General features: G+C 69.5%; 62 protein-coding genes and 2 tRNA genes (2 of these 64 cut by a window edge). 34 read left to right on the plus strand and 30 right to left on the minus strand.

From position 1 onward, the window contains the following. Positions 1-309 carry the final stretch of an aquaporin gene (locus ACFFGH_RS23670; RefSeq protein ID WP_386672938.1) on the plus strand. 384 nt of this gene lie to the left of the window's left edge, so the window shows 309 of its 693 coding nt (coding positions 385-693); its start codon lies off the left edge, out of view; the stop codon is at positions 307-309. A gap of 6 nt (positions 310-315) precedes the next feature. On the opposite strand, the gene ACFFGH_RS23675 is transcribed toward ACFFGH_RS23670, so the two are convergent. Next, positions 316-525, minus strand: a complete 210-nt coding sequence (locus tag ACFFGH_RS23675; RefSeq protein ID WP_386672940.1) for a hypothetical protein — start codon at positions 523-525, stop codon at positions 316-318. 148 nt (positions 526-673) lie between these two features. On the opposite strand from ACFFGH_RS23675, the gene ACFFGH_RS23680 reads away from it, so the two are divergent. Further along, positions 674-883, plus strand: coding sequence for a hypothetical protein (locus ACFFGH_RS23680; protein WP_386672942.1), 210 nt, complete (start codon positions 674-676; stop codon positions 881-883). A 14-nt stretch (positions 884-897) separates the two neighbouring features. Here ACFFGH_RS23680 and ACFFGH_RS23685 read toward each other — a convergent pair whose 3' ends face one another. Then, positions 898-1,440: a TspO/MBR family protein gene (locus ACFFGH_RS23685; protein WP_386672944.1), complete on the minus strand. Its 543-nt coding sequence runs from the start codon at positions 1,438-1,440 to the stop codon at positions 898-900. 203 nt (positions 1,441-1,643) lie between these two features. Here ACFFGH_RS23685 and ACFFGH_RS23690 point away from each other — a divergent pair, with 203 nt between their 5' ends. The 4 genes from ACFFGH_RS23690 to ACFFGH_RS23705 all read left to right on the plus strand — a co-directional run bounded on the left by ACFFGH_RS23690 (position 1,644) and on the right by ACFFGH_RS23705 (position 3,745). After that, complete coding sequence (locus ACFFGH_RS23690) at positions 1,644-1,967, plus strand: DUF7882 family protein (protein WP_386672945.1); 324 nt, start codon at positions 1,644-1,646, stop codon at positions 1,965-1,967. A 152-nt stretch (positions 1,968-2,119) separates the two neighbouring features. Beyond that, complete coding sequence (locus ACFFGH_RS23695) at positions 2,120-3,271, plus strand: hypothetical protein (RefSeq protein WP_386672947.1); 1,152 nt, start codon at positions 2,120-2,122, stop codon at positions 3,269-3,271. A gap of 16 nt (positions 3,272-3,287) precedes the next feature. After that, positions 3,288-3,536, plus strand: a complete 249-nt coding sequence (locus ACFFGH_RS23700; RefSeq protein WP_386672948.1) for a hypothetical protein — start codon at positions 3,288-3,290, stop codon at positions 3,534-3,536. A gap of 53 nt (positions 3,537-3,589) precedes the next feature. Continuing rightward, the gene (locus ACFFGH_RS23705) at positions 3,590-3,745 is read left to right on the plus strand and encodes a hypothetical protein (protein WP_386672949.1); all 156 of its coding nucleotides are present in this window, start codon (positions 3,590-3,592) and stop codon (positions 3,743-3,745) included. 36 nt (positions 3,746-3,781) lie between these two features. Here ACFFGH_RS23705 and ACFFGH_RS23710 read toward each other — a convergent pair whose 3' ends face one another. From ACFFGH_RS23710 to ACFFGH_RS23720, 3 genes are all read right to left on the minus strand, one after another. After that, positions 3,782-4,462: a M23 family metallopeptidase gene (locus ACFFGH_RS23710; RefSeq protein WP_386672950.1), complete on the minus strand. Its 681-nt coding sequence runs from the start codon at positions 4,460-4,462 to the stop codon at positions 3,782-3,784. A 929-nt stretch (positions 4,463-5,391) separates the two neighbouring features. Beyond that, a tRNA-Lys gene (locus ACFFGH_RS23715) sits at positions 5,392-5,464 on the minus strand. Positions 5,465-5,629: 165 nt separating this feature from the next. Beyond that, on the minus strand, positions 5,630-5,791 hold the full coding sequence (locus ACFFGH_RS23720) for a hypothetical protein (protein ID WP_386672952.1): 162 nt from the start codon (positions 5,789-5,791) through the stop codon (positions 5,630-5,632). A 165-nt stretch (positions 5,792-5,956) separates the two neighbouring features. Between ACFFGH_RS23720 and ACFFGH_RS23725 the strand changes: the two genes are divergently transcribed. The 6 genes from ACFFGH_RS23725 (at position 5,957) to ACFFGH_RS23750 (ending at position 10,029) form a co-directional block, all read left to right on the plus strand. Further along, on the plus strand, positions 5,957-6,580 hold the full coding sequence (locus ACFFGH_RS23725; protein ID WP_386672954.1) for a hypothetical protein: 624 nt from the start codon (positions 5,957-5,959) through the stop codon (positions 6,578-6,580). Between the two features lie 243 nt (positions 6,581-6,823). After that, the gene (locus ACFFGH_RS23730) at positions 6,824-7,312 is read left to right on the plus strand and encodes a cupredoxin domain-containing protein (protein WP_386672956.1); all 489 of its coding nucleotides are present in this window, start codon (positions 6,824-6,826) and stop codon (positions 7,310-7,312) included. A gap of 63 nt (positions 7,313-7,375) precedes the next feature. Continuing rightward, positions 7,376-8,074 (plus strand): hypothetical protein, encoded by a 699-nt coding sequence (locus ACFFGH_RS23735; RefSeq protein WP_386672958.1) that lies wholly within the window; start codon positions 7,376-7,378, stop codon positions 8,072-8,074. Between the two features lie 98 nt (positions 8,075-8,172). Further along, entirely contained in the window at positions 8,173-8,595 is a 423-nt protein-coding gene (locus tag ACFFGH_RS23740) for a hypothetical protein (RefSeq protein ID WP_386672960.1), read from the plus strand. Position 8,596: 1 nt separating this feature from the next. After that, entirely contained in the window at positions 8,597-9,196 is a 600-nt protein-coding gene (sigK, locus tag ACFFGH_RS23745) for an ECF RNA polymerase sigma factor SigK (RefSeq protein ID WP_386672962.1), read from the plus strand. Further along, positions 9,193-10,029, plus strand: coding sequence for an anti-sigma factor (locus ACFFGH_RS23750; RefSeq protein ID WP_386672964.1), 837 nt, complete (start codon positions 9,193-9,195; stop codon positions 10,027-10,029). The genes sigK and ACFFGH_RS23750 overlap by 4 nt, the downstream gene beginning before the upstream one ends. 28 nt (positions 10,030-10,057) lie before the next feature. On the opposite strand, the gene pstB is transcribed toward ACFFGH_RS23750, so the two are convergent. From pstB to ACFFGH_RS23770, 4 genes are all read right to left on the minus strand, one after another. Continuing rightward, positions 10,058-10,948, minus strand: a complete 891-nt coding sequence (pstB, locus tag ACFFGH_RS23755; protein ID WP_446686176.1) for a phosphate ABC transporter ATP-binding protein PstB — start codon at positions 10,946-10,948, stop codon at positions 10,058-10,060. Then, on the minus strand, positions 10,852-11,925 hold the full coding sequence (pstA, locus tag ACFFGH_RS23760; RefSeq protein ID WP_386672968.1) for a phosphate ABC transporter permease PstA: 1,074 nt from the start codon (positions 11,923-11,925) through the stop codon (positions 10,852-10,854). Before pstA ends, pstB begins: the two co-directional genes overlap by 97 nt. After that, positions 11,925-12,863 (minus strand): phosphate ABC transporter permease subunit PstC, encoded by a 939-nt coding sequence (gene pstC, locus ACFFGH_RS23765; protein WP_386673345.1) that lies wholly within the window; start codon positions 12,861-12,863, stop codon positions 11,925-11,927. The genes pstA and pstC overlap by 1 nt, the downstream gene beginning before the upstream one ends. A gap of 141 nt (positions 12,864-13,004) precedes the next feature. Further along, positions 13,005-14,120: a phosphate ABC transporter substrate-binding protein PstS gene (locus ACFFGH_RS23770; protein WP_386672970.1), complete on the minus strand. Its 1,116-nt coding sequence runs from the start codon at positions 14,118-14,120 to the stop codon at positions 13,005-13,007. Positions 14,121-14,275: 155 nt separating this feature from the next. Between ACFFGH_RS23770 and nadE the strand changes: the two genes are divergently transcribed. Beyond that, the gene (gene nadE / locus ACFFGH_RS23775; RefSeq protein ID WP_386672972.1) at positions 14,276-15,112 is read left to right on the plus strand and encodes an NAD(+) synthase; all 837 of its coding nucleotides are present in this window, start codon (positions 14,276-14,278) and stop codon (positions 15,110-15,112) included. A gap of 26 nt (positions 15,113-15,138) precedes the next feature. Here the strand turns inward: nadE and ACFFGH_RS23780 are convergent, their stop codons facing one another. The 4 genes from ACFFGH_RS23780 to ACFFGH_RS23795 form a co-directional block, all read right to left on the minus strand. Then, a complete protein-coding gene (locus ACFFGH_RS23780; protein ID WP_386672973.1) occupies positions 15,139-16,083 on the minus strand; it encodes an NUDIX hydrolase in 945 nt (314 codons plus the stop codon). Next, positions 16,080-18,260, minus strand: a complete 2,181-nt coding sequence (locus tag ACFFGH_RS23785; RefSeq protein WP_386672975.1) for an RNA degradosome polyphosphate kinase — start codon at positions 18,258-18,260, stop codon at positions 16,080-16,082. Before ACFFGH_RS23785 ends, ACFFGH_RS23780 begins: the two co-directional genes overlap by 4 nt. Positions 18,261-18,383: 123 nt before the next feature. Continuing rightward, on the minus strand, positions 18,384-19,178 hold the full coding sequence (mshD, locus tag ACFFGH_RS23790; RefSeq protein ID WP_386672977.1) for a mycothiol synthase: 795 nt from the start codon (positions 19,176-19,178) through the stop codon (positions 18,384-18,386). Continuing rightward, positions 19,165-19,851, minus strand: a complete 687-nt coding sequence (locus ACFFGH_RS23795) for a winged helix-turn-helix domain-containing protein (RefSeq protein ID WP_386672979.1) — start codon at positions 19,849-19,851, stop codon at positions 19,165-19,167. The genes mshD and ACFFGH_RS23795 overlap by 14 nt, the downstream gene beginning before the upstream one ends. A gap of 52 nt (positions 19,852-19,903) precedes the next feature. Between ACFFGH_RS23795 and ACFFGH_RS23800 the strand changes: the two genes are divergently transcribed. From ACFFGH_RS23800 to ACFFGH_RS23815, 4 genes are all read left to right on the plus strand, one after another. Then, positions 19,904-20,164, plus strand: a complete 261-nt coding sequence (locus tag ACFFGH_RS23800) for a hypothetical protein (protein ID WP_386672980.1) — start codon at positions 19,904-19,906, stop codon at positions 20,162-20,164. Positions 20,165-20,307: 143 nt separating this feature from the next. Continuing rightward, the gene (locus tag ACFFGH_RS23805) at positions 20,308-20,913 is read left to right on the plus strand and encodes a heme-binding beta-barrel domain-containing protein (protein ID WP_386672982.1); all 606 of its coding nucleotides are present in this window, start codon (positions 20,308-20,310) and stop codon (positions 20,911-20,913) included. Then, on the plus strand, positions 20,906-21,994 hold the full coding sequence (gene ygfZ, locus ACFFGH_RS23810) for a CAF17-like 4Fe-4S cluster assembly/insertion protein YgfZ (protein WP_386672984.1): 1,089 nt from the start codon (positions 20,906-20,908) through the stop codon (positions 21,992-21,994). Before ACFFGH_RS23805 ends, ygfZ begins: the two co-directional genes overlap by 8 nt. Position 21,995: 1 nt before the next feature. After that, a complete protein-coding gene (locus ACFFGH_RS23815; protein ID WP_386672985.1) occupies positions 21,996-23,105 on the plus strand; it encodes an FUSC family protein in 1,110 nt (369 codons plus the stop codon). Positions 23,106-23,131: 26 nt separating this feature from the next. Here ACFFGH_RS23815 and ACFFGH_RS23820 read toward each other — a convergent pair whose 3' ends face one another. Beyond that, on the minus strand, positions 23,132-23,923 hold the full coding sequence (locus tag ACFFGH_RS23820) for a class I SAM-dependent methyltransferase (RefSeq protein WP_386672987.1): 792 nt from the start codon (positions 23,921-23,923) through the stop codon (positions 23,132-23,134). Positions 23,924-23,980: 57 nt separating this feature from the next. Here ACFFGH_RS23820 and ACFFGH_RS23825 point away from each other — a divergent pair, with 57 nt between their 5' ends. Both ACFFGH_RS23825 and ACFFGH_RS23830 read left to right on the plus strand, forming a co-directional pair. Continuing rightward, positions 23,981-24,727, plus strand: a complete 747-nt coding sequence (locus ACFFGH_RS23825) for a phosphoglyceromutase (protein WP_386672989.1) — start codon at positions 23,981-23,983, stop codon at positions 24,725-24,727. A gap of 29 nt (positions 24,728-24,756) precedes the next feature. Continuing rightward, complete coding sequence (locus ACFFGH_RS23830) at positions 24,757-25,149, plus strand: MmcQ/YjbR family DNA-binding protein (RefSeq protein ID WP_386672991.1); 393 nt, start codon at positions 24,757-24,759, stop codon at positions 25,147-25,149. A gap of 26 nt (positions 25,150-25,175) precedes the next feature. Here the strand turns inward: ACFFGH_RS23830 and ACFFGH_RS23835 are convergent, their stop codons facing one another. Together ACFFGH_RS23835 and phoU are read right to left on the minus strand one after the other, a co-directional pair. After that, a complete protein-coding gene (locus tag ACFFGH_RS23835; RefSeq protein WP_386672993.1) occupies positions 25,176-25,715 on the minus strand; it encodes a P-loop nucleotide/nucleoside kinase family protein in 540 nt (179 codons plus the stop codon). A 60-nt stretch (positions 25,716-25,775) separates the two neighbouring features. Continuing rightward, positions 25,776-26,441, minus strand: a complete 666-nt coding sequence (gene phoU / locus ACFFGH_RS23840) for a phosphate signaling complex protein PhoU (protein ID WP_386672995.1) — start codon at positions 26,439-26,441, stop codon at positions 25,776-25,778. A gap of 159 nt (positions 26,442-26,600) precedes the next feature. On the opposite strand from phoU, the gene ACFFGH_RS23845 reads away from it, so the two are divergent. Then, on the plus strand, positions 26,601-27,752 hold the full coding sequence (locus ACFFGH_RS23845; RefSeq protein WP_386672997.1) for a sensor histidine kinase: 1,152 nt from the start codon (positions 26,601-26,603) through the stop codon (positions 27,750-27,752). Next, on the plus strand, positions 27,749-28,429 hold the full coding sequence (locus tag ACFFGH_RS23850; RefSeq protein ID WP_386672999.1) for a response regulator: 681 nt from the start codon (positions 27,749-27,751) through the stop codon (positions 28,427-28,429). Before ACFFGH_RS23845 ends, ACFFGH_RS23850 begins: the two co-directional genes overlap by 4 nt. A gap of 4 nt (positions 28,430-28,433) precedes the next feature. Here the strand turns inward: ACFFGH_RS23850 and ACFFGH_RS23855 are convergent, their stop codons facing one another. Then, positions 28,434-29,195 (minus strand): hypothetical protein, encoded by a 762-nt coding sequence (locus ACFFGH_RS23855; protein ID WP_386673001.1) that lies wholly within the window; start codon positions 29,193-29,195, stop codon positions 28,434-28,436. 110 nt (positions 29,196-29,305) lie between these two features. Beyond that, a complete protein-coding gene (locus tag ACFFGH_RS23860; RefSeq protein ID WP_386673003.1) occupies positions 29,306-29,947 on the minus strand; it encodes a hypothetical protein in 642 nt (213 codons plus the stop codon). Positions 29,948-30,085: 138 nt separating this feature from the next. Between ACFFGH_RS23860 and ACFFGH_RS23865 the strand changes: the two genes are divergently transcribed. The 4 genes from ACFFGH_RS23865 to rlmB are packed head-to-tail and all read left to right on the plus strand — an operon-like array spanning position 30,086 to position 34,231. Then, complete coding sequence (locus ACFFGH_RS23865) at positions 30,086-30,568, plus strand: CarD family transcriptional regulator (protein ID WP_386673005.1); 483 nt, start codon at positions 30,086-30,088, stop codon at positions 30,566-30,568. 8 nt (positions 30,569-30,576) lie between these two features. Next, positions 30,577-31,749, plus strand: coding sequence for a 2-C-methyl-D-erythritol 4-phosphate cytidylyltransferase (gene ispD, locus ACFFGH_RS23870; RefSeq protein ID WP_386673007.1), 1,173 nt, complete (start codon positions 30,577-30,579; stop codon positions 31,747-31,749). 51 nt (positions 31,750-31,800) lie between these two features. Beyond that, positions 31,801-33,237, plus strand: coding sequence for a cysteine--tRNA ligase (cysS, locus tag ACFFGH_RS23875; protein WP_386673009.1), 1,437 nt, complete (start codon positions 31,801-31,803; stop codon positions 33,235-33,237). Next, complete coding sequence (gene rlmB / locus ACFFGH_RS23880; protein ID WP_386673011.1) at positions 33,230-34,231, plus strand: 23S rRNA (guanosine(2251)-2'-O)-methyltransferase RlmB; 1,002 nt, start codon at positions 33,230-33,232, stop codon at positions 34,229-34,231. The genes cysS and rlmB overlap by 8 nt, the downstream gene beginning before the upstream one ends. 20 nt (positions 34,232-34,251) lie before the next feature. On the opposite strand, the gene ACFFGH_RS23885 is transcribed toward rlmB, so the two are convergent. The 3 genes from ACFFGH_RS23885 to ACFFGH_RS23895 all read right to left on the minus strand — a co-directional run bounded on the left by ACFFGH_RS23885 (position 34,252) and on the right by ACFFGH_RS23895 (position 38,967). After that, positions 34,252-36,432, minus strand: coding sequence for an MMPL family transporter (locus tag ACFFGH_RS23885; RefSeq protein WP_386673013.1), 2,181 nt, complete (start codon positions 36,430-36,432; stop codon positions 34,252-34,254). A gap of 50 nt (positions 36,433-36,482) precedes the next feature. Then, on the minus strand, positions 36,483-37,772 hold the full coding sequence (locus tag ACFFGH_RS23890; RefSeq protein WP_386673015.1) for a DUF4032 domain-containing protein: 1,290 nt from the start codon (positions 37,770-37,772) through the stop codon (positions 36,483-36,485). Between the two features lie 94 nt (positions 37,773-37,866). Then, complete coding sequence (locus ACFFGH_RS23895) at positions 37,867-38,967, minus strand: ABC transporter ATP-binding protein (protein WP_386673017.1); 1,101 nt, start codon at positions 38,965-38,967, stop codon at positions 37,867-37,869. Between the two features lie 271 nt (positions 38,968-39,238). Here ACFFGH_RS23895 and ACFFGH_RS23900 point away from each other — a divergent pair, with 271 nt between their 5' ends. Then, positions 39,239-40,162, plus strand: a complete 924-nt coding sequence (locus ACFFGH_RS23900) for a DsbA family protein (protein WP_386673019.1) — start codon at positions 39,239-39,241, stop codon at positions 40,160-40,162. A 73-nt stretch (positions 40,163-40,235) separates the two neighbouring features. Here the strand turns inward: ACFFGH_RS23900 and ACFFGH_RS23905 are convergent. Next, positions 40,236-40,309: transfer RNA gene (locus ACFFGH_RS23905), tRNA-Thr, on the minus strand. A gap of 75 nt (positions 40,310-40,384) precedes the next feature. Next, on the minus strand, positions 40,385-40,786 hold the full coding sequence (msrB, locus tag ACFFGH_RS23910) for a peptide-methionine (R)-S-oxide reductase MsrB (protein WP_386673021.1): 402 nt from the start codon (positions 40,784-40,786) through the stop codon (positions 40,385-40,387). Between the two features lie 97 nt (positions 40,787-40,883). Between msrB and ACFFGH_RS23915 the strand changes: the two genes are divergently transcribed. The 6 genes from ACFFGH_RS23915 to groL all read left to right on the plus strand — a co-directional run bounded on the left by ACFFGH_RS23915 (position 40,884) and on the right by groL (position 46,196). Next, entirely contained in the window at positions 40,884-41,855 is a 972-nt protein-coding gene (locus tag ACFFGH_RS23915) for a DUF2332 domain-containing protein (RefSeq protein ID WP_386673023.1), read from the plus strand. 135 nt (positions 41,856-41,990) lie between these two features. Then, positions 41,991-42,305, plus strand: a complete 315-nt coding sequence (locus ACFFGH_RS23920; RefSeq protein WP_386673025.1) for a DUF3263 domain-containing protein — start codon at positions 41,991-41,993, stop codon at positions 42,303-42,305. 4 nt (positions 42,306-42,309) lie between these two features. Then, positions 42,310-42,879, plus strand: a complete 570-nt coding sequence (locus ACFFGH_RS23925; RefSeq protein ID WP_386673027.1) for a LytR C-terminal domain-containing protein — start codon at positions 42,310-42,312, stop codon at positions 42,877-42,879. A gap of 216 nt (positions 42,880-43,095) precedes the next feature. Next, positions 43,096-43,296 carry a cold-shock protein gene (locus ACFFGH_RS23930; RefSeq protein WP_386673347.1) on the plus strand — a complete coding sequence of 67 codons (201 nt, stop codon included), beginning with the start codon at positions 43,096-43,098 and terminating at the stop codon, positions 43,294-43,296. A gap of 100 nt (positions 43,297-43,396) precedes the next feature. After that, positions 43,397-44,443 carry a DUF3048 domain-containing protein gene (locus tag ACFFGH_RS23935; RefSeq protein ID WP_386673028.1) on the plus strand — a complete coding sequence of 349 codons (1,047 nt, stop codon included), beginning with the start codon at positions 43,397-43,399 and terminating at the stop codon, positions 44,441-44,443. Positions 44,444-44,564: 121 nt separating this feature from the next. Next, the gene (groL, locus tag ACFFGH_RS23940; RefSeq protein ID WP_386673030.1) at positions 44,565-46,196 is read left to right on the plus strand and encodes a chaperonin GroEL; all 1,632 of its coding nucleotides are present in this window, start codon (positions 44,565-44,567) and stop codon (positions 46,194-46,196) included. Between the two features lie 93 nt (positions 46,197-46,289). Here the strand turns inward: groL and ACFFGH_RS23945 are convergent, their stop codons facing one another. From ACFFGH_RS23945 to ACFFGH_RS23970, 6 genes are all read right to left on the minus strand, one after another. Next, positions 46,290-46,580 (minus strand): WXG100 family type VII secretion target, encoded by a 291-nt coding sequence (locus ACFFGH_RS23945; protein ID WP_386673032.1) that lies wholly within the window; start codon positions 46,578-46,580, stop codon positions 46,290-46,292. Between the two features lie 30 nt (positions 46,581-46,610). Continuing rightward, positions 46,611-48,293 (minus strand): sensor histidine kinase, encoded by a 1,683-nt coding sequence (locus tag ACFFGH_RS23950; protein WP_386673034.1) that lies wholly within the window; start codon positions 48,291-48,293, stop codon positions 46,611-46,613. Between the two features lie 12 nt (positions 48,294-48,305). Then, a complete protein-coding gene (locus tag ACFFGH_RS23955) occupies positions 48,306-48,998 on the minus strand; it encodes a response regulator transcription factor (RefSeq protein ID WP_386673036.1) in 693 nt (230 codons plus the stop codon). A 69-nt stretch (positions 48,999-49,067) separates the two neighbouring features. Continuing rightward, positions 49,068-50,705 (minus strand): DNA repair helicase XPB, encoded by a 1,638-nt coding sequence (locus ACFFGH_RS23960; RefSeq protein ID WP_386673038.1) that lies wholly within the window; start codon positions 50,703-50,705, stop codon positions 49,068-49,070. Between the two features lie 32 nt (positions 50,706-50,737). Continuing rightward, on the minus strand, positions 50,738-52,594 hold the full coding sequence (locus ACFFGH_RS23965) for a helicase-associated domain-containing protein (protein WP_386673040.1): 1,857 nt from the start codon (positions 52,592-52,594) through the stop codon (positions 50,738-50,740). After that, entirely contained in the window at positions 52,581-52,853 is a 273-nt protein-coding gene (locus ACFFGH_RS23970) for a hypothetical protein (RefSeq protein WP_386673042.1), read from the minus strand. Before ACFFGH_RS23970 ends, ACFFGH_RS23965 begins: the two co-directional genes overlap by 14 nt. Before the next feature lie 77 nt (positions 52,854-52,930). On the opposite strand from ACFFGH_RS23970, the gene ACFFGH_RS23975 reads away from it, so the two are divergent. Further along, positions 52,931-53,311 (plus strand): cold-shock protein, encoded by a 381-nt coding sequence (locus ACFFGH_RS23975; protein ID WP_386673044.1) that lies wholly within the window; start codon positions 52,931-52,933, stop codon positions 53,309-53,311. Further along, a complete protein-coding gene (locus tag ACFFGH_RS23980; RefSeq protein ID WP_386673046.1) occupies positions 53,304-54,023 on the plus strand; it encodes a DUF3027 domain-containing protein in 720 nt (239 codons plus the stop codon). Before ACFFGH_RS23975 ends, ACFFGH_RS23980 begins: the two co-directional genes overlap by 8 nt. A gap of 179 nt (positions 54,024-54,202) precedes the next feature. On the opposite strand, the gene serC is transcribed toward ACFFGH_RS23980, so the two are convergent. Then, a protein-coding gene (gene serC / locus ACFFGH_RS23985) for a phosphoserine transaminase (RefSeq protein ID WP_386673048.1) crosses the window boundary here: on the minus strand, positions 54,203-54,440 show its 3' portion. Its footprint extends 875 nt past the window's final position; 238 of the gene's 1,113 nt are visible here — the last part of the coding sequence; the start codon falls outside the window, past its right edge; the stop codon is at positions 54,203-54,205.

Raw genomic sequence — 54,440 nt, forward strand, 5'->3', positions numbered from 1 at the left:
AACCTGCTCTCGGAGCTGGTGGCCACCGCGGGGCTGGTGCTGGTGATCTTCTCGCTCGCGCGCTCGGGGCGTGCCGGCTGGGCGCCAGCGGCGGTGGGCGCGTACATCGGCGCCGCCTACTTCTTCACCGCGTCGACCAGCTTCGCGAATCCGGCGATCACCGTCGGGCGCATGTTCAGCGACACGTTCGCCGGCATCCACCCGGCGTCCGCCCCCGGGTTCATCGCCGCCCAGCTGGCCGGAGGGCTGTTCGGCCTGCTGCTCGTCCGGCTGCTGTTTCCGAGGCGGCTCCCCTCCGAACGGCGCTGACGCCGCTCAGGGGGGAGGTGTGGTCCCCGCCCGCCGCTCGGCGAGCGCGAGGTCGATCTTCAGTGCCGTGAGCAGCAGTCGCCAGATCGCCAGCATCGCCAGCACGCTGATTGCGGCGCCGATCAGCCGCCGCAGCAGGAACGCGCCGCCGATCGTCATGGCGATCGGCACGGCGTTGGAGGTGACAGCGCTCGGCAATCGGGGAATCCGTGGCATCGCAGGCTCCTTTCGCGGTCGGCGAGCCGGCTCATCAACCATATTCGGGACACCGGCGCGCGACGACCGGCCGCGGCGGCCTCCCAGCGCTGGCGGACACGCCGTGGGTCAGCCAACGCGCAGGCGCGGGTGTCGGTAGCCTCCGGGAATGGGCAATGGAATCGCACGAGTGCCGTTCGTGGGCGGCATCTGGGATGGACAGCGTCGATGCACCGACCACGACGGCGCCGGCCGACTGCACGATGTCGTGCGGGACGACCTGGGACGACCGCTCTACCGGCTGGAGTACGACGCCGTCTCCGCCGGTGAGCACGGCACCACCTACCGCAACCCGCGGTACCGGTTCGCCGACGCCTGAGCGCGCTCGGTCGCTCAGTTCAGCGCGATGAGCGCGATGTTGAGCGACAGGATGTAGAGGATCCAGCTGAGGTACGGCACCACCAGCAACCCCGCAGCTCGGCTCACCTTCCGGAACTCGGCGAGGGCGGCGGCGACGGTGATGCCGAGCAGCATCATGATCGCCGCGCCGAGGTAGAGGGCCATCTCGCCCAGCGCCGGATAGAAGCTGAAGAGCGCCGGACGCCAGAGGGCGTTGAGCAGCAGCTGCGTTCCGTACAGCGACAGCGCGCTGCTCACCCGTGCGGTTGCCCGCTCGCGCCACACGAGCCAAGCAGCCACCGACATCCCGATGTGGAGGATCGTCCAGACCGATCCACTCACCCAGGGCGACACCGTCCACGGAGCCTTCGCGGCCTCCGCATACCAGCCGAAGTAGTGCTCCTGGGCGAGGGCCGTCCCCGCCATGACGATCGCCGTGGAGGCGACCAGGAAGACCAACAGGACGGCCGCGGACCGCAGGCGGTCCACAGTCTCTGGAAGGATCGCCCGACCGGGCATGCGACTTGAAACGCTCACCGGCGACCCCCTCTCAATGCCTGACGGGCGCAGGCCCCGCTGATCCTAACCGCCTGAGGAGACGGGAAGGAGCGCGATTGACGAACCTGGCGTCATCCGGTATATCGAACCCTCGCGGCGCACGACCCGTCGTCCGCCGGAATGGGGTTGACCGGGGCCCTCGGCGGGTCCATTCTGTTCCGCAGAGGGCGGGAGGCGGTCCTATGGGGAAGTTGATCTACGGCCAGCTGATCTCCGCCGAGTTCGAGGACCGCCTCCTCGCTCACCTCGAGATCGTCATCACGGCAAAGCTCCGGCGCGGGGAAGGATTCCTCTTCTCATGGAAAGAGGAGTCGGGCGCGACGGCCGGTCGCACCACCATCTGGGTGCATCCGTCGCTGCCGCTCGTCTACAAGTACTCCGGGAGCCGGACCCCGTCCATCAATCGCGCGTGGATCGAGGTGCTGTCGCAGTCGGCGTCCTCCGCCGGTGGACTGCGCGTGCTCGCGGAGCCGGCTGAGCGGCATCACGACGAGTTCCTGCACTGAGCCCCCGGAGTCGCGGGTGCACTGGGCTGACGCACACCCACGCAAGACGATGGTCGTCGGGTGTTCCGGGCGCCGTCACCCTGACTTCCCGGTGCGTTCACCCGGGCCCGCTTGGCTCGGGCGTGATGACAGCTCCCGCAGCGACTGGACCTGTGCGCACCGTCCGGCCGGCGCTGGCCCGCGTGGCGGACCGGCGATCGCATCCGGCGTCGGCGGATGTGCCGCGGCGCGCGAACGGCGGCTGGTGGAGCACCAGTCATGTGCAGGGCGTCGCAGCCGACCTCGAGCGGGGCCACCTCTATTACTCGTTCACCACGCTGCTCGTGAAGACCGACTTCGCGGGTGCGGTGCTCGGGACGGTGGAGGGGTTCACCGGGCACCTGGGCGATGTGACGTTCGACCCGGCGGGCCGCAGGCTCTATGCGTCCCTCGAATACAAGGCCGCCGCGGCCTTCTACGTCGCCGTCTTCGACGTGGACGCCATCGATCGCCCGGGTCTGCTCGCCGCAGACTCGGACGTCGTGCGCACTGTTCACCTCGCCGAGGTGGCGGCCGACTACGCCGCAGACACGGACGGGAGCGGAACCTTCGACGGGGATCGGGCGGACACGGCGGATCACCGGTACGGCTGCAGCGGCATCGACGGAATCAGCCTCGGCCCCGCGTTCGGGTCCGCAAGCGAAAGCCGGCTCCTCACCGTCGCATACGGGGTGTACGCGAACCTGGAGCGGCACGACAACGACCACCAGGTGCTGCTGCAGTACCGGCTCGAGGAGTGGGATGGGCTCGCCCTGCCGCTCGACGAGGCCGCGCCGCACCGCAGCGGGCCGGCCGCGCCGGACGGCAAGTACTTCGTCCGCACGGGCAACACCCGGTTCGGAGTGCAGAACCTCGAGTACGACAGCTGGAGCGGCCGCTGGTTCCTCGGCGTCTATGCCGGCTCGAAGCCGTGGTTCCCCAACTACACCTTGTTCGCCGTCGATGCCACGGCGGCGCCGGTGACCGGACCGCTGATCGGGATCCCGGGTGAGCGGGGCCCGCTGCTGCAACTCGCGGACGACGGGCTGTGGGATCCGGTCACCGGCATCCGCGGATGGTACGAGAAGGCCGATGTCGGTCTGGAATCGCTCGGCGACGGTCGTTTTCTTCTGTCCAGCGCATCCGCGTTCGCGGGGCTGCAGACCAGCGACCTCGCGCTGTGCCGATGGACCGGCGATCCGGCGCATCCTTTCGAGCCGCTGCCGGTCCGAGGGCGGCGGGCATCACGATCTCGCCAGGCCGACTCACTCGCGTTTCAGCTCTGAGGGAGAGGATCACGTCATGTCGATGTCCGAGCCGCTGCTGCCGCATCCCCATGCCGATTCGGACCGGACGGCCGCCGCCGAGCCGGGCGCCGGCGGACCGGAGTCCTCGGCACCCGAGGAGCCGGACGTTCTTCCCGAAACAGCGGACGCCGCCGAGCCGCAGCCGGGGCTTCCGGCTGAGACGCCGTTCCGCACGCCGGTCCCTGGGGAGCGGCTGCACCCGGATGACCTGGCCGACGACGACCGCGAGGCGACCGCCGGCTGACCAGCGCGGACGGCGGCGTGTTCGCCAGCCGGTGTGCCGCGCGAACTGTCAGGATGGCGTCCTGGGCCTATCTGGGGGGAATCGTGCGCGGCAACGCAGGTGATAGAGCCGCCGTCGGAACGGAGCGTCGCGTCCGGGACACGATCATCCTCATCGTGCTCGTCGCGTCCCCGTCGATCGGCATCCTGCTGCTCGGCCTCGCCAAGTAGGGGGCTGCTCGGCGCAGTGTGGCGGGGCCGGAGTGACTACACCGCTGTCGGGATCGAGTGCGTGACCGCGACGCCGTGCCGCGGATCCTCCGCCGGAGTTCCGCGTTCCGCGGTCTCGGACTCGGCTTCCGGCTCGGCTTCCTGAGGCGCCGCCAGACGCGCAGCGATGTAGGGGATCGGGTCGAACGTCCCGATGCCGGCCATCGCGTCCACCGACCAGCCCATCGTCAGGTGCAGGTGGACCGGCACCTTCGGTGTTCCGCCGACGCCGCCGACCGCGTCGCCGATCTCCACGGACTCGCCCAACTGGAGTGGCGTTGGAGCGGCCATGTGGCAGTAGGCCGAGAACGCGCCGTCGGCGTGCTCCAGGGCCACGCAATTGCCGAGAGGGCCGTCGCTGGACTTGGCGCGCACGATGCCGTCTGCGATGGCCGGAATCGGGACGCCGAGTGCCGCGCCGAACGAGAAGTCGTGGCCTCGGTGCGGTGCCTTGCGCTTCGTTCCGTTGGCGACCTCGCTGGCGAACTCACCCCCGTCCGGTGTGGTGGTTTCGGGGTCGAACGGGAAGCGGTACACGGTCTCGATGGCGGGCTCCGCCCCGGCCGCAGCCGCGGGTGAGGCGGATCCGGCGACCAATCCCAAGGCGAGTGCAGCGCCGAGGCCGCCCTGCCAGAGGGCCCGCCGCAAGCGGGCATGGGAAAGCGGAGTTCGGGTCATGTCCCCACATTTGCGGACACGCCGGGCATGCTCGACACCCCGTTGTGGGGGGCGAGCGCCCCCAGTTCAGGGGGTCGCCCGCGTGTCGCGAGCGGTGGGATCCTGGTATTCGACAGAGATGTGGGTCGCCATGGGCACGAAGCCAAGCGCGAAAGCTCCACGCTTGAATGAGCATCAGCTGCGCAACGCGCTGGCTGTGACGGCGGTCGTGCTTGCGCCGAGTGTCGTGCTCATCCTTCTCGGGCTGAGTCGCCCATCCGGCTGAGCCCGCCGACCAGCGAAATCGGTCGACTCTTGAGTCCGTCACGTTTCGCCGTGTGAACGGCGAGTTTCCGGGGGCTTCGAAGTGACCCGGAGTCGCGGCCGGCATGCCGATCCGGTTTTGCGGTGACCGTCCGCTGGGGCACCCTCGTGAGATGGACATGTGCGGCGGCGATCGGTCGTGATCGTCGATGCTGCGCGCCCGTGCCCGAGGTGCCCCAGCCCGTTGCTCCTCGGCGGAACCGACGATCGCCCATTCTGGGTGTGCCCGGATTGCCACATGGCGTTCCTGTCACCGGCGCTGATGGGCCACGTCGACGCGTCCTCCTCGATCCGCTCCTGATCGCAGGCGAGCACGCGGGCTCAGGGAATGAATGCCCAGCCGATCGCCGAAACGATCGCCATCGCGAGACAGCTTGCCACCACCAATGCGGCGGAAAAGCTTCCGTCATCGTCGGATGGCGAAAGGCTTGGTCGCGTTTCGAGCACGTGTCTTCCCCGGCGTCTCGCCATGATTGCTCCCCCCGGTGCAACCCACACAGCGTCCCAGAGTCAGCAGGCGATGCGGCAGCGACGCGCCGGGTGAAGCGCTCGGCCGGCACGCGGAGGTGGTCGGCCACTCCGCGCCCGACGCGCGAGAACGGCCGCGCGCGGCCGTTCTCACCTCGTAGGCCCCGTGGGGCTCGAACCCACGACCCGCGGATTAAAAGTCCGCTGCTCTACCAACTGAGCTAGAGGCCCGCCGCTCCCAATCTACCGCTACGGGCGGCGGCGGAGGGCTGGCTGACGCCGGGCCCGCGCCGATGAACGCGTTCTTGTGCGATGCACGCCGACTTGCGCGCGCATTCGAGCAAAACGCGATCATCGGGCGGGGATGTCCGCAATCGCCGCAGTGACGCTGGGCGGTCAGACCCTGCGGCTGGAGATCGTGCGCAGGAGCCAGGCGATGATCGCGATGACCGCGAGGATGATGCCGACCCAGAGCAGGAACTGGAGTGCTTCGACCAGGCCGCCGACGATCGCCAGCACGACGGCCGCGACGATGACGATGATGAGCAACAGGTTCATTGTGTTCTCCTTGCTTCTTCGTGCCGCCCGGGTCCCTGGTGTGGGGCGGGCGTCGATTGGCAACTCATTCCCTTCAGGCTAGAAGCGGTCGGCATGAACACGGCGAACTCCCAGGCGAACCACAGCCGCAGGCAGGGGTAGCGTGGGTCGCGAACGAGGAGGGCCGTGACCGAGAGATTCCACCGCCCGGCGCGCGTGCCGCACTTCAATGCAGTGGAGGGCGGTGAAGATCCGGCTCAGCTGCTCCGGATCGCGCGCGAGACGGCGCATGCCCTGGTGAACCGGATGCGGGACACCGACGATCCTGAGGCACTCGAGCGGCTGGCCGCGTTCACGGACGAGTCTGCAGTCGACGCCGTGGCGGAGCTCTGGGCCCGATCGAGTCCGAAGAGCCTGGCGGGGGCGCTCTGGCGGATCTACCTGCTGCGCGTGCTCATCCGGCAGACGCCCGAGCTCACCAGCTCCCTCTTCCAGCGTGGCACCGAAGTGCTCCGCACGATCGACACGATGGTCGCGGGCGCTTCAGCGCCGACCGGGCCGACCGAGGTGCAGCAGCTCGCCGACCGGATCTTGCACGGGCTGTTCCGCGGCGACTTCGCCGTGGCGCTCGAGCGGGCTGCCGCCTTCTGCCGGGTGACCGCTGCGGGCGCGACCAGCTTCGCCGACGACTACGAGGCGCTCAATCCTGAGCGGTCCACCGAGCTGACCAGCCGTGCGCTGCGACTCAGCCAGACGGCAGAGGAGCTCACCACCGAGGCACGGCTCTGGCGAGCCGGCTCGCTGGACTGAGCGTTCACTCTCAGCCGAATCCTCGATTCGTGGCGCCGGGGGAGCGGCGGTTAACCTAGACAGGCCGGACCGCAGTAACCCCGGGCTCCATCATTCGCCGCTTCGAGCGGCCTCGCGCCGAGAGGCGTTTCTGCGGTCCGGTTTCCTCCGCCCACGCGCTGCGGGCTTCACCGCGTGGTTGTATGCGCGCTGAGAGTGCACTGCCCGGGCAATCGATACTGGGCCGGGTGCCGAACCCGTTGCATGCTCAAGTTCACCGCCCCGAAGACCACCCTCACGGGTGCGCTCGTTGTGCCGGCTCTGGTTCTGGCGCTTGCCGGATGCACCGGTTCACCGCCCTCCCAGATGCCGTCGTCCGAGGGCACATCCCAGGCGCCGCCGGCAGACCCGGACGCGACCGAGACGACCGACGAGGCGGACGGAGCCGGCGAAGAGGTCATCGCGGTCGGGCTGAAGTTCGAGCCCGCCGACCTCACGGTCCCGGTTGGGACGACCGTCCGCTGGACGAACGGCGAGGCGATCAGCCACACCGTCACCTCTGGCGCATGGGGCGAGGTCAACGAGGACAGCGGCCTTCGCGGCACGCAGACCGCCGACGGGATGTTCGACCACGCCCTCGCCCCGATGGGCTCGGACGGTGACACGTTCGAGTTCACCTTCGACGAGCCGGGCGAATACCAGTACTACTGCGAGCCCCACCTCGGCATGTTCGGCACGATCACCGTCGAATAGCCCACCGACCACCTCGCTCACCCGAGCGGGTTCTGGATGCACTGAATCACGAGGAGACACGAAATGCGCACACCAGCCAGATTCGCGGGTCTCGGCCTCGCCGCCGCACTCGCCCTCACCGGCTGCTCCATGGGCGGCGCCACCGCGTCCGAGACCGAGCCGTCGTCCACGCCGATGGGGGAGGAGATGACCGACGAGACCACCACCGTCGACACCGTCAACAGCGACGGCGCAGGACTCCGCGCCACCCTCACCGCGCTCCTGACCGACCACGTCTACCTCGCCGGTGCGGCGATCAACCAGGCCCTCGCCGACGGCGGCGACCTGGAGGCACCGCTCACCGCGGCAGCCGTGGCCGCGCTCGACGAGAACTCGGTCGAGGTCGCTGCGGCCGTCGGCAGCGTCTACCCGGACGCCGAGGAGCCCTTCCTCGAGTCCTGGCGCTCGCACATTCCGCTCTTCGTCGACTACACCCTCGGCAAGGTGTCGGACGACCAGGCCATGGTGGACGAAGCCGTCAGCGGGCTCGAGCAGTACGCCGTCTCATTCGGCGAGCTGATCAACTCCGTCGTGCCCGAGCTGCCGGCCGAGGCCGTTCAGATGGAGCTGGAGATGCACGCCACGTCGCTGATTGCAGCGATCGACGCGAACGTCGCCGGTGACCCGGAGTACTTCAACCTGCTGAAGGAAGCCGCCAGCCATATGCCGATGACCGCCACGGCGCTCGCCGGTGGCATCGCGGCCGACCGGAACATCCAGTAGATCCGAGCCGTCCGTGGACCGCCCGAACGGTCCACGGACTTCGGATCTCCGGCACACCCATTCCTGATGTCCCAGACCCCGACAACACGGAGCCCCAGATGTCCAAGCGACGCCAGCCACGGCTCGCCGCGATCCTCATCGCAGTGGCGCTCCTGCTCAACGCATGGATCCACGTCCGGCTCGCCGGGCCGTTCGACGCCAACCCGGGAGCGCTGCTGAGCCAGGGAGCGCTCTTCCGCATCCAGGCGGTCGTCAACCTGGTCATCGCGATTTTGATCGTGGTCCGGCCGCGTGCCTGGGCCGCGCTGCTGGCGTTCGCCGTCGCGGCCGGCGGCGCCGCCATCCTGACGCTCACCAGCGTCGTGCCGGTCGACGGCTCGATGCTCGGCCTGCCGTACCTGTTCGAGCCCGCCTGGTATCCCGCGAAGCAGACCAGCCTCGTGCTGCAACTGCTCGCTGCGGTGCTCGCCGCCGGCAAGATGCTTCACGCGGTCCGCAGACGTCGCCCAGTGGCGGTGTGACATGCTGGGAACCGTGGCAACGGACGGCGGCGAGTCAGAGTCCCATACTCTCGACCCCGCCTCGCACGAGGAACTGCTCAGCCGCATCGCAGGCGGCGACCAGGCGGCGTTCGCGCAGTTCTACGACCGGCTCGCGCCGCGGGTGCTCGGACTCATCGTGCGGCTGCTTCGCGACCACGCCCAGTCGGAGGAGGTCACCCAGGAGGTGTTCCTCGAGGTCTGGCAGACGGCCACGCGTTACGACGCCAGCCGAGGGGGAGCGGTCACCTGGCTGCTCACGATGGCGCACCGCCGGGCGGTCGACCGGATCCGCTCCGCCCAGTCCAGTCGCGACCGGGACACCCGTGAGGGAATCCGGGATTTCCGCGCCGAGTACGACAGCGTCGCCGAGTCGGTCGAGATCCGGGTGGAGCACGAGCGGGTGAAGCAGGCGATGTCCCGGCTCACCGAGCTGCAGCGCCAGGCGGTCGCGCTGGCCTACTACGGCGGCTACAGCCACAGTGAAGTGGCGGCCATGCTGAGCGTGCCCATCGGCACGGTCAAGACCCGGCTGCGCGACGGCATGATCCGATTGAGGGACGAGTTGGGGGTGGCATCATGACGAACGACAAGAAGAGCGGCGACGACAACCTCAGCGGTGCGTACGTGCTCAACTCGCTCAGCGAAGCGGAGCGCCGGGCGTTCGAGAAGCGGATGTCCGCGTCGGACGATCTGCGGAACGAGGTCACCGAGCTCGCCGACACGGCGGTGCTCCTCGGTCTGGCCACCGAGCCTGTGCAGCCTTCCCCCGGACTGCGGGCGAGTGTGCTCGCCGCCGCCGCGCAGCTGCCCCAGCTGCCGCGGGACCCGGAGGCGGGCGTGCCTGACGCCGAAGCCGCAACCCGTTCGGCCGAGCCGGCAGCCCAACGGCAGGCACCCGCTCCCGGCCGGACCGCCGGTGGGAAGGGCGCCGAGGCTCGCGCTGCCGTCCGCTGGCTGAGCCGGCCCGCCGGAATCCTCACCGCCGCGGCGGCCGCGATGGCGCTGCTCTTCGCGGGTGTGCTCATCGGTGGCCTGCTGTCCGGTCCCACAGCGGAGCAGCAGCACGCCGCTGCGTTCGCCGAGCTGAACGCGGCTCCGGACGTGCAGCGGATGGACACCGAGGTGGAAGGAGCAGGCACGGTCACCCTTGTCGTCTCGCAGACCCTCGAACGCTCAGCGCTCGTCTGGGAGGAGATGCCGGAGCTGCCCGAGGACCGCGTCTATGAGCTGTGGTACCTCACCGACCGGCCTGTCCCCGCCGGCCTGATCGACCCGGAGTCCGGTCCGAACTTCCGGGTGCTCGACGGTCCGCTGCCGGACGAGGCGCAGGTCGGGCTGACGATCGAGCCCGACGGCGGCTCCGATGCGCCCACGACCGATCCGATCCTGGTGATGGAGACGACGGGCGCCTGAGGATCAGCGCGTGGCGCAGTCGGGGAGATCAGCCGAACTTGCCGCTGACATAGTCCTCGGTGGCCTGCACGGAGGGGTTCGAGAAGATCGTGTCGGTGTTGTCGTATTCGATCAGCTTTCCCGGCTTGCCGGTGCCGGCGATGTTGAAGAACGCGGTTCGATCTGAGACTCGCGATGCCTGCTGCATGTTGTGGGTCACGATCACGATCGTGTAGTCCTTCTTGAGCTCCTCGATGAGGTCCTCGATCGCGAGCGTCGAGATCGGGTCGAGCGCCGAGCACGGCTCGTCCATCAAGATCACCTCGGGTGAGACAGCGATCGCCCGGGCGATGCAGAGACGCTGCTGTTGTCCGCCGGAGAGCCCCGCGCCGGGCCGGTCGAGTCGGTCCTTGACCTCCTCCCACAGGTTCGCGCCCCGAAGTGAGCGCTCGACCAATTCGTCGCCCTCCTTCTTCGACATCCGCTGGTTGTTGAGCTTCGCGCCGGCGATCACGTTCTCGCGGATCGACATTGTCGGGAAGGGGTTGGGCCGCTGGAACACCATGCCGACCTGCCGGCGGACGAGCACCGGGTCGACGCCTGGGTCGTAGAGGTTGTTGCCGTCCATGAGCACCTTGCCCTCGACCCTGGCGTTCGGGATGACTTCGTGCATGCGGTTGAGGGTGCGGATGAACGTCGACTTGCCGCATCCGCTCGGGCCGATGAATGCGGTGACGCTGCGCGGCTCGATCGTCATGGTGACGCCCTCGACGGCGAGGAACTTGCTGTAGTAGACGTTGAGGTCCTTGACCTCGATTCTCTTGGACACTGCGATCCTTCCGGCTAGCGGCCGAGCTTGGGCGCGAACGCGCGAGCGATGAGGCGGGCGGTCAGGTTGAGCACCATGACGATGAGGATGAGCGTGAGCGCGCCGGCCCAGGCTCGGTCCAGGTACGCCTGCGTGTCGGTGCCCTGGATGTCGTACGACGAGAACACGAAGACCGGCAGGCTTGCCATCGGACCTTCGAACAGATCGTAATTCATGCTCGTGGTGATGCCGGCGACGACGAGCAGCGGTGCCGTCTCGCCGATCACCCGGGCGATGGCGAGTACGACACCGGTGACGATGCCCGCGATCGAGGTGGGCAGCACGATCTTCACGACGGTGAGCCACTTCGGCACGCCGAGGGCGTACGACGCCTCGCGCAACTCGTTCGGCACCAGGCGGAGCATCTCCTCACTGGCGCGGACGACGACGGGGATCATCAGCACCGACAGTGCGATCGATCCGGCGATTCCGAGTCGTACGCCGGGTTGTCCGAGGATGATCGTGAAGAGGGCGTACGCGAAGAGGCCAGCCACGATCGACGGAATACCGGTCATGACGTCCACAAGGAATGTGACGCCACGCGCAAGCGGGCCGCGTCCGTACTCGACGAGATAGATCGCGGTCATCAGGCCGATCGGCACGGAGATCAGCGTCGCCAGTCCCGTGATGAGCAGTGTGCCGACGATCGCGTGCAGGGCGCCGCCGCCCGCGCCGACGACGCCGCGCAGCGACTCGGTGAAGAAGGCCAGATCGAAACGGGCGGCGCCGTTCGTCACCACTGTGAAGACGAGTGAGATCAGGGGAAGCAGGGCGATGACGAACGCCGTCAGGACGAGCGCTGTCGCCAGCCGGTCCTTGGCCTGCCTGCTCCCCTCGACGAGCATCGAGACGACCACGATCGCGACGAGGTACAAGAGCGTTCCGAAGAACAGTGCCCCGGCGATGTTGAAGTCGTCGGTCGTGCCGGCGAGCTGCAGCAACAGGAAGATGGCGATCATGGCGAACCAGCTGACCGCGAGGATCGCCCATGGCGCCGCCTTCGGAAGGCGACCGTGCGTGAGCGAGTTGGATACCGCCGTGGTGGTCATCAGTCGGCTCCCGAGAAATCCTTGCGGCGGTTGACGATGTAGCGCGCGATTGCGTTCACCAGGAAGGTCACCAGGAAGAGCACAAGACCGGTGGCGAGCAGCGTGTTCACACCGGTGCCGAACGCCTCCGGGAACTGCAGCGCGATGTTCGCCGCGATGGTGCCCGGATTCCCCGAGCCGATCACGTTGAACGTCACGCCGCCGGAGGCGGAGAGGACCATGGCGACCGCCATGGTCTCGCCCAGGGCGCGTCCGAGTCCGAGCATGGCGCCGGAGATGATGCCGGCGCGGGCGAACGGGAACACCGCCATCCGGATCATCTCCCAACGGGTTGCGCCGAGTGCCAGCGCCGCCTCTTCGTGCAGGACGGGCGTCTGCAGGAAGACCTCGCGGCAGATGGCGGTGATGATCGGCAGGATCATCACCGCGAGCACGATCGATGCGGTGAGGATGGTGCGGCCGGTGGCCGAGACCGGCCCGGCGAAGAGCGGGATCCAGTTCAGGTTCTCTTCGAACCACGAGTAGAGCGGCTGCACCGCGCCGGCGAGCACGACCCCACCCCAGAGTCCGAACACCACAGAGGGAACCGCGGCGAGCAGGTCGATGATGTAGCCGAGGCCCTGAGCGAGCCGGCGCGGCGCATAGTGCGAGATGAACAGCGCGATGCCGACGGCGAGCGGAGTGGCCATCGCGAGCGCGAGCGCCGCCGACCACAGCGTCCCGAACAGCAGCGGCCAGACATAGGAGAAGAAGTTCTCGCCGCGGAGAATGGGATTCCCGGCCGGGTCGGTGACGAGCGCGGGAAGGCTCTGAATGATCAGGAACGCAGCGACCGCCGCGAGCACTAGCAGGATGATCCAGCCGGCGCCGAGAGCCGAGGCCGAGAAGATGCGGTCGCCCGGTCGTTGCTTCGCCCGGATCTGCGCCGGACGCGTCATGGTGCTCACGCGGTGCTTCCTTCTTCGATTCCGTGGGCGGAAACTCAGCGAGGACTCGCCGCCGGAGAGGCGAATCCTCGCTCAGTCTGCCCCACTCCGGATCCGTCTGCACGGATCCGGAGCGGGACAGCCCGGTGGCGTTTAGGAGATCGACTCGATCGCCGACTCGACCTCCGTGCGGACCGCGTCGGAGATCGGTGCGGAGCCCGCGGACTCGGCGGCCGTCTGCTGGCCCTCCTCGCTCGCCATGTAGCTGAAGTAGGCCTTGACGAGCTCGCCGACCGCGTCGTCCGAGTAGTCCTGGCAGCCGATCAGGTACGCCACGAGCGCGATCGGGTACGCGGCCTCGTCCGGCGTCCGGTCGAGTTCGTACGCGAGGTCGCCGGCGGACCGGCCCTCGGCGCGCGGCGACGCGTCGACGATGGCGGCGGCAGCCTCGGGCGAGAACTCGAGGTACTCGCCGTTGATCTCGACCGCGACGGTGCCGAGGTCACCAGCGCGGGACGCGTCGGCGTAGGCGATGGTGCCTGAGGCGTTGCTCACCGCGTCGATGACACCGGAGGTGCCGTCGGCAGCCTCGCCGCCCTCGATCGGCCACAGGCCGTCGGGCTCGTGGGTCCACACGTCGGGCGCGGCCTGGAACAGGTAGTCGGTGAAGTTCTCCGTCGTGCCGGAGTCGTCCGACCGGTGCACCGGCGTGATCGCGGTGTCCGGGAGATCGGCGTCCTCGTTCTGCGACGCGATGGCCTCGTCGTCCCAGGTGGTGATGTCGCCGTTGAAGATGCCCGCGATGGTGGCCGCGTCCATGTTCAGCGTCTCGATGCCCTCGAGGTTGAACACGACGGCGATCGGCGAGATGTACAGCGGAAGCTCCACGATCTCATCCGAGGCGCACGCGCCCCAGCCGCCCGCGGCGACCTCCTCGTCATTGAATGCGCGGTCCGAGCCCGCGAAGTTCGCGTTCGCGGCGCCCGCGAGGAACGCCTCGCGGCCGGCTCCGGAGCCTTCGGCGGCGTAGTTGATGGTCACGCCGGGGTTCTTGTCCTGGAATTCGGCGATCCAGGCCTCCTGCGCCGCGCCCACCGCGGACGAGCCGATTCCGCTGAGGTTGCCCTCGAGCTCGGATGCCGGCGCTCCGCCGCCGTTGGTGCTGTCGGTGCCCGTGTTGGCCGGTGCCTCGTTTGCCGCGCACGAGGAAAGAACGATGGTGCCTGCGAGAGCGACGGCAGCGACGCTGCCATAACGCTTGATGTTCACAGAGATCCCTTTCGGAAGGTGATGTCAGGTTCGGGCCGGTGCGACCCGTCGGCGACGCTACGAACCTCGCGTGACCAGGTTCGGCCCAATGCGTGAACGGGAGGTGAACAGCCCGCAAACCCGCTCGCCCCGGCACGGTCGCCTACGCTCGGTCCATGGCTTCACTTCAGGATGAGATCCGACAGGCCCTGCACACTCAGCCCGAGCTCGATCTGGCGCGGGAGATCGAACGCCGCCGGGATTTCCTGATCGACTATGTGAGCCAGGCCGGAGCGTCTGGTCTGGTGCTCGCGATCAGCGGCGGTCAGGACTCCAGCCTCGCCGGGCGGCTCTGTCAGCTGGCGGTCGAGAGGGCGCGAGCCGACGGGCGGCACATGACGTTCACGGCCGTACGGATGCCGTACGGGGTCCAGGCGGACGAAGACGACGCGCAGGCGGCGATCTCGTTCATCCGTCCCGACGACGCTCTGACGACCAACATCCTCGGCGGCGTCGACGCGATCTGCGACGAGTACTTCGAGGCGACCGGCCAGCGGATGACGGATCACTCCAAGGGGAACGTGAAGGCGCGCGTGCGGATGGTGCTCCAGTACGCCATCGCGGGCGACCGTGGCGCCATCGTGGTCGGGACCGATCACGCGGCGGAGGCGGTGACGGGCTTCTTCACGAAGTTCGGTGACGGTGGCGCGGATGTCGTGCCGTTGAGCGGACTCACGAAGGGACAGGGGCGCGACATGCTTCGACACCTTGGTGCCCCCTCGAGGCTTTACGAGAAGGCGCCCACCGCAGACCTGCTCGATCACGTGCCGGGTCAGACCGACGAAGACAGCCTCGGCGTCACGTACGACGCGATCGACGGGTACCTCACCGGCGGTCAGACTCCGCCGGACGACGCCGAGCTGATCGAGCGAAAGTATCGGGCCACCGAGCACAAGCGCCGGCTTCCGGTCACCTTCCAGGACGACTGGTGGCGCACTTCGCAGGTCGGGTAGGCGCGAAGCGCCGTATCGGAACCGACTCAGGCGCTGGGCCCGAAGGTCTCCACCGCGACGAGGCGCGGCTCCGCCGAATCGGTGAGGTGGAGCACCGAGAACGCGCCGGTGTCCAGCGATGCCGCGCGGCGGAGGTCGCTGCTCATCGGCGCCCCCGCCTCCCGTGCGATGCTGCGGACGATCTCCGGGAGCACGGGGCCGTGGCTGCAGAGCACGGCGGGCACCCGCTTCTGCAGCCGCTTCCGGACCACTCCGCGGGCGTCCGCCTCACCGCTCTCGTACGCATCCTGACTGATCGCGGCGGTCTGTTTCAGCTTCGTGCCCATCAGCCCGGCGAGGGGCTGGAGGCTCTGCACGCAGCGGACCGCGTCGCTGGTGATCAGCTTCTTCGGCCCGAACGCCTGGAGCGCCGGAGCAACGCGCACGGACTGCTGCTCGCCTCGGGGCAAGAGCGGCCGCGCGGCGTCGGCACCGTCCCAGTCCTCGTGCGCGACTGCATTGCCGTGCCGCAGCAGCACGAGGGGGAAGGTGTGAGCCAGACGGTTCTCGAAGCGGTCCGCGAACTCGTCGAGGATCTCGACGTCGTGCGAATAGCTGAGCTTCTTCCGCGCCTTTCCGACCGAGGCCCATTCGGCCGTCGTGATCTCGCCGTTCGGGGTGAACGCCTTCAGGGACGCATGCTTGTGCCGCACCTTCGCCGCCCAGTACTGCACGGTCTTGGCCCGGCCGCCTGGCAGGGTGTACCGGATCTCGCCGAGCGGCGCGCCCAGCCGCACCCGGATGCCGGTCTCCTCCTCCACCTCGCGCACTGCGGTCTGCGGCAGCAGCTCGCCGGGCTCCGCTTTGCCCTTGGGCAAGGAGATGTCGCCGTTCCGTGCGCGCCCGACGAGCAGCACCTGGAGCTCTCCGTCCCGGTGTTTCCAGCACAGCGCCCCGGCCGCCTGCACCGGCGGCTGCTGAGGGCGGGTCAACGGACCGCCCTCGGCCGGCGACGCCGCGCCACCCGGCGCATGACTGCATCCTGCAGGTCTGCAAGCGGCACCCCGTCGTCGCCCCGGGAATGGCGCTCCCACCGGCCCTCCGAATCGAGCCACCAGGACGACGTGGAGTCCGACATCGCCTGCTCGAAGAACCAGTCGATGTAGACCAGATGCACCCGGTCCGTCAGCCGCACCAGGGCCTCGACTCGACGATCGAGGTTGCGGTGCATCATGTCGGCGCTGCCGATGTAGACCTGCGCGTCGCCGTCCGCGACGAACGAGAAGATCCGGGAGTGCTCGAGGTACCGGCCGAGGATGGAGCGCACCCGGATGTTGTCGCTGAGCCCCGGCTCGCCCGGCCGGAGCGAGCAGATGCCGCGCACCCAGATGTCGATCGGAACGCCCGCCTGGCTGGCGCGGTACAGGGCGTCGATGATCGCCTCGTCGACCATCGAATTGACCTTGATGCGGATGCCGGACGGCTTACCGGCGAGGGCGTTCTCCGTCTCGATGCGGATGCGCTTCAGCAGCCCCTTCCGCAGATGCAGCGGCGCGACCAGCAGCCGCTTGAACTTCTTCTCGATCGCGTAGCCGCTCAGCTCGTTGAAGAGCCGGGTGAGGTCCTTGCCGACCTGGTCGTCGGCGGTGAAGAGCCCGAGATCCTCGTACAGCCGACTGGTCTTCGGGTTGTAGTTGCCCGTGCCGATATGGCTGTAATACCTGAGGTTCCCGTCCGACTCCTGCCGCACGACGAGCGCCAGCTTGCAGTGCGTCTTCAGCCCCACGAGGCCGTACACGACATGCACGCCGGCTTTCTCGAGCTTGCGCGCCCAGCTGATGTTGGCCTGCTCGTCGAATCGTGCCTTGATCTCGACGAGCGCCAGCACCGCCTTGCCGGCCTCCGCCGCGTCGATGAGTGCCTCCACGATGGGGCTGTCGCCGCTCGTGCGGTAGAGGGTCTGCTTGATGGCCAGCACGTTCGGGTCGGCGGCCGCCTGCTCCAGGAAGGCCTGCACGCTGGTGGCGAAGGACTCGTACGGGTGGTGCACCAGCACGTCGCCCTTCCCGAGAGCGGCGAAGATGTCCGGCTTCGACGTTGGGTCGTCCGGCAGCAGCTGCACCGGGGTCGTCGGCACCTGCTTCGGGTACTTCAGGGCCGGACGGTCGAGCTTCGCGATCTCGAACAGTCCACCGAGGTCAAGCGGCGCAGGCAGGCGGTATACCTCCTGCTCCGTCACCTCCAGCTCCTGCATCAGCAGGCTCAGGGTCACGTCGTCCATGTCGTCGGTGACCTCGAGGCGGATCGGCGGACCGAACCGGCGCCGCAGCAGTTCCTTCTCTAGCGCCTGGAGGAGGTTCTCCGACTCGTCCTCGTCGATGACGACGTCTTCGTTGCGGGTGACCCGGAACTCGTGGTGGGCGAGGATCTCCATGCCGGGGAAGAGCTCGGGCAGGTGATTGGAGATGAGGTCCTCGAGCGCGATGTAGCGGAGGAGCCCCGACCCGTCGTCGGGGAGCTGCACGAACCGCGGCAGCATCTGCGGCACCTTCAATCGTGCGAACTCCACCCGCTCGGTCTTCGGGTTCCGCACCCGGATGGAGAGGTTCAGCGACAGCCCGGAGATGTAGGGGAACGGGTGTGCCGGGTCGACGGCGAGCGGCATCAGCACGGGGAAGATCTGCGCGGCGAACAGCTCGTCGATGCGTGTGCGATCCTTCTCCCCGAGATCGGACCAGTGCTCGACGTGGATGCCGGCGTCATCGAGCTCGGGCTTGACCAGGTCCTGGAAGGCGCGCGCATGCCGCTCCTGCAGCTGGTGTGCGGCGGCGCTGATATCGCTGAGCACGTCGGTGGCCGAGCGCCCCACATTCGTCGGCACCGCGATGCCGGTGGCGATCCGCCGCTTGAGGCCCGCCACCCGCACCATGAAGAACTCGTCGAGGTTGCTGGCGAAGATGGCCAGGAAGTTGACCCGGTCGAGCAGTGGTGTGGAGTCATCCTCGGCCAGCTCCAGCACGCGCTGGTTGAACGCCAGCCAGCTCAGCTCGCGGTCGAGGAACCGTTCGATCGGCAGGGACTCGTCGTAGAAGTCCTCGAACTCGTCGAAGTCGTCGTCGATGGTGTCGGTCTGGGTGCTCGCCCCGCCGAGGAAGCCGTCGGTCTCCATGGGTTCATCATGGCATCGGGCCGTGCGCGGAAACCCTGGCGCCAGGTGAACGTTTGCTCTGCGGGCTGCGGCAGGTCCATCCCGGGAAGGATGCACCCGGAGGCGTCGGACGTGGCGCCGTGATCAGGCAAGCCGCCACTGCACGTCGACGGTGTGGTCCGTGAAGTCGCGGGAGCGGTAGAGGCCCAGTGCCCGCTCGTTGTCGCCCTCGACGTAGAGGCTCGCGGTTGCGATGCCCAGCTCAGCGAGGCGGGTGAGCCCCGCGTCGACCAGCGCCCCGCCGAGGCCGCCGCCCTGCGCGTCCGGGTGCACCGCCACCGCGTAGAACTCGCCGATCCCGTCTTCCACCTTGAGCCAGCAGGATGCGACCACCGCGCCGTCGCGCTCGAGCAACAGGAGCGAACCGGGATCGAACCACGGCTCGGCCATGCGGGCGTCGAGGTCGGTCTGCGTGAGCGCACCCTGCTCCGGATGCGACGCGAACGCGAGCGCGTTCAGCTCCAGCCACGCGGCGTCGTCCGCTCCCGGCCGGAACGGGCGGACCTCGGCAGCCATGGCCGTTCGCTTCGGCGGCACCGGCGCCCGGAGCTGCAGCAGCATCCGCACACGCTCGAAGCCGAACCGCTCCGCGAGCGCGCGGGATCCGGGGGAGTCGCCGTGCGCCCAGGCGAGCGCCGGTCGGCTGATCTCGGCGAGCACCCGTTCGGTGAGTGCGGTGCCGACCCCGCGGCGCCGTCGCTCCGGGGCGACGACGAGTTCGAACTCGACCTCGGAGAGGATCGCGGTGCCCGAATCGTCCCCGATCGCGCGGCGACGGCCGAAGCTCAGGTCGACGAGGGCCTGGTCGCTGAACGGCGGCGCGCCGTCGGCCGCGCGCGCCCGGCGGATCAGGGCCGCGAGGTGCTCAGGAACCGACACTCGCCAGTCGCTCGTCGTCTTCGTAGACGTTGAAGCGGTATCCGACGTTCCGCACCGTGCCGATCAGTGACTCCAGGTCACCGAGCTTCGCCCGTAGGCGCCGCACGTGCACGTCGACGGTGCGGGTGCCGCCGAAGTAGTCGTACCCCCACACCTCGCTGAGCAGCTGCTCGCGCGTGAACACCCGGCTCGGATGGGTGGCGAAGAAGCGCAGGAGCTCGAACTCCTTGAACGTCAGGTCGAGTGGCTTGCCGTGCACCTTCGCCGAGTAACTGGCCTCGTCGATCACGACGCCGGAGGCCTGGATCTTCGATCCCGTCTTCTCCTGCGCCATCCGGCCGATCACCAGCCGGATGCGGGCGTCGACCTCCGCGGGGCCGGAGGTCTCGAGCACCACGTCGTCGACCCCCCAGTCGGCGCTCACCGCCGTCAGCCCGCCCTCGGTGAGAATCAGGATGAGCGGCACGTTCACGCCCGTGGTCGTGAGGATCTTGCACAGCGACTTGGCGCTCGCCAGGTCCTGCCGCGCGTCGACGAAGATGAGGTCGCTCGCGGGCGCATTGACGAGCGAGGCCGGCTCGGCGGGGATCCGGCGTGTGCGGTGACTCAGGAGGGCCAGCGCTGGGAGGACTTCGCTGTCGACCGCCGAGGTCAGTATCAGCAACTGCGCCACAGGGCCTCCAACTCGCGTAGCGGTAAGTGTACAACCCCCTAAACTTCGAGGCGTGTCCCGGCAGCGAGCGAGCGTCTACGCGGTGTGGGCGCTGGTCGCGGTCGGGGCGGTGCTGGTCGGCCTGCTGGCGCCTCCGGCGGAGGCGATCGGCTGGCTTCCCATCGTGCTGGGGCTCGGGATGCTGACCGCCTTCGTGGCGCAGGTGGCGCTCCGGACAGTGGAGGGGCTTGTCACCCGGCTCGCGGTGACGGCATCCGGATCCATCGTGCTGCTCGCGCTCGCGACGGGTGTGCTCTGGCTCGTCGCTCAGTAGCCCTGCCGGGCGCGGCAGTAGACTGGCCGCATGCTTCTCGCTCTCGAGATCTTCTACATCGGCCTCCTGGGTCTCGCGAGCCTCGCCATCGGCTGGGTGTCCCTGGTGGTGCTGTACAACCTCTTCCGGGGGCAGCGCTAAGCGTGTTCGACCTCAACGCGGACCTGCCCGCCGAGCTCGGACCGCTCTCCTGGCTGCTCGGGGTCTGGGAGGGAACCGGTGTGGTGAACTACCGCATCGGCGAGGACGTGCGCAATCACGAGTTCGGGCAGCGCATCTCGTTCAGCCACGACGGCATGCCGCACCTCAACTACACCTCGTACACGTGGCTGCTGTCGCAGTCCGGAGCGGACAACGTGCCGCTCATCACGGAGACCGGCTACTGGCGGCTGTCGCGGAACGCCACCCCAGGGGACCCGGGGCCGGGCATGCTGCCGCCCCTCGGCTCCGCTCCGTTCGGCAGCGTCGAGGACGTCGAGTCGCTGCGCAACAACCTCGGCGGATTCGACATCGAGGTGTCGATGGTGCACCCGGGCGGCGTGAGCGAGCTGTACCTCGGGCAGGTGAAGGGGCCGCGGATCGACCTGCAGACCGACGCCGTGATGCGCTCCGCCAGCGCGAAGGAGTACGCGGCAGCGACCCGCATCTACGGACTCGTCGAGTCGCACCTGCTGTGGGCGTGGGACATCGCGGCGCTCGGGCAGGACCTCCGCACGCACGCCTCCGCGAGATTGGCACGAGTTGACTGAGCGCCGTCCTGAGCCTGTCGAAGGGTCGCCGTTCTCGTCCCGCCCCGGCGCGGTCGGTTCGCCGGTGCCGCTGCACTACGGCAGCCCGCTCGCGGAGCAGCGTGAGCTCGCCGCGGGACGCGCCGTCGTGGATCTGTCGCACCGTGCGGTGCTCACGGTCAGCGGGCCGGACCGGCTGAGCTGGCTCGACTCGCTCACCTCCCAGGCGCTCGCCCGCCTGGCGCCGGGGGCGTCGACCGAGACCCTGCAGCTCGACCCGCACGGTCATGTCGAGTTCGCCGCGCGCGTCCTGGACGACGGCGAGACCGCGTGGCTGCTCACCGACGACGGCGAGGGCCTGCGCCGCTGGCTCGAGCGGATGCGGTTCCGGCTGCGGGTGGAGATCGCCGAGCGGGACGCCGAGTTCGCCACGATCGGGTCCTTCGCCGGGGCCGACGTGCCGGCCGCCGAGTCCAACGGGGTCCCGCTGGTGTGGGTGGACCCGTGGGCCACGCCCTCCGGACACGCCTACGCGCATCCGGCGGAGCATCCCGCCGCCGGGTGGACCTACCGCGAGACCCTGGTGCGGCGGGAGGACCTTCCCGCGCTCACCGCGACGCCCGCCGCAGGCACCCTGGCGCTGGAGGCGCTGCGGATCGCCGCGTGGCGCCCGGCGCTGCCCGCCGAGGGCGATGAGCGGCTGCTCCCGCACGAGGTCGACTGGCTGCGGACCGCCGTGCACCTGAGCAAGGGCTGCTACCGCGGGCAGGAGACGGTGGCGAAGGTGCACAACCTCGGGCATCCGCCGCGCCGGCTGGTGTTCCTGCACCTCGACGGGTCGGACGCGCTGCTGCCCGAGCACGGCGCCGCGGTGCTGTCCGGCGACGACGAAGTCGGCCGGGTCACCAGCGCCGCGCTGCACTACGAGCTCGGGCCCATCGCACTCGCGCTGGTGAAGCGCCGGCTCGATCCGGCCGCGCCGCTCACCGTCGCGGCGGACGAGGAGCGCGTCGCGGCGGCGCAGGAGGTCATCGTGCCGACGGACGCCGGCGCCACCGTGACGGTGCCGCGCATCCCGCGGCTCGGATCGGCCCGACGCTGACGTGGCGGAGGCGTCCGGTCCTGCGAAGCGGCGTCTCGAGCGCCGCATCATGCGCCGGCTGGGCCTCCGGTCGTCGCTCGACCGCGTCTGGCAGTCGGTTCCCGCGGCCGTGCAGATCGGCGTCGCCGCGGTCGTCGCCTACGCGATCGGGCATTACCTGGCCGGCCACGAGCTTCCGCTGATCGCTGTGATCGTGACGATCACCACGCTCGGATTCTCCCGCGATGCGAGGCCTGGGCGGGTGCTCGAGACGGTGATCGGCATCCTCGCAGGAATCCTGCTCAGCGCACTGCTCGTGCTCGTCGTCGGTCGCGGGGTATGGCAGCTGGGGCTCGCGATCCTCCTCGGGGCGCTCGTCGGGCGGGCGCTCTCGGCGAACCCTGCGGTCGCCGTCGCAGCGGGAGTGCAGGCGGTGCTCGTCGTGCTGCTGCCAGACCCGGCCGGGGGACCGTTCCTGCGGGGCATCGACGGCGCGATCGGCGGTGCGGTCGCCCTCCTCGCCACGGCGCTGCTGCCTCGGGACCCGCGCGGTGCCGCCCGGCGCGACGGGCTGGCGCTGTTCGCGGTGCTGGAGGAGGGGACCCTGTCTGCGGCGGAGGCGTTGCGGCGCGGCGAGGAGCTGGCGGCGGAGTTCGCCCTCTCGCGGCTGCGCGGGACGCAGCGCCTCGTCAACGACTGGACGACATCGCTCGAGTCGGCGGTCGCGATCTCGCGCATCTCGCCGTTCCTCCGCCGCCGGCTGCCCGAGCTCCGCAGTCAGGGGCGGCTGCTCCAGGCGGGGGACCTCGCCGCGCGGAATCTGCGGCTGATCGCGCGGCGGATCGAATTCCTGGTGCGCGACGAGCAGCCGCGCGAGGCGCTCGCCGACGCGCTCGGCGAAACCGCGGCCGCGATCCGTGAGCTCCGGGACGGAGTGACGAACCCGAGTGCGCTGGCGGAGGCCCGGACGCGGCTCGAGCGGCTCGCGGTTCGTCTCGACCCCGCGTCGCTCACCTCCGGGAACGTGAGTGACGCCGCGCTCGTGCTCATGATCCGGCCGCTCGTCGTCGACCTGCTCACCGGCACCGGCCTCGACGCGGACTCCGCCCGCGCCCTCCTCCCACCCCTCTGATCCCACTTCCTCGTTCATGGCTCCGGCTAGAACAGGGAAGAGGATGGGGAGGGGGCCACGGCGGACCAGTCGACGGTGAGCTCGCCGAGGCGCCACCGGGAGCGGCCGCCGCGCACCGGCCAGCCCGCATGCCGCATCGACTCGGCGGTCGCGACCCACCGCTGGGTCGGCCCGAACGCCGAGAGCGGCGCGTGCGTCGCCCACGCCCGGTCGAGGTCCGTCAGGAACCGGTGCACCGGCTCCCCGGGTACGTTGCGGTGGATCAGCACCTTCGGCAGGCGCTCCGCGACGACCGACGGCCGCTCGAGCTCCGAGAGCCGCAGCGACACCGTGAGCGACAGCGGTCCGGACGGCTCCAGCGCCACCCACGACGCCACCCGGCCGAGCTCGTTGCAGGTGCCCTCGACGAGCATCCCGCCAGGCTGCAGACGGGCGAGCATCCGCGCCCACGCGGAGGCGACCTCGGACTCGTCGTACTGGCGCAGCACGTTTAGGGCACGGATGAGCACCGGCCGCCGACCCTCCGGCAGCGGCACCTCGAAGCCGCCCAGTGCGAAGCGCACACCAGGACGTGCAAATCCGGACGCCAGCCGCACCCGCTCCGGGTCGATCTCGAGCCCGAGCACCTCGACGTCGGGCCGGACGGCGCGCAACCGCGCGTGCAGCTCAAGCGACGTGGTGGCGGACGCGCCGTAGCCGAGGTCGACGACCAGCGGGTCGTCGCTACGACGCAGCTGCGGGAGGGTCGCCATCCATCGGTCGATGCGGCGGAGGCGGTTGGTGCCGGTCGTCCCGCGGGTGATGCGGCCCTGGACCATGCCTCTCAGTATCCCGGACGCCGAAGCGTGGCCAGCCCCGATGGATAGGCTGGGCCCATGACGTCGACGCTCATCCTGCTCCGCCATGGCAACTCCACCTGGAATCAGAAGAACCTGTTCACCGGCTGGGTGGACGTGCGGCTGAGCGAGCAGGGGGTCGCCGAGGCACGACGTGCCGGTGAGCTCCTCGTCGAGTCGGGTCTGAAACCCACGATGTCGTACACGAGTCTGCTGAGCCGCGCGATCCAGACCGCGAACATCACCCTGGAGGTGGCCGACCGGATGTGGCTGCCCGTGAAGCGCAGCTGGCGCCTCAACGAGCGCCACTACGGCGAGCTGCAGGGCAAGGACAAGGCCCAGACGCTCGCCGAGTACGGTCCGGAGCAGTTCCAGATCTGGCGCCGGTCGTTCGACACCCCGCCGCCGCCCCTCGCGGACGACGCCGAATACAGCCAGGCGAACGACGAGCGGTACACCGGCCTCGGCGACGACCTGCCGCGCACCGAGTCGCTGAAGCTCGTGATCGAGCGGATGCTGCCGTACTGGGAGTCCGACATCCAGAAGGACCTCGCCGCCGGCCACCAGGTGCTCGTCACCGCGCACGGCAACAGCCTGCGGGCGCTGGTGAAGCACCTCGACGACATCAGCGACACCGACATCGCCGAGCTCAACATCCCGACCGGCATCCCGCTCGTCTACGAGCTGGATGACGACTTCCGTCCGGTGAAGCCGGCCGAGTACCTCGACCCCGACGCCGCCGCCGCCGGTGCCGCCGCCGTCGCGGCGCAGGGCCAGAAGAAGTAGCCCACCCGTCGGACGCCACGGGAGGTCGCGTGGAGCATCCGGTCATGTACTCCGGGAACGACTTCGGGCTGGCCGAAGTGCGCCGGACCTGCCTGGCGCTGCCCGATGCGCACGAGACCCTGACCTTCGGCCGCCCCTGGTTCCGTGTGAAGAAGACCTTCGCCGTATTCGGCGGCGGCACGAAGGGACCGGAGAGCCAGACGTTCCCCTCCGCGGTGATCTTCCTGCCGGATCCCGACACGCGGCTTGCACTGCTGCAGGACCAGCGCGCCTTCGTGCCCGCGTACTTCGGTCCGAACGGCTGGATGGGCCTCGACCTGACCGCGGAGCCTGTCGACTGGCAGGAGATCGCCGAGCTCATCGAGGAGTCCTACCGCAACACCGCGCCGAAGCGCCTCGTCGCCCTCCTCGACCGCCCCTGACCCGACGCGCCTGCGGCAGCGGCGGTTCAGCGCGGTAGCTCGACCCCGCCGAGGCCCGCTCCGATCTCGGCCAGCACCGCGTCGAGGTCGTACTCATCCGCAGTGTCGACGTGCACCACCGGACCGACGGCCAGCGGCTCGGGCGGGTGCTTCTCCCACTCCGGGTGCTCCGACAGCTCCCAGCCGGGCGTGTGCACCGGATGCCGGTCACGGTCCTCGTACCGTTCCGCGGCGACGTCGGCGGGCACCGCGCACCACACCTCGACGACCGCCGGGCTTCCGGCCGCCTCCAGTCCCCGCTCGACGTGCCGCAGGTCCCGGTGCTTCCACCAGAACGACTCGATCACCATGCCGATGTCCGCCGCACCCGCGACTGACCACAGCGTGTCCATCGCGATCCTGCCGAGACGTTCCGCAGGCACCGCGGGGCCGGTCAGATCGGCGAGGGCCTCCTTCACCGCATCCTTGGACAGCAGCGGCCAGCCGAGGCGGAACGCGATGTCCTCGGCAAGCGACGTCTTGCCGGATGCGGGCAGGCCGTTGATCAGGATGAGCGAGCTGGTCATGCCGTCATCCTGCGAGAGCATCCGGGGAATCGACTGCGCGTCGTCGCCGCGTTCAGGGCGCTAGTGGTGGCTCGGTGTGTCGGCCGGAATCCAGTCGCCGGTCGCCAGGTACTGCACCTTCTTCGCGATCGAGACCGCGTGGTCGGCGAAGCGCTCGTGATAGCGCGACGCCAGGGTGGAGTCGACGGTGTCCACCGCCTCGCCCTTCCACGTCGCCCCCAGCACCTGGTCGAAGACCGAGATGTGCAGCGCGTCGACCTTGTCGTCCTCGTTGCGGATCTCCTCGGCGAGGCGCGGGTCCTGGGTGCGAAGCAGCTGGACGAGCTTCTTCGCGATCTCGACGTCGAGTGCGCCCATGTTGGCGAACGTGTCGCGGAGGCTCGAAGGCACCACCTTGTCCGGGAAACGGTAACGGGCGAGCTGGGCGATGTGCTCGGAGATGTCGCCCATCCGCTCCAGATTGGCAGAGATGCGGAGGGCGCTCACGACGATCCGCAGGTCGCGGGCGACCGGCTGCTGCCGGGCGAGGATGTTGATTGCCAGCTCATCGAGCGCGATCGCCAGTTCGTCGATCTTGTCATCGTTGGCGATCACCTGCTCCGCCAGCGTGATGTTCGACTCGTTGAAGGACTCGGTGGCATCCGTGATCGAGGTGACCACCAGCTCCGAAATCTCGACGAGGCGGTCCTGCACCTCACGAAGCTCCTGCTGGAAGACCTCACGCATGGTTCCTACCTCATTCCTCACCGCGCCTGGCACGCTCTCTGCAACACTGACCGGTGGCAGTGAACGCGCAATGCCGCGACGGTGAACACTCGGTGAACCAGCGCGCACGAACGCCGTTCCGGCCTCCTTGGCCGTTTCGTGCTCACTAATCTAGTCGCTATGGACCCCACCTGGCTGGTGCCCGTGTCGCTGGCGGTGGGCATCATGCTCGGCGCGCTCGTGGTCATCGTGGTCGTCGTGGCGGCTCAGCGGGGCGAACGCGCGGCTGCAGTCGCGACGTCTGGAGTCCCGGACGGCGTGAATCAGGTGCTCGAAGCGCTGGAGTCGGCCGGCATCGTGGTGGATCCGTCGAACAACGTCGTCCGAGCATCCCCAGGAGCGATGGCGCTCGGCCTGGTCCGTGGCGGTGCGGTCGCGCACGCGCCCCTGCTGGCCCTCGTCGACAGAGTCCGGGACAGTGACGAGCCGGTCACCGAGGATCTCACGGTGCAGCGAGGACCGTTCGGCGACGCAAGCCTTCACCTCTCGGTGCGCGGCGCCCGGCTGGGGTCCCGCTACGTGTTGCTCCTCGCAGACGACCACACCGAAGCGAAGCGTCTGGAGGAGGTGCGGCGCGATTTCGTGGCGAACATCAGCCACGAGCTGAAGACCCCGATCGGCGCCGTGGGCTTGCTCGCGGAGGCCCTCGAGAGCGCGTCGGAGGATGTCACCCAGGTGCGCCGCTTCGCCGCCCGGCTGCGCGTCGAATCGGACCGGCTCGCCCAGATGACGCAGGAGATCATCGAGCTCAGCCGTGTGCAGGCGATGGACATGGTCGAGAAGGCGGATCTGGTCAGTATCGACGCGGTCGTCGCACGGGCCCTGGACGGCAACCGCGTCCCCGCCGAAGCCGACGGCATCCGGCTCATCACCGGCGGGACGCCGGGCCTCAAGGTTTACGGCGACGAGAACCTGCTCACCACCGCCGTGCACAACTTGATCGCCAACGCGATCCAGTACTCGCCCAAGGGATCGCACGTCGGCATCGGTGTGCGGTCCACCGACGGTGTGGTGGAGCTGTCCGTCACGGATCAGGGCGTCGGCATCCCCGAGGAGGAGCTCGGCCGGGTGTTCGAGCGCTTCTTCCGTGTCGACCCCGCACGCAGCCGGCACACCGGTGGCACTGGCCTCGGCCTGAGTATCGTCAAGCACGTGGTGCAGAACCACGGCGGCGACATCCGGGTGTGGTCGCAGAAGGGCCATGGATCCACCTTCACCATCCGACTTCCCTCCGCGCCGGAGGCACCGACCGCACAAGGAGCCAGATCTTGACCCGAATCCTGATCGTCGAGGACGAGCAGTCCCTCAGCGAGCCGCTCGCCTATCTGCTCACACGGGAGGGCTACGAGACGGCGATCGCTGCCGACGGGCCGTCGGCGGTGGCAGAGTTCGACCGCGCGGGCGCCGACCTGGTGCTGCTCGACCTGATGCTGCCCGGCCTGCCCGGCACCGAGGTGTGCCGAGAGCTGCGGCAGCGCTCGGCCGTGCCGATCATCATGCTGACGGCGAAGGACAGCGAGGTCGACATCGTGGTGGGCCTCGAGCTCGGGGCCGACGACTACGTGACGAAGCCGTACTCCACCCGCGAGCTGCTCGCCCGCATTCGCGCGGTGCTCCGCAGGCGGATCGAGCTCGACGTGGACGACGATTCGGTGCTCGAGTGCGGGCCGATCCGCATGGACATCGAGCGCCACACCGTGAGCGTCGACGGTCGAGACGTGCCGATGCCGCTGAAGGAGTTCGAGCTGCTCGAGTTCCTGCTCCGCAACGCCGGCCGGGTGCTGACCCGCGGACAGCTGATCGACCGCGTGTGGGGCAGCGACTACTACGGCGACACCAAGACCCTCGACGTGCACGTCAAGCGCATCCGCTCGAAGATCGAGAAGGTGCCGTCCGAGCCGGCGCTGCTCATGACGGTGCGTGGACTCGGCTACCGGTTCGAGGCCTGACCGCCTATCCGCCGTCCTCCAGGGTGGGGAACCCGGTCACAACCTCGACGATCACCATGCCGTCGTCGTAGTCCAAGCGGCTGAGGATCGGTTCGAGGGGCGCTGGGTCGAGCACCTCGAGCAGCACGGCGTTCCGCTTGACGTCGACGGACGATCCGGCCGGCACGCCTTCTCGCCAGATCGCCTCTCCCAGGTCCCGCTGCAGCGACTCGAGGTCGGCCAGGGAGTGCGCGACCGTCTTCCAGGCCACCGGAGCGTCGAGCGCGGCTGCGATCCTCGCCGCTCCCTCGGGGATGTGCGAGGCCGTGGAGGCGATGACCATGCGGAATTCCGGCTCGTGCTCGATCCACAGGCCGCCGAACGATTCGCCGAGCTCCCTCGTGATGAGGCTCCGCTTCCCGCGGTCGGCGGCCTGCGCATCCAGCCGGGCGACTGCCTCGGCGACCGAGACTCCATGCGCGACCGCGTACCAGGCAGCATCCGGCTGACCGAGCGCGTCCGCTTCCGCGAGCAGTTCCGGTGGGATCTCCGGCCCGCCGTTCGTCGGCGTCCCGCCCGCGGTGCCGGCATCGGCGCGGCCCTGCTCACTGCTCGGGCTGGGCTCACTCGTCGGGCCGGTCTCACTGGTCGGGCTAGCCGGAGCGGTCGACTCGGACGCGATCGACGCCATCTGGGCGCACGCCGTGAGCGCGACCGAGACGAGTGGGACGACGACCGCAGCGATGTGCGGCCGACGGGCGCGCGGGAACGTGCTCCGACGAGCCATCACGCCCACCTCCGCACCACAGCCGTTGTGGCCGAGCACTCATCGTGGCGAGGTGGAGCGCAATCGGCAAGACCAACGTTTCGAGCTCGTCCGGCGTCGCGATCCCCGCGTCAGCCGTCGGTGGGCGGCTGCTCCGCGCCCTCGTCCTCGCCGGGAGCCGGCTCGGTGGGAGCCTCCTCGGCGGGCACACCGGGCTCGGCGGTCGCGTTCGGGTCAGCGGTGGCGTCGGGGTCGGCCGGCGGAGCGGTCTCCTCGGGTGGGACCACGGGCTCAGGCTCGGGCGTCGGAGTCGGCGACGGCACCAGCGCGGCGTACTCCGCGAGGCCCGCGTCGAGCACCGGCACATTGAGCAGGCGACCCGGCTCGTCGCCGTACTGCACGTAGACGGGCAGAAGGCTGCCCGGTGTGACGTCGAGCCCCTCGAACACCAGCTGCTCGCCTCCGGCGCCGACGGAGGTGAACTGCCCCGCCGGAATCCGGACCTGCTCCCCGGTTCCACCCTCGGTCAGGCTCACGTTGAGGCGCACGTTCTCGTCGCCGCTGTTGGTGGCGGCGAAGATCAGAGCCGCCCGCTGGCCGTCCTCGGTGATGGCCAGCATGTTCCGGACCTGCACGTCGCCGATGGTGGTGCCGACACCGTCGCTGGGGTCGTATTCCTCGAGGGTGGCGATCTCGGCGACGAACGTGCACCCGGTGGTCGCCAGCAGGAGCGCCCCAGCCAGTGCGGCCGTCAACGTCGCGCGTCTTCTCACGAAACCCTCCGTCTGCAATGCAAGTCGCCCCAAGTCCGGCTGGAAGCCTAGCCTACCGAGCGCCGCCGGGGCCCTGGACGGGCCGGAGGGGGGAAGTGCCCTGTGGTAAACTTGGGTTTCTCTTGGAAGGACCATGTAATGCAGTTTGAGGTCGGCGAAACCGTTGTCTATCCCCACCACGGTGCAGCAACCATCACAGAGGTCAAGACCCGAATCATCAAAGGCCAGGAGAAGCTCTATCTGAAGCTGAATGTCGCCCAGGGCGACCTGACCATCGAGGTTCCCGCCGAGAACGTCGACCTTGTCGGCGTGCGCGACGTGATCGGCCGCGAAGGCCTGGACCGCGTGTTCGAGGTGTTGCGCGCTCCGTTCACCGAGGAGCCCACCAACTGGTCCCGCCGGTACAAGGCCAACCTCGAGAAGCTCGCCTCGGGTGACGTCATCAAGGTGTCCGAGGTCGTCCGCGACCTGTGGCGCCGCGACCAGGACCGCGGACTCTCCGCCGGTGAGAAGCGGATGCTCGCCAAGGCCCGTCAGATCCTGATCTCCGAGCTCGCGCTCGCGGAGAAGACCGACGAGGAGAAGGCGTCGACCGTGCTCGACGAGGTGCTCGCCTCCTGAGCCGAACCGTGGCGCCGACGGTCGCCGTGATCCTCGTCGCCGCGGGCAGCGGGGCGCGGCTCGGCCGGTCGGTGCCGAAGGCGTTCGTCGAGCTGGCCGGATCGCCGATCCTGGCGCGCGCGGTGGACGGTGCGCTCTCCGCTGCCGAGCCTGCGCAGGTGATCGTCGTCGCGCCTGCGGAGCTGATGGACGAGGCCAGGTCGGTCGCGGTCCGCGCCGCCGGTCCATCGGCGACGGGGTACCTCACGCTCGTCGCCGGTGGCGCAACGCGTCAGGCATCCGTCGCCGCTGGTCTCACCGCGCTGGCACCGGAGATCGAGACGGTGCTGGTGCACGATGCCGCACGGTGCCTCGCGCCGCCGGAGCTCTTCGACCGGGTGGCGGCGCGCGTGCAGAGCAGTGGCAGGGCCGTCATCCCGGCGCTTCCTGTGACCGACACGGTGAAGCGCGTGCAGGACGACGTCGTGCTGGAGACTGTGGACCGATCCGAGCTGCGGCAGGTGCAGACCCCGCAGGGCTTCCCGCGTGCCGCGCTGGTCGACGCCTACGCGCGGGCTGACCGGGAGTACACCGACGACGCCGCGGTCGTGGCGGCGGCGGGCGTCGCGGTGCTCGTCGTCGACGGATCGGATCGCGCGTTCAAGATCACCACGCCGTGGGACCTGCAACGGGCGGAACGCCTGCTCGAGGAGCCCGCCGGCGCCCTCGAAGGGCTCCGCACCGGGATCGGTGTGGATGTGCACGGCTACGACACCGCTGTGCCGCTGTGGCTCGGCGGCGTGCACTGGCCGGACGAGCCCGGGCTGGCGGGGCACAGCGACGGCGACGCCGTCGCCCATGCCATCTGCGACGCGCTGCTGTCGGCGGCCGGGCTGGGCGACATCGGCGGCCGTTTCGGCACCGCCGAGGACCGGTTCAAGGACGCCCGCGGCGACGTGTTCCTCATCGAGACACTCGCGCTGGTGACCCATGCGGGATACCGGGTCGGCAACGTCGCGGTGCAGCTGATCGCCAACGCGCCCAGGTTCGCGCCGCGACGTGCGGAGATCGAGCGGCACCTGAGTGAGCTGCTCGGCGGTCCGGTGAGCGTCTCGGCCACCACCACCGACGGCCTCGGCTTCGCGGGCCGCGGCGAGGGTGTGACCGCGATCGCCACCGCGCTGCTGCTGCCGGCGCGATAGCCCCCCAGTCACATCGACCCCGCCGTCCGGCCCGCTCGGTAGGCTGTGCCGGTGACGATTCGCATCTACGACTCCAAGGAACAGGCGCTCGTCGACCTGGTTCCGCGCGTCGAGGGCAAGGTCGGCATGTACGTCTGCGGACCGACCGTGCAGTCGTCGCCGCACATCGGCCACCTCCGCAGCGCCCTCGTCTACGACCTGTGGCGCCGCTGGCTCAGCATGCGCGGGTACGACGTGACGCTGGTGCGGAACGTCACCGACATCGACGACAAGATCCTCGCCAGCGCATCGACGCTCGGCGGGCAGCCGGCGCTCGAGCAGTGGTGGGCGCACGCATACCGCTACGAGCTCGAGTTCACCGCCGGGTACAACCGTCTCGGCATCCAGCCGCCGACCTATGAGCCGCGTGCCACGGCCAGTATCGCCAACATGATCGAGCTGATCGGTCGGCTCATCGAGCGCGGGCACGCGTATCCGGCCTCCGACGGCTCCGGCGACGTCTACTTCGACACCGGCTCGTGGCCGAGCTACGGCGAACTCACACGGCAGAAGCCGGAGGACATGGTCGCCGCGACGGACGCGGATCCGCGGGCCAAGCGGGAACCGCGCGACTTCGCCCTCTGGAAGGGCTACAAGCCGGAGGAGCCGGAGTCCGCGGCTTGGCCGTCCCCGTGGGGAGCGGGCCGGCCCGGCTGGCACATCGAGTGCTCCGCGATGTCCCGCCGCTACCTCGGCGAGGCGTTCGACATCCACGGCGGCGGCCTCGACCTGCGGTTCCCGCACCACGAGAACGAGCTGGCCCAGTCGTCGGCCCTCGGCTTCGACTTCGCCAAGTACTGGGTGCACAACGGGTTGGTGAACGTTCACGGCCAGAAGATGTCGAAGTCGCTCGGCAACTCCATCTACGCCGCTGAATTCCTCTCCCTCGCGCGGCCGATCGTCATCCGCTATTACCTCAGCTCCGCCCACTACCGCTCCACCATCGACTACCACGATGGCGCGTTGGAGGAGGCAGAGGCCGCCCTCGACCGGATCGAGGTGTTCCTCCGCCGAGCCGGTCAGCGGCTCACCGGCACCCGGTTCGCCGGCGTCGCCGCCCCCGTGCTGCCCGCCGCGTTCGCGGAGGCGATGGACGACGACCTGTCGGTGCCGCAGGCCCTCGGCGTGCTGCACGAGCAGGTGCGCGCCGGCAATGCCGCGCTCGATGACGAGAACCTCGACGCCGCGGCGCGTGCGATGGGCGAGGTGACCGCGATGACCGAGGTGCTCGGGATCAACCCGCTGTCGCACGAATGGGCGTCCACCGGCACCGAGCACGCCGCCGAGCGGGCACTCGCCGCACTGGTCGAGCAGCTGCTCGCCAGCCGCGAGCAGGCTCGGCAGAACCGCGATTTCGCGACGGCCGACCGCATCCGCGACGAGCTCGCCGCGGCGGGGATCGCGGTCGAGGATGCGGCAACCGGATCACACTGGAGGATCGATGGCTAAGCCAGGCAAGCCGGGCGGCCGCAAGGCGAAGAAGGGCCCCACCGTCGGCACCGGCGGCCACGGGCGCAAGGCGCTCGAGGGCCGCGGGCCGACGCCGAAAGCCGAGGACCGCACCTACCACGTGGCGGGCAAGCGGAAGGCGGCGCAGGAGCGGCTCGACGCCGCACGCTCGCGAACCGGCAAGAGCGACCGCGAGCGGCCGCAGCAGCGCACTCAGCGCTCGTCGCGCTCGGGCGCCGGCGACGCGGAGATCGTCAGCGGGCGGAACTCCGTGGTCGAGGCGCTGCGGGCCAAGATCCCGGCCACCACGCTGTACATCGCCGCGCGCGCCGAGATGGACGACCGGATGAAGGAATCCATCGCGGTGGCCACTCACCGCGGCATCCCGGTGCTGGAGGTGATGCGGCCCGAGCTCGACCGCCTGACCGGCGCGGACGCCGTGCACCAGGGCGTCGCGCTCAAGGTGCCCGCCTACGAGTACGCGCACCCGATCGACCTGCTCGAGGACACCATCCAGTCGGGCACCACGCCGCTGTTGGTCGCACTCGACGGGGTCACGGACCCGCGGAATCTCGGTGCGATCATCCGCTCCGTCGCCGCTTTCGGCGGGCAGGGCGTGATCGTGCCGCAGCGCCGGTCGGCCGGTGTCACCGCCGCCGCCTGGAAGACCTCCGCCGGAGCCGCGGCGCGCATCCCGGTCGCCATGGCGGCGAACCTCAACTCGACGCTCAAGGCGTTCAAGGAGCGCGGCGTCTTCGTGCTCGGCCTCGACGGCGGCGGGGACACGGCACTGCCGGAGCTCGCGCTGGCAGGGGAGCCGGTGGTGCTCGTCGTGGGCAGCGAAGGCAAGGGGCTGTCGCGCCTCGTCACCGAGAACTGCGACGCCGTCGTCTCGATCCCGATCACCTCCACGACGGAGTCGCTGAACGCAGGCATCGCAGCGAGCGTCGCCCTCTACGAGATCTCGAAGCTGCGCGCGCAGCGGGCCGGGTAGTACTCAGGGACCGAATTACCTCAATCGGAGATGCCGAAGCGGGCGTGCAGGCGTCGCAGCGGGGCAGGCGCCCACCACATGACCCGCTCCTGCCAGGTCATGACTGCGGGGACGAGGAGGCAGCGGACGAGTGTGGCGTCGAGGAACACCGCGACGGCCAGCGCAGTGCCGAGCTGCTTGATGATCATCAGCTCCCCAGTGGCGAAGCCGGCGAACACCACCACGATGATGAGCGCCGCCGAGGTGATGATCCGCCCCGAGCGCTGGAGGCCCGTGGCGATCGCCTCCCGCGACGGCACCCCCGCGTCCGCCTGCTCCTTGATGCGGGAGAGGATGAACATCTCGTAGTCCATCGCCAGCCCGAAGCCGAAGACCAGCACCAGGGTGATGACGAGCACGTCGACGCCCGCGACATCCGCCGGGTCGAAGCCGAGCAGCCAGCCGAGATTGCCCTGCTCGAACCCCCACACCAGCACGCCGATGGAGGCGCCGAGCGACAGCGCGCTCACCACCAGAGCCTTCAGCGGGATGATGATCGACCCGGTCATGAGGAACAGCAGCACGACGGTGCCGAGGATCACGATGAGCGCAACCCATCCTGAGCCGGCGAGCAGCGAGTCGGCGAAATCGGCGGTGTGCGCGTCGACACCGGTGACCCAGTTGCGCATCTCCGGCCGATCTTCGCGGATCTGCCGCACGGCGTCGCCGCCCCGCTTGTCCTCGACTCCCACATCCGACACCCAGAGCCCATTGCGCTCCACCGGGTCGGCGACCGAGCGCACCGGGTCGAGCCCCTCGACCTCCGCTGCCCACTCGCGCGCCTGCGACTCGGTGCCATCCGAGACGAGCGCGACGCGCGGCTGCGCGGCGCTCGGGAACTCCTCCCGCAGCTCGGTCAGGAACGTGTGCTGCGTCGACGACGGCGGGATGGCGTCCGCGCTGGTGTTGGCCAGCCGCAGGTTCGGCAGGGCGCTGCCGAGCAGCACCAGGAGCGCGGCACAGAGCATCGTGACGACGGCCGGTCTGCGCTGCACGCGACGGGCCAGCCGGGAGAAGAGCCCCTCTTCCGGGGCGACGTCCCCGAGTCGTCCGAGCACCCGGCCGAGGCCGGGCAGCCGGGTGAGGAGCCCTGGGCGGATGAGCCGGTCGCCGATCAGGGCCAGCACGGCGGGAACGAGCGTCAGCGCGAGGGCGACGCCGAGCATGGTCACGGATGCGGCGCCGACGGCTATTGCGCGGATGATGCCGGGTTCCAGCACGACGAGGCCGAGCGCCGCCACACCGAACGTGACGCCCGAGAACAGCACGGTGCGGCCCGCGGTCGCCGCCGTGCGGCCGATCGCGTCGATCCGCGTCTGCCGCCGGCGCTCCTCGGCCGGCACCGTCTCAAGCGCAGCGCGGTACTCCTCCCGGAACCGGCTGACGATGAGCAGCCCGTAATCGATCGAGAGACCGAGGCCCACCACCGTGACGACGTTCAGCACGTTCGTGCTGATGTCCATCAGATAGCTGAACCCGTAGAGCGCCCCCAGCCCGCCCAGCATGGACGCCATCGCCGCCGCGAGCGGCAGACCTGCGGCCAGGAACCCGCCGAACACCAGCAGCATCACGGCGAGCGCGATCGGCAGCGCCACGGCCTCGCCGCGGGCCAGGTCGCTCTCGGAGATCTCGGTCAGGGAGTCGACGAGGAGCTGCCGGCTCCCGACCTCCGCGGTGACGCCCAGCTCATCCCGGATGTCCCGGGCGCCGTCCTGCAGGATCTCGGTCGCCCGCTCGAGGTCGGCGTCGTCCGCGGAGCTCGCCACCAGCAGCATCCCCCGGCCGTCGTCGGCGGACAGGGCGGCCAGCTCCGGCGGCGCGGCCACACCCGGCGGCAGCTGCACGGCCAGCGGATTCGCCACCTCCACCGCGAGCGGCTCCAGCTCCTCGGCGATGCCCTCGATCAGGCCCGACAGTTCGGTGGAGGCAGGATCCACCCCGTGGACGAGCAGGGTGACCGTGTCGCCCGCCGAGTCGTCGAGGAGCTCATCAGCCTCCGTCGCCTCGCCGGAGATGCTGAACGCGTCGCTCGTCAGCCGGGCGAAGATGTCGGTGCCGAACGCGCCGAACACCAGCGCCCCGCAGAAGCCGCAGACCAGCAGCCACGCGGCGATCGTGCGCAGCGGATGCCGGGCGGCTGCCCGCCCGAGCCGTTCGAGCACTGCGATCTACCGCCGCCGCGCGACGGCCCGCGGTCGCCCCGCCGCGGTCATCAAACTTTCGCTCGCCAGTCGTCCTCGTCGCCGGCGCCCTGCACCTCGACCGGCATGGTGAGCACCCCGGTCACCGGGTACATGACCGTCGCCTCATCCCGCCGGTGGCGCAGCACCGTGTCGATGTAGGAGGTGAGGGCCTCTGAGAGCGGGATCTCGCGCGTCTCGTTCTGCGACATGTACCAGCGGTGGTCGAGGAGCTGGTGGAACACCTCGGCCGGCTCCAGCTTGCCGCGCAGATCACGGGGGATGGCGCGGACGATGGGTTCGAAGACGCGCGCCAGCCACTCGTGCGCGACGACCTCCTCGTCCATGTCCTGCCTGCCGGTGGTCGCCCGGTACGAGTCGAGGTCGTTGAGCAGACGGCGTGCCTGGTTCTCCTGCGCGTCGAGGCCGGTGAGCCGGAGCAGCCGCCGGGAATGGTGCCCCGCGTCCACCACCTTGGGCTGGATGTGCACCTGCGTGCCGGTCTCGTCGGTGCGGATGGACAGCTCTTCGATGTCGAACCCGAGCGCATTCAGCCGTTCCACCCGCTGGGCGATCCGCCACCGCTCCGACTGGTCGAACTGCTCCGCGCTGGTCAGTTCGCTCCAGAGCATCCGGTACTGCGACACGATGCCGTTGCCGACGTCGACCGCGTCGATGTTCTCGTCGAGCCTGCCGCCTGCCTGCAGGTCGAGCAGCTCGCCGGCGATGTTCACCCGGGCGATCTCCAGGTCGTTCTCGCGCTGCCCGTTCGAGAGCCCACCGCTGTACAGCTGACCGGTCTCCGCGTCGACGAGGTATGCCGCGAAGGAGCCCGCGTCGCGGCGGAACAGTGTGTTCGACAGGGACACGTCACCCCAGAAGAACCCGATGTTGTGCAGGCGCACCAGCAGCAGCGCGAGGGCGTCGACGAGACGCGTGGCGGTCTCCGGCCGGAGCGTCTGCGAGTAGATGGCGCGATAGGGCAGCGAGAATTTCAGGTGCCGGGTGACCAGCACCGACTCGAGCGGGTTGTTGTCGTCATCGTGGCGGTTCGTGATGACGGCCACCGGGTCGACGCAGGGGATCTCCATCCGCTGCAGCGTGCGGAGCATCTCGTACTCCCGCCGTGCGAGCTCAGCGGACGTCTCCTTGATGGCGACGACGTAGCCGCCCAGGTGCACGAAGCGCACGAGGTGGCGGGAGATGCCCTTCGGGAGCGCCGCGATGGTGTCTTCCGGCCACTCCTCCAGCGGGAGGTTCCAGGGCAGGTCGAGGAGGCCAGGGTCCACCGTGGCCGACGTGATGTTGAGAGAGCCGCTCATGAGTGTTTCCGAGCCTAGTCTTCCGGCGCGGGACCCGCGGGAACGCGGAAGCGGCCGCACCCGAGGGGTGCGGCCGCTTCTTGCTCGAACCGGATCAGCCGGCGGCGATCGCAGCCTTCGTCAGGCGCTCGCCGGTCACCTGGTCGAAGACGTGGATGTGCTGCGGCTTCGGGGTGATGAAGATGCGGTCGCCGGCCAGCGGGTGGCTGCGTCCGTCGACGCGGGCGACGACGTCGACGCGCGAGCCGCCGACCTCGGTGTGACCGTAGAGGTAGCCGTCGGCGCCGAGCTCCTCGACCACGTCCACGTCGACCTGCAGGCCCTCGCCGCTGGATGCGACGAGCACGTCCTCCGGGCGGATGCCGACGGTGACGGTGCCGGAGCTCGCGTGCTGGAGGGCGTCGCGCTCGGTCGCCGCGACCGCGGTGCCGAACTTGATGCCGCCTTCGACGATGTCGGCCGGGAACAGGTTCATGGCCGGGCTGCCGATGAAGCCGGCGACGAAGATGTTGTTCGGCTTCTCGTACAGGTCACGCGGGGTGCCGACCTGCTGCATGATGCCGTCCTTGAGGACGGCGATCCGGTCGCCCATCGTCAGGGCCTCCGTCTGGTCGTGCGTGACGTAGACGGTGGTGACGCCGAGGCGGCGCTGGAGCGACGCGATCTGGGTACGGGTCTGCACGCGGAGCTTGGCGTCGAGGTTCGACAGCGGCTCGTCCATGAGGAACACCTGGGGCTGACGCACGATGGCGCGACCCATGGCGACACGCTGACGCTGACCACCGGAGAGGGCCTTCGGCTTGCGGTTGAGGTACGGCTCCAGGTCGAGCAGCTTCGCGGCCTCGAGGACGCGGCTCGCGCGCTCCTCCTTGTTGACGCCGGCGATCTTGAGCGCGAAGCCCATGTTCTCGGCGACGGTCATGTGCGGGTACAGCGCGTAGTTCTGGAAGACCATCGCGATGTCGCGGTCCTTCGGCGGCACGTCGGTGACGTCCCGTTCGCCGATGAGGATGCGGCCGTCGTTGACCTCCTCGAGGCCGGCCAGCATGCGGAGGGTCGTGGACTTGCCACAGCCCGAGGGGCCGACGAGGACGAGGAACTCACCGTCCGCGACCTCGAGATCGATCTTGTCGACTGCCGGGACCGTGGACCCCGGGTAGAGGCGCGTGGCCTTGTCGAACGTCACTGTTGCCATGGGATTGCTTCTCCTTCACCGGCAGGTACGTGCCGGACGATCCGTTGTGAATGGATGTTTTCAATGTCGCCATTGCCATGGGCGCCTGCGACCATCCTCCTTAGTATGCCATCGCGCGCCGCAAGCCGTGAATCCAGGGAAGCCAGGGTGGTTTGGGTAGGCTGTTTCCAGCCGCCGCTTGGCTTGCTCCCAGCGACGGCGATCACGTTGTCGGCAGACCGCCGGCGCGAGGCGGCGAGCTGCTGCCCCCCAAATCGGAAGCGAGACCTTGATGACGAACGCAGGCCCGGGTGACCGCCTGACGAAGAATCAACGCCGCGAAGCCGCGCGCGAGAAGGCCCGCCAGCTGCGCGATCAGCAGAAGAAGAAGGAGAAGCGCAACCGCATCCTCCTGCAGGGTGGGATCATCGTCGGATCCCTCGCCATCATCGCGGTGATCGCGCTCGTGCTGGTGAACTCGGTGCGCCCGGCGGGCCCGGGACCTGCGAACATGCTGAGCGGCGGCATCCGGATCGGCCAGGACTTCGAGGTCGTGGAGACGGCCGCCATGGAGCCCGGTGCAACGCCGACCCCGGTTCCGCCTGCGGAGGGAGAGGACGGCGAGCAGCCGATCAACATCCAGATCTTCCAGGACTACTTCTGTCCCGTCTGCCGCGCGTTCGACGAGGCCAATCGGGAGCAGATCGCATCGCTGATCGAAAGCGGAGCGGTGACGTACGAGATCCACCCGATCTCCTTCCTCGATCGGGTGTCCCTCGGAACGCGGTACTCCAGCCGTGCCGCCAACGCCGCGGCCTGTGTCGCAGACAAGTCGCCGAACAGCTTCTGGGAGTTCGACGAGGCGATGTTCGCGAATCAGCCAGCCGAGCAGACCGCCGGGCTCTCGAATGAGGAGCTCGTCGACATCGCGCTCGGCATCGAGGGAGTCCAGGCGCCGGATGCCATCGAGGACTGCATCGAGGACGAGGAGTTCAAGAACTGGGTGACCGACATCACCGCGTACGCCCAGAACTTCGGCGTGCCGGGCACCGATGTCAACGCGATCCAGGGCACCCCGACGGTGCTGGTGAATGGTCTGCAGTACCAGGGCTCGCCCAGCGACGCGGCCGCGTTCCAGGCGTTCGTGGCGCAGGCCGAGGGGCAGGTCTTCAATGAGGAGTCGACGCCCACCCCGACACCGACGCCGACATCCTGACGCACTGCGCCGCGGCGGCCCGTCCCGACCTGGAGTCGGAAGCGGGCCGCTGAGCGCGGTCGAGCATTCTCGGAGCCCCCTGTCGGGTTCGAACCGACGACCCCCGCTTTACAAGAGCGGTGCTCTGGCCAACTGAGCTAAGGAGGCGGGCAGTGCACCTCGATCCTATGAGGACCGAGGGCACTGTCGAGGTCCCGGCGGGCACACGGCCACCGGTTCCGGCTACTCCTGTTCCTTGAAGTTCAGGGAAAGCGAGTTCATGCAGTACCGGTCACCCGTCGGGGTGCCGAAACCGTCGTCGAAGACGTGACCCAGGTGGGAGCCGCAGTTCGCGCAGCGCACCTCCGTGCGCACCATGCCGAGGGTGCGGTCCTCGAGCAGCTGCACGGCCTCGGGCCGGACGCTCTCGTAGAAGCTGGGCCAGCCGCATCCCGAGTCGAACTTGGTGCCGCTCTTGAACAGCTCTGCGCCGCACGCCGCACAGGTGTAGAGGCCGGCGCGCGACTCGTCGAGCAGCTCACCGGTCCACGGCCGCTCGGTGCCGGCCTGCCGCAGGACGGCGTACTGCTCGGGGGTCAGCTCGCGCCGCCACTCCTCGTCCGTCTTCTGCACTTCGTATGCCATCGTTCTCTCCTCGTCGACTGTCCTTAACCTTAAGCGCGGGTCCACCCGGTCTGTTCCCGGGAGACGAACCGCGACGACGGCGAGGGAAGGCGGCCGGATGACCGAGACGGCTGACTGGTACCACCGCTTCGGCGGGCAGGACGCGCGTGGAAGCTCGCCGCTCTACGAGGAATGGGCACTCGCCGCCGCCGAGGACGACGAGGTGCTCCGCCTGCTGGAGCAGCTGCCGCTCCAGCAGCGGTCGCCGGTCATCGTCTTTGGGGTCGCCCGGCTGCTCGGCGCCCCGGAATCCGAGTGGCATCGCTTCCGCGCGTGGCTGGTCGACTCCTGGCCGGTGGTCGCCCACGAGGCGCGCTCACGCGGCGTGCAGACGAACGACCCGCGGCGGTGCGCCGCGCTGCTCCCCCTACTGGCGACGCTCGACGGGCCGCTCGCGCTTGTCGACATCGGCGCATCCGCCGGACTGTGCCTCTATCCGGACCGGTACGCCTACCGCTACGACGACCGTCCGGTGCTCGGGAACTCCACGGTGCTGCTGGAGTGCACGACGAGCGGGGCAGTCCCGGTGCCGGACCGGCTGCCGGAGGTCGCCTTGCGGGTCGGCGTCGACCGGACCCCGCTGCTGCTCGACCGCCCGGACGACATGCGCTGGCTCGAGGCGCTGCTCTGGCCCGAGCAGCACGAGCGGCGGGCGCTCCAGCGGGCGGCGATCGAGCTCGCACGCACGGACCCGCCCACCATGTTCGAGGCCGATGCGATCACCGGGCTGGCCGTCGCATTGGCGGGGATCCCGCGGGGCGTCCGGCCCGTCGTGATCACGACCGGGGTGCTCGTCTACCTGCCGAGGGCGGAACGGATGCGGTTCATCGAATCGGTGCGCGCGGCCGGCTGCGACTGGATCGCGCTCGAGGCGCCCGCGATGCTGCCCGACGCTGCCGCGCGGCTGCGGGTGCCGGTGCACCCCGATGCGCGATTTCTGCTGGCGCTCAACGAGCGGCCGGTGGCGTTCACCGCACCGCACGGGACGCGCCTGCACTGGCTCGGCGACGGCGACCTCGCCAGCGGCTGACGAGCGGCAGAGGCGGTCCGCCCGCGGTCTTGCCGGATCCCCGCGAGGCACCCCGGGAACCGGCCCGCGCGACCGTAGTGTGACATCCGGTGCCGGCCGCGAGGACCCGTGCGCCGTCGGACGGGAGGAGAGCGGATGGAGCCGATGCTCGACCCCGATCGGCTCGTACCCGCCCCGGCCGGCGCACTGACCGAGCGCGATCGCGAGATCCTGGAGATGGAGCGCCGGGAGTGGCGGTCGCCCGGTGCGAAAGAGCTGGCCGTCCGCACGGAGCTCGGCCTCTCGGCGGCCCGTTACTATCAGGTGCTGAACGCGCTGCTGGACTCGCCCGAGGCGCTGCGTGCCGATCCCATGCTGGTGAAGCGGCTGCGGCGCATCCGGGACGCCAGAGTGCACGCGCGCCGCATCCGCCAGTTCCGCGCTTCCGCGGCCGGCAGCGATCACGAGTAGGACGATGGCGCAGTACCCCAAGGACCAGTTCGACGACCTTCCGCGCGGCATCGCCCGGGTGGGCGCGCATCGTGCCGACATCCGAACGCGCCGCGGCTGGTTCTGGTTCGGGTGGGCGGCGCTCGCCTGTGGCGTGCTGGTGGTGAGCGGCGTGGTGGCGCTGTCGATCATGAACGGCACGCTCCCGTTCGGCCCCTCGAACGCCGGGAGCACCGGCGCCCCGACGGCCACGCCGACCTCGCAGGCGGAGCCGGTCACCGACCCGACGACCATCGACGACTCACTCGAGCTCACCATCACCGTGCTGAACGGCACACCGGTGGAGGGGCTGCAGGACACCGCAGGCGACATCCTGGCCGGTCAGCAGTGGCCGGTCGGCTCGCGCAACGTCGCAGTGTCGAGCGACGTCGAGCAGACGACCGTGTACTACAACTCCGCGGAGTTCGAAGGCATCGCGCGCGGCGTGCTTGCGGCGCTCGGCGGCGTCGGCGCGGTGGAGCTCTCCGACGCGTACCTCGGCGCTCCGATCACGGTGGTGCTCGGCGCCGACTACGCCGAGGCGGGCGCAAGCTGACGTTCGTGAGCGGCCGCCGTATTTCCGCCGCGTTACGTCGCGTGACCGCGGTGTAACGACCTCACCCTTTTCCGCGTGAGCACTGGTGTCGCAGGGGTGCCGCTCCGCTACGATCTGGTGCTGGTCGCCTCCCGGCTCGCTGGAAGCACAAGCGCCCGGAGGCGCATTCCGTCCGAACCACCCGTCGACCACAGGCATCACAGCAAGGAGTGGCAGATGGCCAACGGCACGGTCAAGTGGTTCAACGCCGAAAAGGGCTACGGGTTCATCACCGTCGAGGGCGGACAGGACGTGTTCGTCCATTACTCCGCGATCGACATGAGCGGATACAAGGTGCTCGAGGAGGGCCAGCGGGTCGTCTTCGAAGTCGGCTCGGGAGCCAAGGGGCCGCAGGCCGAGGCCGTGCGCCCGGCCTGACGCTCGATCCCGAACGCAGCGCGAGTCCGCATCCGCCGTCCGAGCGCCCGCCGCTAGTCTTTCGCACGTGTCTGGGGGGATTCGAAGGGGTGGGTTCGGCGTGCGCACCGCGCGTCTGCGCTGCGCCGTTGTGGCGATCACCGCCGGGAGTGCGATGCTGGCGGTGGCCGGATGCGCCGAGCCGGAGCCGGCCCCGGCACCGACGCCGACGTTCGTGCCCGGATACGTCGAGCCGGCCACCGTGCTGTTCGCACCGCTCACCGGGACGCAGGCCGGCACCGGCGACGCCGCTGCGCTGGCGCTCGCCGGCCCGTCACTCGCGGTGAAGATCGACAATCATCCCGCCGCCCGGCCACAGGTGGGCATCGAGCGCGCAGACCTCGTGTTCGAGGAGCTCGTCGAGGGCGGCCTCACGCGGTATGTGGCGGTGTGGCATTCCGACGTGCCCGACGAGGTCGGGCCGGTTCGCTCCATCCGGCCCATGGATCCCGACATCGTCGCCCCGCTCGGCGGCGTGGTGGCGTACTCCGGCGGGCAGCCGAGCTTCGTGGAGCTCATGATGTCGACCGAGGTGGTGAACGCTGTGCACGGCGATCCGGGCACCGAGTCGACCTTCTTCCGTACGCCGGCGAAATCCGCACCGCACAACCTGCTGGTGAAGGCGGCGGAGCTGCTGGCGCAGCACGCGGCGGTCCCCGCGCCGGCGCAGCAGTTCGCCTATGCCGACTCCACCGCCGGTGCGACCGCCGCCAAGGAGGGTGTCCGCGGCGCCGGGGTGGCGCTCGACTTCGGGAGCGGCGTCTCCCGCCCATCGTGGGCGTGGGACGCCGAGCGCCGGAAGTACCTGCGGTCGCAGGACGGCGCCCCGGATCTCGACTCCAGCGGCACGCAACTCGGCGCAGCGAACGTGCTGGTGCTGCGGGTGCCGGTGAGCGCGGGGCTCGGTGTGCCGAAGACCGAGCTGGTCGGGAGCGGCACGGCGTGGGTGTCCTCAGGTGGGGCGACGGTGAAGGCGGCGTGGAGCAAAGAGTCGGCCGCGGCGCCGATCCGCCTCGTGGACCAGCATGGAGTGGTCGTCCGGCTCGCCCCCGGCAGCACCTGGATCGAGCTGCTTCCCGAAGGTGGAACGGCACGGCTGGTCGAGTAGCCGCGCACAGGCCGGGGCTCACTTGCACTCACCAACCGTGAGTGCCAGAATCGATTAGCACTCCATCTGTTTGAGTGCCAACCTCGCCAATCAGTACGTCCGGGAGGGACGAGAAACACACATGGCTAAAATCATCGCTTTCAACGAAGAGGCCCGTCGCGGCCTCGAGCGCGGCCTGAACACACTGGCCGACGCCGTGAAGGTCACGCTCGGACCGCGTGGACGCAACGTCGTGCTCGAGAAGAAGTGGGGCGCCCCCACGATCACCAACGACGGCGTCTCGATCGCCAAGGAGATCGAGCTCGACGACCCGTACGAGAAGATCGGTGCGGAGCTCGTCAAGGAGGTCGCCAAGAAGACGGACGACGTCGCCGGTGACGGCACCACCACCTCCGTCGTGCTGGCCCAGGCGCTCGTGCGCGAGGGCCTGCGCAACGTCGCCGCGGGTGCCGACCCCATCACGCTGAAGCGTGGCATCGAGAAGGCCACTCAGGCCGTGTCCGAGGCGCTGCTCGCAGGCGCCAAGGAGATCGAGACCAAGGAGGAGATCGCCGCCACCGCGTCCATCTCCGCCGCTGACGAGACCATCGGCGCCCTGATCGCCGAGGCCATCGACAAGGTCGGCAAGGAGGGTGTCGTCACCGTCGAGGAGTCGAACACCTTCGGCACCGAGCTCGAGCTGACCGAGGGCATGCGGTTCGACAAGGGGTTCATCAACCCCTACTTCGTCACCGACCCTGAGCGCCAGGAGGCGGTCTTCGAGGACCCGTACATCCTCATCGCCAACTCGAAGATCTCGAACATCAAGGACCTGCTCCCGATCGTCGACAAGGTGATCCAGGCGAACAAGCAGCTGCTGATCATCGCCGAGGACATCGACGGTGAGGCGCTCGCGACGCTGGTCGTGAACAAGATCCGCGGCATCTTCAAGTCGGTCGCCGTCAAGGCTCCCGGATTCGGCGACCGTCGCAAGGCCATGCTGCAGGACATCGCCATCCTCACGGGCGGCCAGGTCATCAGCGAGGAGGTCGGTCTCAAGCTCGAGAACGCCACCCTCGACCTGCTCGGCCGTGCCCGCAAGGTCGTCGTCACCAAGGACGAGACGACCATCGTCGAGGGCGCCGGTGACAGCGAGCAGATCGCCGGCCGCGTGCGCCAGATCCGCGCCGAGATCGAGAACACCGACAGCGACTACGACCGCGAGAAGCTGCAGGAGCGCCTCGCGAAGCTCGCCGGCGGTGTGGCGGTCATCAAGGCCGGTGCCGCGACCGAGGTCGAGCTGAAGGAGCGCAAGCACCGCATCGAGGACGCCGTCCGCAACGCGAAGGCCGCCGTCGAGGAGGGCATCGTCGCCGGTGGTGGCGTGGCGCTCATCCAGGCGGGCCTCAAGGCGTTCGCCACCGACGGGCTGAAGAACCTGACCGGTGACGAGGCGACCGGCGCGAACATCGTCCGCGTCGCCATCGACGCCCCGCTGAAGCAGATCGCCCTCAACGCCGGGCTCGAGCCGGGCGTCGTGGTCGACAAGGTCCGCAACCTCCCCGCGGGCCAGGGCCTCAACGCGGCGACCGGTGAGTACGTCGACATGCTCGCCGCCGGCATCAACGACCCGGTGAAGGTGACCCGCTCCGCGCTGCTGAACGCCGCGTCGATCGCGGGGCTGTTCCTCACCACCGAGGCCGTCGTCGCCGACAAGCCCGAGAAGAACCCGGCCCCCGTGGGCGGCGACCCGTCGGGCGGCATGGACTTCTAAGTCCTCAGCGAGAACAACACGGATGGCGGCTCCTTCGGGAGCCGCCATCCGGCGTTAACGGAAACCCGGTGGGTGTCTCAACCACGATGCGCATCATCTGAGGAACAAGCGCGCGTTGACCTGCTCGATCTCGGCGTACTGGTGCGCCGCGTGCCCGAGCGCCGCGGTAAGCGCGCCGAGATTCTCCTCCACCCGCTGCTGCGTGGTCCTCCACTCCGCCACCGCCGCCTGGAACGCGCTCGCCGCTGCGCCGGTCCACGTGCCCTCCAGGCTCACCAGCTGGCCGAGCAGCGTGCCCACCTCCGACTGGATGCGGCCCATCGTCGCCTGCGCGGCCGCAGAGGTGCCGAGCACCGCCTCGCTGTCCACCGAATACTGCGTCATGCGGCAACGCTAGGCGGAACGGGGGAGCGGTCAGTCGATCTCGTACTCCGGTGTGGGGTCCGCGAAGCTGGGGGCGAGGGGCAGCAGCACCCGGAACGTCGCCCCGCCTCCGGGAGTCTCATCCACCTCGATCTTGCCGCCGTGCGATGCGACGATCGCCGCGACGATGGCGAGGCCGAGCCCGCTGCCGCCGGTCTCCCGCGTGCGGGAGGTGTCCGCACGCCAGAAGCGCTGGAAGATCTTGTCCCGCATCTGCGGCGGGATGCCCCGTCCGTGGTCGATGATCGCGATGACACCCATCCGCTTGGCGAGGTTCACCCCCACGCCGAGTTCGATGGGGGACCCGGATGGGCTGTACCGCTGGGCGTTCCCCATCAGGTTGGTGACGACCTGGCGGATCTTGTTCTCCTCGCCGAGCACGATGGCGCGAGGCTGCGTGGGGTCGCCCTCCTCCGGCGGGGCCTCGGCCAGCCGGCGGGCGCTGCGCGTGCGGAGGGCGCGGAGGCGGGCCAGCTGCGCGCCGGCGAATGCTGCGGTGCGGGACTGCCCGGCCTTCCCCCCGCCAGTGAGGGCGAGCTCACCGGTCTGCTCCAGTGACGGCTCCGGAACCTCCTCCTCGGTGATCTCCAGCGGCACGACGGTGACGGCGCGGTCCGGTGCGGAGGCGCGGGCGTCGAGCGCCGCGTCGTGCGCGATCGGGCCGAGGTCGATCTCCCGGAGGTTCAGCGGGCGTGTCTCGTCGAGGCGGGCGAGCTCCAGCAGGTCGCTCACCAGCTCGCTCATGCGGACCGCCTCGCTCTCGATGCGCTCCATCGCCTGCTTGACGTCGTTGTCGCTGCCGAGGGCGCCCATCCGGTACAGCTCGGCGTAGCCGCGGACGGAGACGAGCGGGGTGCGCAGCTCGTGGCTGGCGTCGCCGACGAACCGGCGCATCTGGTCGATGGTGCGGGCGCGGTCCGCGAACGCGCTGTCGATCCTCGCCAGCATGAGGTTGAGTGAGCGGCTGAGCCTGCCGACCTCGGTGTTCGGCAGGGCACCGCTCAGGCGCTGGCTGAAGTCGCCGTCGGCGAATCGGGCGGCCGTCTCTTCGACGTCGCGCAGTGGCGCGAATGTGGACGCCACCAGCAGCCGGGTCGACACCCCGCCGAGCACGACGACAGCGAGGGCGAAGAACATGAAGATGGCAGCGAAGCGCGCCACCACCCCGTTCGCAGGCGCGAGGCTCTCGCCCACCACGATGGTGTTCAGCCCATCCAGGAACGCCTCGTCGGCGATGACGCGCCACTGGGTCCTGCTGTCGACCTCGTCGACGCTGAACGGTTCGCCGTCGTTGTCGCGCACATCCCGCAGGGTCACCCCGGAGAGGTCGGGGTACTCGTCGTCTCCACCGCGGTTGTCGCACCGCAGCTCGCCACGGGCGTCGAGGACGGCCATGTACACGCCCTCGCCGATCCCGGCCGTGACCGCACACTGCCCGTCGTCCTGAATGGTGACGTGGCGGTCCAGGTTCCCATCGCGCTGCTCGGTCTCCGTGAGCTCCTTCGCTGCGTTCTTGACGCGGTCGTCGACCTGCTGCAGCAGGTACGTCCGAAGCAGCGACATGGTGCCCGCGCCGGAGACGAGCAGTCCCAGGGTCAGGAGCATCACCGTGACGCCGGTGATCTTGGTGCGAAGTGAAATCCCGTTCCACCACGCAGCGAGGTGCTGGTGCATTAACTGAGAACGCTAAACCTTGTTTGCTTTGAGCATGTATCCGAAGCCGCGCTTCGTCTGGATGATCGGCTCGCTGGAGTACTGGTCGAGCTTGCGCCGGAGGTAGGAGATGTAGCTCTCCACGATGCCGGCGTCGCCGTTGAAGTCGTACTCCCAGACGTGGTCGAGGATCTGCGCCTTCGAGAGCACCCGGTTCGGGTTCAGCATCAGATAGCGCAGCAGCTTGAACTCGGTGGGGCTGAGCTCGATCTGCTCGCTGCCGATCGTGACCTCGTGGGTGTCCTGGTCCATCGTCAGCTCTCCGGCGCGGATGATGGCATCCTCGTCGTCCTGCATCGTGCGGCGGAGGATCGCCTTGATGCGCGCGACGATCTCATCGAGGCTGAACGGCTTGGTCACATAGTCGTCGCCGCCGACGGTGAGGCCGGTGATCTTGTCCTCGGTGTCGTCCTTGGCGGTGAGGAACAGGATGGGGGAGGTGTAGCCGCTGGAGCGCAGCCGCTTGGTGACGCCGAACCCGTTCATGTCGGGGAGCATGACGTCGAGGATGATGAGATCTGGCTCCTCCTCGAGGACCGCGGAGATCGCGGCAGCTCCGTTTCCGACGGCCCGAACGGCGAAACCCGCGAAGCGGAGGGACGTCGTCAGGAGATCACGGATGTTCGGTTCGTCGTCAACGATGAGAATCTTGGGTCCGTCAGCCATGCCCCATAGTATCTGCGCGTTGCCTGAGTGCTTTCTGGGTATCTATTCAGGGTCGCGAGAGCGGGAGCTTCATGCCGCCAGTGCGGACCCGTCGAGAATCTCGTATGAGTAGCCCTGCTCGGCCAGGAACCGCTGCCGGTTCTGGGCGAAGTCCTGATCCACGGTGTCCCTCGCGACCAGCGTGTAGAAGTTCGCGGGCAGTCCGCTCTCCTTCGGACGCAGCAGCCGGCCCAGCCGCTGCGCCTCCTCCTGCCGGGATCCGAACGATCCGCTGACCTGGATGGCGACGGTGGCCTCCGGCAGGTCGACGGAGAAGTTCGCGACCTTCGAGACGACGAGCACCTTGGTGATGCCGTCGCGGAACTCCTGGAACAGCCGCTCCCGCTCGTCCACGGGGGTGGAACCGGTGAGCTGCGGTGCGCCGAGGGCGTCGGCGAGCGACTCGATCTGATCCAGATACTGGCCGATGATGAGGATCCGCTCGCCCTCGTGCTTGCGCACCAGGTCACGGACCACCTGCAGCTTCGCGGGGGCGGTGGCCGCCAGGCGGTAGCGGGCGTCATCGGCCGAGGCGGCGTACTCCAGCCGCTCGCTGGCCGGCAGGTCGATCCGCACCTCGTAGCAGGACGCCGGGGAGATGTAGCCCTGCGCCTCGATCTCCTTCCACGGCGCGTCGAACCGCTTGGGGCCGATCAGGCTGAACACGTCGCTCTCCCGGCCGTCCTCCCGCACCAGCGTGGCGGTGAGGCCGAGTCGCCGGCGCGCCTGCAGCTCCGCGGTGAGCTTGAAGACGGGTGCGGGCAGCAGATGCACCTCGTCGTAGACGACCAGCCCCCAGTCGAGTGCGTCGAGCAGAGCCAGGTGGGCGTACTCGCCCTTCCGCTTGGCGGTGAGGATCTGATAGGTGGCGATGGTGACCGGCTTGATCTCCTTGGCGGACCCCGAGTACTCGCCGATCTCCTCCTCGGTGAGGCTGGTGCGCTTCAGGAGCTCGGCCCGCCACTGCCGAGCCGAGACGGTGTTCGTGACGAGGATGAGGGTCGTCGTCTTGGCGGTCGCCATCGCGCCGGCGCCGACGAGGGTCTTCCCGGCGCCGCAGGGGAGCACCACGACCCCGGAGCCGCCCTCGAAGAAGTTGCTCACCGCCTTCTGCTGGTACTCGCGCAGCGCCCAGCCGTTCTGGTGCAGGTCGATCTGATGCGGGGTGCCTGGGGTGTAGCCGGCGTGGTCCTCGGCGGGCCAGCCGATCTTCACCAGCTCCTGCTTCACCTGTCCGCGGGCCCAGGGCAGGAGCGTCCACGTGGTCCGGTCTCGCCGGACGCCCAGCAGCGGCGCCACGCGGCGGTTCTGGCTGATCTCGGCGAGCACCGCCGGGTCGCTCGAGGTGAGCGTCAGGGTGCCGTCGTCGTCGCGGCCGATGACGAGCCGGCCGTAGCGGCCGACCGTCTCGGTGATATCGATCGCGACGCTCTGCGGGATCGGGAACTTCGAGTACTTCTCGAGCGTCGCGAGCATGTCGTCTGCATCGTGCCCGGCCGCCCTCGCGTTCCACAGCCCGAGCCGCGTGATGCGGTACGTGTGCACGTGCTCGGGTGCCCGCTCGAGCTCGGCGAAGACGGCGAGGTCGTGGCGTGCGTCCTCCGCGTCCGGGTGCGCCACCTCGAGGAGCACGGTTCGGTCGCTCTGGACGATCAGGGGTCCGTTCACAACCTTCGAGCCTAGCCGAGGACGGTCGAACCTCAGCCGAGCGGTTCCACGGCGACGATGTGTGAAAGCGGCAGGGTCCGCTCGATGTCCGCTCGGCGGTCGCGGGATCGCAGCCGCCCGCCGGCGACGGCGGCGGGCTCCAGTGCGTACGTCACCTGGGATCCGTCCGGCATCCGCACCGTCACCATCACGCCGGTGCGGTTCCGGATCGCGACCTCCAGCTGCCGCACGATCCAGGCGGCGCCCGCCTCTTCCGGCGCGCTGCTCCCGGACCGGCGAACCCGGGCCAGCAGGTCGGCGATGCCGTTCGGCTCCGGAGCCGGCGGCGTGGCCGGCGGGCGCGGTCGCTCCACCGGCACGATCTCGCCATGCTCGTTCTCGGCGACGATCGGATAGCGCGCCTCGGTGAGTGCCCAGAAGACGACGTCCGGCTCGAACCGGCTGACCAGTCGGCGGTCGCCGTCCGGCTCGAGCGCGAGTGCGCTCAGATTCTGGTCGACGGAGATGGCGCCGATGAGCGTGGCATCATTCGACCGGATGCGGCTCTTCGCGCCAGGAAGCGCGTCGACGGAATCCCGGTCGGCCGGGCCGACGCGCAGGGCACCGTAGCGGTTGGCCGTCTCCACGAGGAGGTATTCGAGCGGCTGCGGGATGCCGGTGAGACTGAGCTCGGTGAGGAACTCGCGGATGCTCTCGCGCGTCTCGCCGGCCGCGAGCCCCCGCGTCAGGCTGGACTGGGTGACCCGATAGCTCGAGGCCAGAGTGCGGCTCTCCACATCGGCGATGCGGCGGAGCCGGGCGTCCGCCGCAGCCGCGAGCGGCCCGGGGGCGACGATCGTCAGATCGTGCTGCACGTAGACCCTGTCGACCTCCGGCGGCAGCAGCGGGAGGATCCGTGCGCGTGCTGCGTCGACCCCTTCGGCGAGCAGCGCGGCGCCCGGCCCGGTGGTGGTGCCCTGCGCGGTGATGCCGAGCAGCTCTGCATCGCGGGTGTAGCGCGTGAGGCGGTCGCGCATCCAGTCGCCGCCGGCCGGGAAAAGCCAGCCGAGGTACTGTGCCAGGCCCTCGCCCCAGGCCGCGTGCGGGCGCTCCGCGAGAAGGGCCCGGATCTCGGCTGGCAGCGTGGCCAGCCACGATCCCGCGAGCCGCAGCCACCGTTCCACGATCGGCAGCTCGAGCCACTGGGTGGCGCTCTCGGCCGCGTTCCAGCCGCCCGGACCGCGCTCGACCAGCTGGCTGCGCTCGGCGATCTCCAGCATCGCGGGCACGGCGTGCAGCTCGGCGCCCATCGCCACCGCGAGCCGCTTGCTGTCGGGAAGGGCGAGCCCGCCCTTGGCGAGTTCGCGTGCGGGCTGCACCGACACTTCGGTGACCAGCTCGCCGACTGCCGTGGTGGTGGCGAACGCGCGCTCGCTGGCCGCCCGGTCGAGGAACCGGGAGTCGGCATCGGCGACGGCCTCGAGCGCCGGTGGTGGCGGCTCGTCGAGAAGCTCCGCGGGAGACGGAAGGCCGAGGCTGGGCCAAGCCTCCAGCTGTTCGGTCACGGCGTCGTAGACCGAGACGATCCGCTCGTCGTCGAGGTCCAGGAGTGCGAGGGCTCGAGCGATCCGGAGGGGATCCTCAGGATCGCTCACCCGGGCGCGCCGGACGATGTCGTCAAGCGGCGTCGGCCGCGGCGCCGCCGCGAGGATCGCGAGGGTGTGCCGGTCGAGCCTGCTCAGCGCGTGCTGGATGGAGGCCCGGTCGAGCAGCGCGTCGGCGAGATCGAAGAAGTCGTCGATGCGCTTGTCGCGGATGCGGCGCGCGTCGAGCAGCCGCGCGAGTTCGGTGTCGTCGGTGGCCCGGAGTCTCGCCGCGAGCGAGAGGGCGGACGTGCTACTGGCCGGCATCCTTGGCGGCGCGGCTGCGTCGCCGGACGCTGACCAGCAGCAGCGCGACGATGAGGATCATGCCGAGCGGCAGCCCGACCAGCGGGATCACGCTCACCATGGGCCACAGGCCCTGCGCGAAGTCCCCCCGCGACATGCCGGTCGCCGTCGCGACGATGATCGCGACGAAGCAGATCAGGGAGACCGCGACGATGCCGAGGATCATGTATGCGAGCACCCGCTCAAGGCGATTCTCGGATACCGGCGAGTTCGCGGTCATGGTCCAACAATACGGGTGCGGGTAAGCGGCTCTAAACTTGACGGAGCACACCACGTATTTCGACAGGAAGGTCGAACATGCCCACCGGCAGAGTGAAGTTCTACGACGAGGAGAAGGGCTTCGGCTTCATCAGCGCTGATGACGGCCAAGAAGTCTTCCTTCACGCGTCCGCATTGCCGGCAGGAGCCAAGGTGAAGTCGGGCACCAAGCTGGAGTTCGGCGTCGTCGACGGCAAGCGCGGCATGCAGGCGCTGTCCGCCCGTGTGATCGAGGCAGGCCCGAGCGTCGTCAAGATGCACCGCAAGCCCGCGGACGACATGGCGATCATCGTCGAGGACCTGGTGAAGCTGCTCGACGGCATCGGCGGGAACCTGAAGCGCGGCCGGTATCCGGACAACGCCCACAGCGCAAAGATCGCCGCGATGCTGCGTCGGGTCGCTGACGAACTGGATGTCTGAGCCCGAGGTGGCGGAGCCGGGGTTCGAGGAGTTGGCGCGCAGCGCCCTCCTCGATGTGACCGACGCCCGAAGCGTCGGCCCGCTCGTCTCCGAGGTGGACGAGGGCGACGGTGTCGTCACGCTACGCTTCGAGTCGAATCTGTCCGGCTATCTCGGCTGGAAGTGGGCGGTGAGCGTCGCGAGGATCGGCGACGCCGCACCCACCATCCTGGAGTCCGAGCTCGTTCCCGGGGACGGCGCGCTGCTCGCTCCGGAATGGGTTCCATGGTCGGACCGGCTGGATGAGTACAACGCCGCGCGCGCGGCGGCGGAGGCCGATGCCGACCCGGACGAGGAGGCCGGTGACGAAGACGACCTCGTCGATGAAGAGGACCTGGTCGACGACGAGTACGACGCCGACGACGAGTACGACGGCGTGGACGTGGACGCCGTGCTGGGAAACTCCGAGGACGACGACGACACGGTTGACGATCCCGGAAACCTCGAAGACGAGGACGAGGACGAGGACGAGGACGAGGACGAGGACTACGACGACCTGGGGGAGTCCGACGTGGACGACGATCTCCTGGAGGGATCAGACCCGGCGGCGGTGGGTGTAGACGAGCCCGAGAACGCCGAGGGCGATTCCGGCGGCGCAGGTCCAGATCGAGCCGACGCCGTCGACGCCGATCAGACCGCCCAGGCCGAGCAGGAGGCCGAGGAGCGCGAGTAGCCAGAGGCCGATGCCGATCAGCATCGGCTTGCGGTCATCCGTCTGCACCGGCTCGGGGTCGGGCCGGCGCTCGGAGTCCTTCAGCCACAGGCGCACGCCACGAGTCTAGGTGGGGCCCGTTCTGGGTGGGGCCCGTCGAAGGCAGCCGGTGCGCGGGTCAGGCGTGCCGCCGGCCGCCGTTACAGGTTCGAGACGACGTACTCGACCGACCTGACGAGCTGCCGCACGTCGTCCGGGTCGATCGCCGTGAACGTGGCGACTCGCAGCTGGTTGCGGCCGAGCTTGCGGTAGGGCTCCGTGTCGACGATACCGTTCTGGCGGAGCGCCTTGGTGACCGCGGTGGCGTCCACGGAGTCCTCGAAGTCGATGGTCACGACGACCTGCGAGCGGGCGGCTGGGTCCTCGACGAACGGACGC

The organism is Lysobacter korlensis, assembly GCF_042434515.1.

Coding starts and splice junctions, on each gene's coding strand:
- ACFFGH_RS23965 (WP_386673040.1), bottom strand. CDS start 52,594: ATGCCGGCCAGTAGCACGTCCGCCCTCTCGCTCGCGGCGAGACTCCGG.
- sigK (WP_386672962.1), top strand. CDS start 8,597: ATGCTGGGAACCGTGGCAACGGACGGCGGCGAGTCAGAGTCCCATACT.
- ACFFGH_RS23920 (WP_386673025.1), top strand. CDS start 41,991: ATGGAGCCGATGCTCGACCCCGATCGGCTCGTACCCGCCCCGGCCGGC.
- ACFFGH_RS23690 (WP_386672945.1), top strand. CDS start 1,644: ATGGGGAAGTTGATCTACGGCCAGCTGATCTCCGCCGAGTTCGAGGAC.
- ACFFGH_RS23855 (WP_386673001.1), bottom strand. CDS start 29,195: ATGGCTCGTCGGAGCACGTTCCCGCGCGCCCGTCGGCCGCACATCGCT.
- ACFFGH_RS23730 (WP_386672956.1), top strand. CDS start 6,824: ATGCTCAAGTTCACCGCCCCGAAGACCACCCTCACGGGTGCGCTCGTT.
- ACFFGH_RS23785 (WP_386672975.1), bottom strand. CDS start 18,260: ATGGAGACCGACGGCTTCCTCGGCGGGGCGAGCACCCAGACCGACACC.
- phoU (WP_386672995.1), bottom strand. CDS start 26,441: ATGCGTGAGGTCTTCCAGCAGGAGCTTCGTGAGGTGCAGGACCGCCTC.
- ACFFGH_RS23675 (WP_386672940.1), bottom strand. CDS start 525: ATGCCACGGATTCCCCGATTGCCGAGCGCTGTCACCTCCAACGCCGTG.
- ACFFGH_RS23735 (WP_386672958.1), top strand. CDS start 7,376: ATGCGCACACCAGCCAGATTCGCGGGTCTCGGCCTCGCCGCCGCACTC.
- ACFFGH_RS23720 (WP_386672952.1), bottom strand. CDS start 5,791: ATGAACCTGTTGCTCATCATCGTCATCGTCGCGGCCGTCGTGCTGGCG.
- ACFFGH_RS23740 (WP_386672960.1), top strand. CDS start 8,173: ATGTCCAAGCGACGCCAGCCACGGCTCGCCGCGATCCTCATCGCAGTG.
- msrB (WP_386673021.1), bottom strand. CDS start 40,786: ATGGCATACGAAGTGCAGAAGACGGACGAGGAGTGGCGGCGCGAGCTG.
- ACFFGH_RS23865 (WP_386673005.1), top strand. CDS start 30,086: ATGCAGTTTGAGGTCGGCGAAACCGTTGTCTATCCCCACCACGGTGCA.
- pstC (WP_386673345.1), bottom strand. CDS start 12,863: ATGACGCGTCCGGCGCAGATCCGGGCGAAGCAACGACCGGGCGACCGC.
- ACFFGH_RS23895 (WP_386673017.1), bottom strand. CDS start 38,967: ATGGCAACAGTGACGTTCGACAAGGCCACGCGCCTCTACCCGGGGTCC.
- ACFFGH_RS23970 (WP_386673042.1), bottom strand. CDS start 52,853: ATGACCGCGAACTCGCCGGTATCCGAGAATCGCCTTGAGCGGGTGCTC.
- ACFFGH_RS23950 (WP_386673034.1), bottom strand. CDS start 48,293: ATGCACCAGCACCTCGCTGCGTGGTGGAACGGGATTTCACTTCGCACC.
- ACFFGH_RS23890 (WP_386673015.1), bottom strand. CDS start 37,772: ATGAGCGGCTCTCTCAACATCACGTCGGCCACGGTGGACCCTGGCCTC.
- ACFFGH_RS23980 (WP_386673046.1), top strand. CDS start 53,304: ATGTCTGAGCCCGAGGTGGCGGAGCCGGGGTTCGAGGAGTTGGCGCGC.
- ACFFGH_RS23975 (WP_386673044.1), top strand. CDS start 52,931: ATGCCCACCGGCAGAGTGAAGTTCTACGACGAGGAGAAGGGCTTCGGC.
- rlmB (WP_386673011.1), top strand. CDS start 33,230: ATGGCTAAGCCAGGCAAGCCGGGCGGCCGCAAGGCGAAGAAGGGCCCC.
- ACFFGH_RS23845 (WP_386672997.1), top strand. CDS start 26,601: ATGGACCCCACCTGGCTGGTGCCCGTGTCGCTGGCGGTGGGCATCATG.
- ACFFGH_RS23930 (WP_386673347.1), top strand. CDS start 43,096: ATGGCCAACGGCACGGTCAAGTGGTTCAACGCCGAAAAGGGCTACGGG.
- ACFFGH_RS23680 (WP_386672942.1), top strand. CDS start 674: ATGGGCAATGGAATCGCACGAGTGCCGTTCGTGGGCGGCATCTGGGAT.
- ACFFGH_RS23835 (WP_386672993.1), bottom strand. CDS start 25,715: ATGACCAGCTCGCTCATCCTGATCAACGGCCTGCCCGCATCCGGCAAG.
- nadE (WP_386672972.1), top strand. CDS start 14,276: ATGGCTTCACTTCAGGATGAGATCCGACAGGCCCTGCACACTCAGCCC.
- ACFFGH_RS23955 (WP_386673036.1), bottom strand. CDS start 48,998: ATGGCTGACGGACCCAAGATTCTCATCGTTGACGACGAACCGAACATC.
- ACFFGH_RS23700 (WP_386672948.1), top strand. CDS start 3,288: ATGTCGATGTCCGAGCCGCTGCTGCCGCATCCCCATGCCGATTCGGAC.
- ACFFGH_RS23705 (WP_386672949.1), top strand. CDS start 3,590: ATGGCGTCCTGGGCCTATCTGGGGGGAATCGTGCGCGGCAACGCAGGT.
- ACFFGH_RS23945 (WP_386673032.1), bottom strand. CDS start 46,580: ATGACGCAGTATTCGGTGGACAGCGAGGCGGTGCTCGGCACCTCTGCG.
- ACFFGH_RS23900 (WP_386673019.1), top strand. CDS start 39,239: ATGACGAACGCAGGCCCGGGTGACCGCCTGACGAAGAATCAACGCCGC.
- ACFFGH_RS23915 (WP_386673023.1), top strand. CDS start 40,884: ATGACCGAGACGGCTGACTGGTACCACCGCTTCGGCGGGCAGGACGCG.
- ACFFGH_RS23820 (WP_386672987.1), bottom strand. CDS start 23,923: ATGGTCCAGGGCCGCATCACCCGCGGGACGACCGGCACCAACCGCCTC.
- ACFFGH_RS23825 (WP_386672989.1), top strand. CDS start 23,981: ATGACGTCGACGCTCATCCTGCTCCGCCATGGCAACTCCACCTGGAAT.
- ACFFGH_RS23925 (WP_386673027.1), top strand. CDS start 42,310: ATGGCGCAGTACCCCAAGGACCAGTTCGACGACCTTCCGCGCGGCATC.
- groL (WP_386673030.1), top strand. CDS start 44,565: ATGGCTAAAATCATCGCTTTCAACGAAGAGGCCCGTCGCGGCCTCGAG.
- ACFFGH_RS23750 (WP_386672964.1), top strand. CDS start 9,193: ATGACGAACGACAAGAAGAGCGGCGACGACAACCTCAGCGGTGCGTAC.
- ACFFGH_RS23710 (WP_386672950.1), bottom strand. CDS start 4,462: ATGACCCGAACTCCGCTTTCCCATGCCCGCTTGCGGCGGGCCCTCTGG.
- pstA (WP_386672968.1), bottom strand. CDS start 11,925: ATGACCACCACGGCGGTATCCAACTCGCTCACGCACGGTCGCCTTCCG.